Genomic DNA, 55804 nt, shown 5'->3' on the forward strand with positions numbered 1-55804 from the left:
TTGAAAAAAATATTTAAATCTATTCAGTTAAGCAACTTAAACATTAGGGGTAAGTTTAATGTGGCATTATTTTTATCAATTGGAATGTTTATAATAGCAACAGGAATTACAGTAGCTTTACTTTTCACCGTTGTAAACGATATCAATGCCGTAGATAGACGGGGGCATAGGGTTAATGATGTAACAAAGATGGCATCCTTGTTTAGAACAAAGGATATAAGGATTGCCGACTATGTTAGCTTTAAAGATTATAATATAATAGAAGAGTATAATGAAAAGAGGGAAGCCTTTGAGAAGCTACAAAAAGAGATAGAACCCGAAATGGATTCTGAAGAGCTAAAAAAACTATTTAATCAAGTAGAGATTAATGATGAAAATGTGGATAGAATATTTAAGGATAATTTAATTCCAGCAATTCGAACTAATTCACCATCAAAAGTTTCCCAATACAGAAGAGAGATATCCAATCTAAGATCAAATACGATAAATGCATTGGAGAAAATGGCTGATATTGTACAGAAAGATCGGAAATTAGCTATAACAAATGCTAAAAAAAATATATCTAATATACTACTAACCTTAGTAATATCAGTAGCTATATCAGTAATATTAGGAATTATAATAGTCAACATAATAAGCAAAAAACTTTCTGAAAATGTAAATAAAGTTGTTGGCATAACTGAAAGTATAGCAAAGGGGAATCTTTTAGTTGAGAAAATAGATTATAAGGGCAATGATGAAATTGGTAAATTAAGTGACTCTATTAATGTAATGGTACATAACCTTAGGGATTTGATAAAACAAACAAAGGATGTTAGTAATAACGTATCAATAGAAAGTAATAACTTTATTAGAATCTCCCGTGAGGTTAGCCAAGGTAGTGAGCAAATATCAGCCACAATGGAGGAAATGGCAGCCGGTGCCGAGGAACAATCTAGTTCTTCTACGGAGATTGCAAATTCCATAAGAACCCTTAATGAACTAGTCAATGAATCAAATAAAAATGGTAAATCCCTAAGAAGTTCTTCTAATGAGGTATTAAATATAACTAATGAAGGTAACACCCAAATGAAATCATCAATAAATCAAATGGAAACTATAAATCACATAGTAAAAACCTCTGTTGATAAGGTTAAAGGCTTAGAAGATAAAACTAGAAACATTTCAAATTTGGCTAATATGATTGATGATATTTCCGAACAAACAAATTTATTGGCATTAAATGCTGCTATTGAAGCTGCAAGGGCTGGAGAAGCTGGAAGGGGTTTTGCAGTAGTTGCCGATGAAATAAGAAAATTGGCTGAAGATGTGGGAAAATCAACAGATAAGATTAATACTATATTAAAGGATGTAAAGGTAGAAACCGATACAGTTGTAAGCTCATTACAGTCAGGATATGATGAAGTTGAAAAGGGCACTAAACAAATCATAACTTCTGGAGAGTCCTTTGAAAATATATACTCTAAGGTAAGTGATATGGTTAAAAGTATAGAAACTGTATCTAATAACCTAGAAGACATTGCAGAGAATAGTAGTACTATAAACGAAGGTATAGAACAGGTGGCTGCAATATCCCAAGAGAACTCAGCAGGTATAGAAGAAACCGCTGCTTCAGTACAGCAGCAAAGTACTTCTATGCAAACCATATCCCAAAGTGCCAATACCTTATCAAGTTTAGCAAGTGAACTAAATAACATGATAGATAAATTTACCCTGTAGTCTTGATAATAATTGTCGAAATATATATAATTAAGGTGGTCAACTAATTAGTTGACCACCTTAATTATATAACCTAAAAGGAGGATAAAAATGGATACTGATAAAAAAGAAAAGTTTAATATGTTAAATGGCTTTAAGGTGGGAAGGTCTCTTACAGTAAAATTTATATTTTGGGTTATAGCAGTCCAATTTGCTATGATCTTTATATCTAAATTTATACATAATACCCTAAGTAATATAACCTTTTTCCACAATCAAGTTGGAGCATTAATAATACCTGCTATAGATATAGCTTTGATAACCGTTGTTATAACTATTGTGGTGAGAAGATTAATTATTGGTAGAGTAAAGGAAATAATAGATTTTACAAAGGACGTTTCAAATGGAAATCTAAATAGTAGATTAGAAATAAAAAGTAATGACGAGATAACAGTACTTGGAGAAAGTATAAATATTATGGTAGATCATATAAGTGATATGGTTGTGGATACAACTAAATCTTCAGAAAATGTAACTAATATTGCGAAAAAACTTGAATCTAATATGGAATCTATTTCTGAAAGCTTAAGTGAAATATCTAATAAGTCAGAAAATATAAATAATGATATGTTAGATACAACTAATATAGTGAATGAAGTTAATGATTTAATCAGAAATTTAAATGGTTTAAGTCAACAAATCACAGCAGCAACTCAACAAATCACTTCTTATTCTTCCAATGCAAATAATATAACTATGGAGGGAAAAGAATCAACTGATATAGTTGTAGATGAGGTCATGAATATGAAGTCTTCCTTTTCCAAGGTGGAAAACGTATTTAATCAATTAAAACAAAAATCTGAAAAAATTGGAGTTATAGTTGAAACCATCAATAGTATATCAGAACAAACCAGTATTTTGGCTTTAAATGCCATGATTGAGAGTTCAAGGGCTGGGGAACATGGTAAAGGTTTTGCCGTTGTAGCAGAGGAAATTAGAAAGCTTGCAGATGATACAAGTTCATCTATTGGAAAAATTGAAAATATAGTATCATCTATACAATCTGAAGTGGATTTACTTAATATAGAGATAGATGATTCTGATAAGGTATTAAATAATATTGAAACTTCATCTAAGAAGTCTTATAACATTTTAGATAATGTTACAGAACAGGTTAATAATGTCAATGCCATGATTCAAGAAATTTCATCATCTACCGAAGAACAGGCTAACTTGATGATAGAAGCTAATTCTTCCATAGAAAAAATAAATAGAAACTCCCAGCAGGTACAAAGCTCGATAAATAATACCACTAACTTTTTAGAGGAGGTTACTGAATCAGTAAATGATATATCCCAGACGTCCCAGACTTTAACTGACTTAGCCGAAGAAACAAGGGAAAAAATATTTAAATTTAAAGTATAATTATATAAATCACTTATTTTAGGGTATATTATTATAAAACCTAATTAGGTGGTGATGATTATGAAGGAAATTTACTTAGCTGGTGGCTGTTTTTGGGGAGTAGAAGCCTATATGAATACAATAGACGGTGTTGTAGAAACTATGGTTGGCTATGCAAATGGCCATGTGGAAAATCCAACCTATAGACAGGTTACCACATCTGCTACAGGTCATGCTGAAACATGCTATATAAAATATGATGAATCTATTATAAGTTTAGAGGAATTATTAAATAAGTTTTGGAAAGTCATAGACCCAACCGTTAAAGATCGACAGGGTCCCGATTTTGGTTCCCATTATAGAACTGGAATATATTATGTGGATGATGATGACTTAAATACTATACTAAAATCAAAAGAAAAACAACAAACAAACTATAAAGATCCTATAGTAACAGAAATTGAACCATTAAAAAACTTCTACAAAGCAGAAGAATACCACCAAAACTACCTTAGGAAAAACCCCGGTGGATATTGTCATATTAAGTTTTAGTCTAAGTCTCAGTCTAAGTAAAAGAATTTTGCTAAAGGCAAAATTCTTTTTTTCTTTTTCCCAAACTTAAATTAAGACTTAAACTGTTTCTTACACATAAAACTTAAACCTTCCATCTAATTAACAATTAACCATTCACAATTTATAATTATCCCCCCTAGCTTCTTAAATAAAACCTCTCACCCATGCCAAAAACTCTTTCCATATTGATTTTTCTATCAGAGTTTTTTATGTATCCATTAAACCATCCAAAGGGACCATCATATTTACTAGACACTATAAGCATATTTGTTTTAATTTCATTATCCATTTCAACACTAAAGGTTAAATTTACTATACCTTTTGAATCTCTTATATACCATTTATTCTTTTCCCTTAAAAATTTAACCGGTGGCAAAGGATATATTTTTCCATTTATCCAAATACAGTTTTCATTATATTTTTCTTCATCTATGGATTGATTTTTAGTTAAATTAAAACCTATTAGATCTTTATCTTCACTATAGTAGGATGCCGTTACCCAGTCCCACTTCATTATGTATGGATAATAACCTTTTTGATCATCTATTATTAAGAAACTTTTCCCCTTTTTAAAGTTATGTTTCTCCTCTCCTATGGTTAAGTACCCTTCCATAGGGCAATTTGCTTTATGGGAATACATTCCACTATACTTACTAAAGGGAATAGAAGCCACCATAGGTTCAGTATTTTCAGCTAGTCCCTTTAAGAGTCCTTCTATTTTGGGTAACTTCTTATTTTGTCCTATAGTAAACTTTATATCTATATATTTATCCTTTAGTTTGTTATATATATTAATAGTGATATTCTTATTTTTATATGATATTTTTGAATTAAGTAAATTTTTGGGAATATTTATAGCCCATGGCATAACTTTCTTCTCATAATTATACCTTTTTCCCTCTTTCTTATCATATATGTCTATTTTTAATAATATAACTTTTTTTATATCCATTATTGCAATAAATATAAAAAATCTATCATTACCTAATTGAAATGCATTCCACTCTTTTAATCTAATATTTTTTAAAAACCTGGGTATAGGTATCTTTGATACTTTGGCATCCAAGGGATTAATATCAACTAAAGGTTTATTATATGTTCCAAAGTTAAACTTTCCATCTGTAACCAAAGAACTTGAATTTTCTTTAGATTTTGTCATAGTACTCAATACCCCCTTTTATTTTATTATATCATTTTTAGAATATTTAGGTAATTATAATGTAAGATATAGTGGGTGATCTTCTTATTAGTTAGCATAAGATAAAAGGATTCTTTAGTAAGAAAAAAGATCTAAATAAATTAGACCTTTTTTATTATGAAAGCTATAAAGTACATCATGGTACCCAGTAGTATAATAGTAGCTCCCGATGCTATATTAAATTGATAAGAAATAAATAATCCTGATATTGTTATTATCATTCCCAGAATAATAGATGTTACAATTATCTTTTTAAAATCATATGTAAATAATTTAGCTATAGAAGGTGGTATAGTTAAAAGGGCTAAAACTAATATTATTCCAACTACCTTTAATAGTGTTACAATGGTAAGTGCTATTAGTATAAACAGAAAATTTTCCAAAAATCTTGTTGGCATTCCTAAAACTTTTGCAAACTCTTCATCAAATAAATATGCCTTCCAGTAATTGAAAAACATAAATATAGAACCTATTACGATTATATCCACTATTATCATCATATTGATAGAGATATTCGAAACCGTTAATATATCTCCAAATAAATATGAATTCATATCGGGAGGGTATCCTTCAGTAAAGGCTATAAACAGTATCCCTAAGGCCATCCCCGTAGACCAAAACATGCCTATTAATGCATCGGAGTTGGTTTTTGCCCTTCTATTTATATGGGATATGGATAGTGATGATATTATAGAAAATATAAATGCACCTATTATTGGCTCAAACCCCATTAAATACCCTAAACCTATCCCCCCAAATGATGTATGGGCAACCCCTCCACTTAGCATAACTAATTTTTTCTCTATTATTATGGTTCCTATTATTCCACAAGCTACACTGGCTAATATGGCTGCTATAAGAGCATTTTGCATAAAGTTATAGTTAAGTATTGCATCTATCATTATTCTTCCTCCTTGTGGTGCTTTAATACCCTGTGGGGTGTAGCTCCGTGGGCTATTAACTCCACTGGACAGCCATAAACCTTCTCTAATGTATCTCCGGTGACCTTTGTGTCATCTCCATGATAAAATAGGGTCTTATTAAGACATGCTATACTATCTACATATGTAGAAATTACTCCCATATCATGACTAACCATAACAATAGTCTTTTCATGATTTAGTTTTTTTAACAATTCATATATTTCTGTTTTTCCATTGGCATCTAGACTGGCAGTTGGTTCATCTAATAAAAGGACCTTAGGCTTTACCATTAATGCCCTTGCTATAAGTACTTTTTGCATTTGACCTCCTGACAAATTACTAATTTTTCTATCTTTAAGTTTTAATATATCTAGCTTATTCATGGTTTCCTTTGCCAATTTAATATCACTTTTTTTATATTTATGAAATATCTTAGGCCTATCATATAATCTACCCATAAGTACAACATCTAAAACTCTAATGGGAAAGTCCCTATTAAATGTAGTAAATTGAGGAACATAGCCCACTTTAACTCCATTTTTTATTTTTATTTTTCCTTTAGTAGGCTTTATTAACTTCAAGAGAACCTTAAGTAAGGTACTCTTTCCACCACCATTAGGACCTATTATCCCTAGAAACTCCTTATCCTTTATTTTTAGATTTACATCTTTAAGTGCGCAAATATTATCATAGTTTACTGTTAAATTTTCCATCTCTATATCGTACATTTTTTCTCCTCCCGCTCTACATAATCTGTTATAAAATCTAAATTTATTCTAACAAATTATGCTATTAAGTCAAGTTGTAACCGATTATAAATAATATTATAAATAATAACCATATAATTAAGTTCTAAACATTTATTATAAATATAATTTTGGTATAATATATGTATAACTCTCATGCAGAAGGTGAATATAATGACTCTAGATATATTAGCAGGATTAGTCAATAGAATAGGTATAATAATAATTTTATCCTTTGTATCATCTAAGGTAAATCTCCTAAAAAAACTAGCTTTAGAAAAGGAAATCACTTTCAAAGATAAAACCTTAATGGCAGTATTCTTCGGAATAATGGGGATAATTGGTACTTATACAGGTATTCCTGTAAAGAGTGCCTTAGCAAACTCTAGGGTTATAGGTGTCTTTGTAGGAGGACTGCTTGGAGGTCCCTATGTAGGGGTATTATCTGGTGTTATTGCTGGAGGACATAGATTTTTTATTGGAGGCTTTACGGCTTTATCCTGTGCTATATCTACAATTATATCAGGTTTTATGTCTGGATTCCTTAGTAAAAGATTCTATAATAGAGACAATAAATGGACCTACACTTTATTTTTAGGAGCCATTTCAGAAGCTATACAGATGTGTATTATTATAGCATTGGCTAGACCCATAGCTGATTCCATAGAATTGGTTAAATTAATAGCTCTTCCAATGATAATTACAAATTCAATAGGGATATCCATATGTATAGGAATATCAGAAAGTATTTTTAAAGATCAACAAAGGGCTGCATCAATTCAAGCACAAAGAGCTCTTAATATTGCAAATAAAACATTGAAATACTTTAGAAAGGGATTTAATGAAGAAACCTCCTACAAAACAGCTGAAATTATTTATAATATGACAAGTGTTAAAGCAGTATCTATTACCAATACAGAGAAAATATTATCCCATATAGGTATAGGAGAAGATCACCATAAAGTAGGTGACTATATAAAAACTGGACTTACTAAAGAAGTTATTAATCAAGGGGTATATAAGGTTGCCAATTATCACTATGAAATAAATTGTAACCATATGAATTGTAAATTAAAATCAGCGGTTATAGTTCCTCTAAAGGAAAAGAATAAAACAATAGGGTGTTTGAAGTTATACAAAACCACCGAAAATTCCATTACACAGGTGGATTTAGAACTGGCCCTTGGGTTAGCTTCCCTTTTTTCCACTCAAATAGAACTTAGTAAATTAGAATATCAATCAAAATTATTGGCCAAATCAGAACTAAAGGCTTTACAAGCTCAAATTAATCCCCACTTTTTATTTAATGCAATAAATACTATAGTTTCATTAATAAGAACTAAACCTGAAAAAGCAAGAAAACTATTACTTAATCTAGGAGACTATTTTAGAAAGAACTTATATAAAAGCAGTGAAGAAGTGGATTTATTAGAAGAGATTAAACATGTAAAATCATATATTTCTATTGAAAAAGCTAGATTTGGAGATAAGTTAAGTATTAATTTTCATATAGATAAAAATATTAATTGTTCTTTGCCACCTTTAATATTACAACCTATAGTAGAAAATTCAATTAAACATGGAATATTAAAAAAGCTAGACGGTGGTAATGTGGATATATATGTTATAGATAATAAAGATAATGTTAAATTAATAGTTAAGGATAATGGAGTAGGTATGAGTGAAGAAACTATTAATAATATATTGTATAAAGAAAATACTAATGGTTCCATAGGCCTTATAAATGTAAACAATAGACTAAAAACTAAATACGATGATGATTACGGCTTAATTATAGAAAGTACTTTAAATAAGGGAACAACAGTAACCATGAAAATACCTAAAATTTAAAGGGGTTGATATTTTGATAAACTGTATTATATTAGATGATGAAAAACCGGCTAGAGAAGAGCTTTCTTTTTTATTAAAAGGCTATGATGATATAGGTGTTTTAGCGGAAGCTAAACATGGCTTAGAAGCTCTCGACTTAATTTCTGAGTTAGATATTGACTTAATCTTTCTAGATATAGAGATGCCTAAAGTAAACGGTATAGAAGTGGCAGAAAAAATATTAAATAATAATAATCCTCCCTTTATAGTTTTTGTAACAGCTTATAATGAATATGCTATTAAGGCCTTTGAGTTAAATGCTATAGACTATATACTCAAACCTTTTTCTAAGGATAGACTAGATAATACTATAAATAAAGTATTAAAAAGACTAGATTATAACTCAATAAATTATAAGAATAGACTGGAAAACTTACTTTGTGAAATAGAAAATAAATCTAACATAAATAAAGTATGTCTATATAAAAATGGTAGTTATATACCTGTTCTAGTGGAAAGTATAATATATGCCACGGTTGTAGATAAATCTACCCTAATATTTACAGAAAATGAAAGTTATGAATATCAAAATTCTTTAAGCCAGTTGGAAGAGACACTTAATTTAGATAACTTTTTTAGAAGTCATAGAAGTTTTATAATTAATTTAGATTTCATAGAAAAAATTGAACCCTGGTTTAATAGCACATATCAAGTGAAATTAAAATGTATAAAAGAAAAAATTCCTGTAAGTAGAAGTCAAGTGAAAAGTTTTAAAAAAATTATGAAGATAACTTAATACATTTTAAATGTATATATTGTATTTTAGATATAAATATATGCAGTTCGTCTCTAAATCAACCTTTCTTTAAAGAATAGTCTTATAATTTAAGTAAGATTTAAAACTAAAGGGAGGTTTTTTTATGGTATCTTTTTTAATTTCTATAGTCGTACTTATATTAGGTTATTTCACCTATGGTAAATTTGTGGAAAAGGTTTTCGGTGTAGAGGAAAATAGGCCTACTCCTGCCAAAACTATGAATGATGGAGTTGACTTTATCGAGTTAAGTTGGCCTAGAATATTTTTAATTCAATTTCTTAATATAGCAGGTCTAGGTCCTATATTTGGTGCTATAATGGGGGCTTTATTTGGTCCAACTGCTTTTTTATGGATAGTCTTTGGTAGTATATTTGCAGGAGGAGTTCACGATTATTTCTCAGGTATGTTATCAATGAGACATGAAGGTAAGAGTATCTCAGAAATTGTTGGTATTTATTTAGGAGATAATGCTAAAAAAGTTATGAGGATTTTTTCTGTACTTCTATTAATTCTTGTTGGTACAGTATTTATGACTGGGCCAGCTAATCTTTTATCTGACTTAGATCTTGGTGGATTAAATAGTGTAAATATGTGGCTAGGAATTATAATAGTTTATTATTTCTTAGCAACCATATTACCTGTAGATAAAATTATAGGTAAAATCTATCCTCTATTTGGATCAGCTTTACTTATTATGGCTGTAGGAATCGCCAGTATGTTAATTATAAATGGCTATGACATACCAGAAATTACTCTATCTAATATGCATCCTAAAGAATTGCCTATATGGCCTATGTTATTTGTTACAATAGCCTGTGGTGCAATAAGTGGTTTCCATGCAACCCAATCCCCTATGATGGCAAGATGTCTTTCAAATGAAAAATATGGTCGAAAGGTTTTCTATGGCTCCATGATTGCAGAGGGTATTATAGCTCTTATTTGGGCAGCTGCAGCTATGACTTTCTTTGATGGAGGTATATTAGGATTGAGTGAAGCTGTAGATAGCGGTGGTGCAGCTACCGTTGTAAACACAATATCCAGTAGTTTACTTGGTAAAGTTGGTGGTATATTAGCTATGTTTGGAGTTATAGCAGCTCCTATAACTTCAGGAGATACAGCCTTTAGAAGTGCTCGTCTTGCTATTTCAGATGCTGTTGGAGTTAAACAAGCTAAAATAAAAAACAGATTACTTTTAGCTGCTCCTATATTTGCTGTTGGTTTCCTATTAACTAGAATAGACTTTAGTATTATTTGGAGATATTTTGCTTGGTCTAACCAAACCCTTGCAACTATAGTACTTTGGGCAACTGCTGCATATCTTATTAAAAATAAAAAATTACACTGGATTGCTACTATACCGGCTACCTTTATGACCGGGGTTAGTATAACCTATATATTACAATCTCCAGAAGGTTTTAGTTTATCAACAGTTATTTCATACCCGGTGGGTATAATAGCTTCAGTATTAATTTTATTATTATTTTTCAAAAAATTTAATGATAAATCTAATTTAGATAAAATAAAAGTATAAGGAAAGGGCAAAAGCCCTTTCCTTATACTTTTATTTTAGTTCTATTATTTTTTCACAAATTTAGAAAACCAACTTTTCTTTTCTTCCTTTTTTATTTTATATGGCTTATCTATTTCAATATGTTTTTCTTTACATATATTTAGTACTTTGTTCCAATTATTACAATCAAATCTCCCAGCGGTACCACAGCTGGAACTAATCTGCCTAGGTACTGGCATTAATTTCACTTCTATATTTTGTTTTTTTAATTCCTTTTCAAATATTAACCCATGATGGGTGCTATGAAATGTCATAACACAATAGTTTTTATCCAAATATATCACCTATTTCTTAATGGCTAAAGAATAGTCACCTTCTCGTTCTTGTACATCTACCTTAAAGCCCTTATTTTCTACAAACCTTTTTATATTTTCCACTGCTACCATAGTATCAACCATTACTTCTATTGTATCTCCCTTATAATTTTCCACTGCATTTTTTGTCATTATAACCGGCTCTGGACAGGATCTTCCCCTAGCATCTACTAAATTAGGCATTTGACACCCCTCCTTTATTTAGCTTCAATTTCCTTTCTTTATTAACACCATATACAACTGAAGTAGCTATAACTAAAACAACTACTAAACCTATTATAACCGCTATTTTACCGTTATTTGGAACTCCCTTAGGACTTGCCGCTAAACCAAAGTTATGGGCAAAGGCTGCACCTATTATGAAGCCAAATATGGTTATAACTGAATCGGTATTTCCTTCCCCTGCAAGTATTGTCTGTCTTAGGGGACAACCACCTAATAATACCGCTGTAAGTCCAGTTAATGTCATCCCTAAAAAGTTCCAGATGTGATCATTATGGGCAACTGGCTGACCTTCAAAACCAACCTTCATTGCATCAAAATTAAATATAAGATTTCCTATAAGGGCGAAGACAAATATCCCTAAAAGTCCCCACATAAAGTGGAAGTCCTTAATTAAAAATGCATCCCTAAATCCCCCTGCTGTGCAAAGTCTAGTTCTTTGTAATGCTCCCCCTATTACAATACCTGAAATAAGTGATAAAGCTATAGGTGCTGCCATAGCTCCCGGTCCTTTGTCACTAAAGAATATAAAACTTGGTGCAATAACTAAAAATATTAAAAGAACTAATGCTATAGCAGGCATGGTATAACCTGCTACTTCAGGTTGTTTTGTACTTCTTCCCAGTGTAAAACCCTTCTTTAAAAATTGTATACCTACTATCACTCCAACAACATATCCAAAAAGTCCAACTAATGCATTTAGATCTCCCCCTGCTAGTCTTAATATCATCCTTAAAGGACATCCTAAAAATACTAATGCCCCTATTACTAGGAAAATGGCCATAATAAATCTTATTATAGGCGAGGAACCTCCCGTTGGTTTAAACTCTCCCTTAATCTTTGCAATAATAAAGGCTCCAAAAACAAATCCAAGTATCTCTGGCCTTATGTACTGAACAACTGATGCCCTATGAAGTCCCAGTGCTCCTGTTATGTCCCTATAAAAACATACCACACATACTCCCATATTAGCTGGGTTACCTTTAAAAACTAATAATGCTGCTAATAAACCTATAAGTCCTCCCGATGCTATAATTTTAACTTTGGCATTTTTCAATATTATCCCTCCATTCCTTTATTTACTCCATATAAATTATATTAGAAATAATGGGAATATTATAATTGTTTTTTTCTATCATATGCCATAAACCTATAGATTAATTTTATTAATGAGTTGGGGGATTACGAATCTCACAACAACTAACTTGTACTTTTTATTTAAAATAAAGAAATAGAGACCTAGATCTCTAGGTCCCTACTTCTTTATTTTACTCCATCCTATTACTGCCGCTCCCAGTGCTCCTATTATTTGAGTATTTGGGGCAGTATATATCTTTTTATTTATTTTATCTTCTATTAACCTTTTTATCTCTTTACTTTTAGCTACTCCTCCTGTAAAGGCTATCTCATCTATTATTGATACTTTACTTAACATGGTAGTAGCTTTATTTGCAACTGATTCCACAATACCAGCAGCAACCGATTCTTTTTTAGTTCCCTTTGCAAGGGTGCTTACTATTTCTGATTCAGCAAATACTGTACACATACTAGATATGGTTTCAGGCTTTGCACCCTTTGCCATAGTGTCTAGTTCTGTTATATCAGAGCCTAATAAGTTTGACATAACTTGGAGAAACCGACCTGTTCCTGCAGCACATTTATCATTCATAAAAAAGTCACATACATTTCCATCATCATCTAGGCTTATTACCTTACTATCTTGGCCCCCTATATCTATTATAGTTCTAATATCACCATTTAAATAGTGGGCCCCCCTTCCATGACATGTTATTTCTGTAACTGTTTTATCCGCGAAATCCATAGATACCCTTCCATAGCCTGTACCTATTACTTTTTTTACTTCATCTTCTTTTATTTTTGATTCCTCTATTAACCTATTATAAACTTCCTTTGATGCATTTTTAGGACTCCAACCTGTGGGAATAACTATTTCCTTTACTATGTTACCATTAAAAAGTACTCCCTTAGTGGCTACTGAACCAGTATCTATACCTATAGAATACAATTACATTTCCTCCTTAACCGAACCAATTTCTCTTTTTTCTCTTTATAGTGTGTATCCCTTCTGTTTTTATATCGGGATTACTATCTATTAATTTCTCAACATTTACTTTATCATTGGGGTCTATCATTATAGATATCCCACAACATGTACTTAACTGTCTTGGAGTTGGTACTATAGTATACTTTATATTTTCATCCTTTAATACCTTCTCCAGTGCCAACCCATCATTATGGGATGGAAAAAGTACATAGCTATTTAATTTAGTATCCATTTTATCACCTATTTTGTAGTTGCTACTTCTTCTTTGCTTTTATTATTTTCTATCATTTCAAAGAAAGCCTCAAGTCTTGTTGTTATTTGTCCTGCATCCTGAAGACTATAATCACTTTCTATCATCATAACAGGAATACCCTCTTTTTCTAGAGCTTCCTTAACCTTTTTATATTCAACAGCATAGGTATGACAGAAGGATAATGAGTTATATATAACTCCATCGGCATTATATTCTTTATATAGCCTTACTATATCATCTATTCTTCCCTCATTAGGGGTAAAACAGGCACAATTTATTCCTAGATATCTCTCTGATAAAGCTTCCATCTGGCCATCTAATGTTTCCCTATTCTCATCAACTAATCCTTCAAGAACCCTTGAGCCTGTACATGTCTCTTCACATACAACTGCTCCACCGTTTGACTCTATTAAATGATGTATCTTCCAGTTTGGAACTGCCATTGGTGTTCCCGTTATAAGTATTCTTGGTGTATCCTCTTTAAATACATTTACTCCTTCTTCTATTCTACGTTCTAATTCTTCGCAAACTTCTGTTGTTTTTTCAATAAATCTCTCTGTATCATCATAAAAGGATATTTGAGTTATTAATAGTGCATCTTTACCACTTATAGGTAAGTTTAAGCTTTTTCTTGCATTATATAATCTTTGTAGTACTTTTCTTTTTTTATTTACTAATTTAATACTTTCATCTAGTTTTTCCTTTGTAACCTCTTCCCCAGTTAACTTTTCAACTTCATCTTTATATATTTTCATTTCATCGGTCCAAGCATCTTTATCCTTTTTTCTTTTCATTTGAGGTAAATCCATAACATGCATTGGTACGTGTTCTTCTAATATCTCCCATGCTTTCTTCTTACCATCACATGTTGTTTCACCAACTAATAAATCAGCCGATTGGAAGTATGGACAGGTTCCACTGGTTTTAGCCCCTACCGATGCTTTTATTAACGGACACATATTTCTAGGTAAATATTTTTCTCCATCGGGTATCCAGAAATCCGATCCCCCACATAAACCTATTCCCACGGCTCCTGCCGCCATAGTTATTTCATCGGGAACAAATATACAAAAACTTCCCACGACCTTTTTACCATCATCCTTAAGTTCTGCTAACTCTTTTATTCTAAGACCATGTATCTCTGAAACTACAAAGTTAAAATAGTTCATTGACTCTGGTCTATTTTCTTGGGTTAAATAAATATCTCCATAAAATTCCGGTAATACCTCACATAATTTATCATGTTTTTCTAAATCCATATCTAATGATTCCCATAGTTCTCTATAATCTGCCATTTTAAAACCCTCCCATATATTATTTCTCTATTAAATTATAATATATTGAAGGATGGTTTAATATATATATAGATATAATCTATGGATATCGGACTTGATATTCGATATATCTATATTAAGTTAGGGGATTAGGAATCCTCCAACAACTACTTTATCTTCTTCGACCTTTACACCTGCTTTGCACTATCTTCTTTAATATTTATACTATTCCCTTCTGTGCTCTGTAATTTGCACTTTGTCTTTACGTATAACATAAAAGAAGAGATTGGGCATAGCCCAATCTCCACCTTATTTATTCTTTATTCTCTATTATTTATTCTTTAGTGTTGTAAAATGTATGCCCATTTCTTACCACTTGTAACTTGAAGTGGAAGTCTTACTATGTTTTTAACATATGGTCTTTGAAGTAATCTTGATGCTCTGTATTGATATGGTTGTATAGCCATTTCATCAGTAACTAAGATTTTCTCAGCTGCAACCATTGCATCTATACGCTCTTTATCATCTGTTGTATTTTTAGCCTTTTGGATTAATTTATCATACTCGGCACTATTCCAACGGGTATCATTATTATTGTTTCCAGTTTCGAATAAATCCATAAATGTCATAGGATCATTGTAGTCACCAGTCCAGCCTGATGCACTTAATTCAAAGTCACCTTTATTCATTTGGTCTATTCTAACTTTCCAAGTAGCTTGGTCAACCTTGATATCGATTCCTAAGTTTTCTTTCCACATTTGTTGGTAAACTTGGGAATGCTTAACATAATAGTCCCCTTGACCAGTTAAATACTTAAACTTATGGTTTCTAATATCTTCTTTAGATACTCCTAATTCTTCAGCAGCAGCATCCATTAAAGCTTCTATATCTTCTTTTGTAGCACCTGTAGCCACTGTTTTAAATATTTTTTCTCCAGCTATTTCACGGAATGTCTTTCCATCATATCCTGGTATCCCAGGTGGTACCCATGCATATGCAGTAGGTGCTAAACCTTTAGAAAGGGCCTCTGATATTTTTTGATCATTTACACCCATTCTTAAAGCTTTTCTAAAGCTTGGACTTCCACCAAACTTACTATCAACATTTATAAAACGATAGTAACTTGATCCACCTGCTAATATTTGAATTTCATCTCTATACTTATCAATAAATTGTGATGGAACACCTATATAATCAAGTTGTCCAGTTTCATACATACCTACTTGTGTATTAGACTCCTTAACTATTGAAAATTCTACTTTATCTAATAGAACCGATTCTTTATCCCAATAGTTTTCATTTCTAGATAATATTACTTTTGAACCATGTCTCCATTCTGAAATAGTAAATGGTCCATTATAAGCCATATATTCTGGCTCAGAAGCATACTTGTCCCCATGCTTTTCAACTAAATCTTTTCTTGATGGGAAGAAAGTATAGTGTTGTAACTTACTTAAGAATGCTGGATCTGGCTTATCTAATTCAACCTTTAGTGTATGATCATCTACAGCTGTAACTCCTACCTGTGAAAGATCACTTATTTCGCCCTTGAAATATTCTTCAGCATTTTTAATGTTATATAACATAACAGCATAGTCTGAAGCTAATTTAGGATCGATAGCTCTTTTCCACGCATATTCAAAGTCTTTAGCAGTTGCAGGAACTCCATCTGACCATTTAGCTTCTCTTAGCTTAAAAGTATAAGTTTTACCATCTTCACTTATCTCCCAATCTTTAGCCATACCTGAACCTTTTTTAACCACACCAGTATGGTCAAGTCTTATTAAACCTTCTAAAGTATCATTGATTATAGTACCTGAAGTAGAGTCAGTGTTTAATTGTGGATCTAAACAAGGTGGCTCTTCTCCTAAGTTTACCTTAAGTACTTGCTCTTCCGCTAATTTGTCCTCAGATATACTCTGTGTATCTGTAGTATATTCTTCTGTATTTGTATCCTTCTCTACATCGTTTTCTTTCTCATCATTATCACTTGTTTGATCCTTTGTGTCTTCGCTCTTAGCTGGAGTATCTTTTTCAGTAGTCTCCTCATCTGAGCCACAACCAACAAGTGCAAATGATGTAGCCACTACTAGTACTAGTAAAAGCACTAACCATTTGCTGTTTCTCATTTAAACTCCTCCTTTATACCCTATGTATAAGTATTTGTTGTTAGTTTGTTATCTTCAAAGATTCTATAGCCTATTAAATTAATTCAACTTTTATAAAAATTGAAAATATTTTATATATAAGCTAGTTCTAGTCCAGAAGATAACTTCTGAATAGTATTATATCAGTTAAGAAATATTCGGTCAATTTTGTTACTTTTTTGTATACTTTAAGCTATTTTTGTTAATTATCTGTTATATTTCGGTTAATTTCAGCTAAATTTTATTATTTTTCTTTAATATTCTACATATTTTTTAACTTCTATTCATATCTTTATTTATGGTATGTAATATTTATATAATAAATAATGCTATTTTGTTAGTTAGAATTAAATTTTTATTCATATTTTTCTTTTTTATTGCTAATTTAAGTAAAAAAACATGAAAGAGTAAAAATAAGTAAAAAAAATAAAAGGGAAATCCCTTTTATTTTTTATAAATCTATTTTCTTTTCAACTATATAACTAGATGCCACAAACATTCCCACAAAGACTATTAAATTAAATATGGTGGAAGCTATGTTTATCGTTAAATCACCACCAGCTCCAAGTGTTTCAGTCATAAGTGTTTCCTTCAATATATTCATAGTTACTTCAACAGGTATATAGACCTTTATCTTAAATGTTATATATTCTATAACAATACTAAGTAATATAAACACCACAAATCCCATAAACTTACCTATTTTCTTATTCTTTAAAGCCATCTTTGTTGTGGTTATAGAAAAGTATATTAATATTAGTAATACAATAACATCCACTGCCCCCGATACTATTCCCATAGCTACTAATTTAAAGTTGAAAAAATCTATTAATGATTCAAAGGCACCTTTACTTTTGCCATAAAAATCTGCTATATAATATTGAAATCCTCCAGCCACTACAGATAAGATGGAAAAGTGAATTACCGCTAATATCAATTTACTTCCCACTACTTCAGCCCCACTAACTGGTAATGTAAATGTTAGATATCCACGATCTTCATATACTTCTTTACTAAAGTTCCTTACACTAAATATTAATAATACAAAGTATGCTCCCACGTTGGCTAGTGTAATTACCCCTAAAATAGTTTCTAAATACCAATGATCTATTCTAGTTAAAAGGGCTACATTCACCAAAGATAGTGATATAATTATCATTAGAAATACTTTATATGTTCCCCTCAGTTCATATTTAATTAATTTCCCCATTATCTAAACACCTCCCTATATAGTTCATCTATTGACATATTCTTTTCATTTCTAAGCTCCTCTGCATCTCCTGTGAGTATTATTTCTCCCTCTGATAGAAAAGCCACATCATTAAATATCCTTTCTAAATCCTTAACTAGATGGGTTGTTACTATCATTGAGCTATCTTCATTGTAATTATTAATTATAGCATCTAATATTTGTTCCCTAGCTACAGGGTCTACTCCTGCTATTGGTTCATCTAATATATAAAGTTTCGCCTTTCTTGATAATACTAAGGTTAGATTAAGTTTTTCTGTCATTCCTTTAGATAACTCCCCTACTTTAAGGCTATCTTTCAATTTCATAAACTCCAATAGTTCATATGCCTTTTCAAGGTCAAAGTCATCATAAAAATCATCGAAAAACTTTATGGCATCCTTTATTGTCATCCATTTGTATAGGTAGTTTCTATCGGGTAAATAGGATATAAATGCCCTTGTCTTTTTACTAGGCTCTTCCCCATCTATAAACACTTCACCACTAGTTTTTGTTAAAATTCCTAACACTATTTTTATAAAAGTAGTTTTTCCACTACCATTAGGCCCCAATAATCCCACTACTTTTCCCTTTGGTATTGATAAACTAATATTATTTAATGCTTTTTTCCTTACATATCTTTTAGTTAAATCCTTGATTTCTAAAATGTTATCCATTTATTTCCCCTCCTTTTTTATTCTTTCAGACACAATATCTATAATATCATCGGCATCAAATCCCAAATTTTTCATTCCTTTTATAAAGTCTTCCAATACTTTATTGGCTAAATCTTTCTTTAAGTCTGAAACAATATCTTCATCTTCTGTAACAAATGTTCCTTTTCCTCTTTCTGTAAATGTAAAGCCACTTCTTTCAAGTTCTTGATATGTTCTTTGAACTGTGTTTGGATTGACCTTTAATTTTGATGATAACTCCCTTACTGAAGGCAATTTATCCCCTCCTCTTAATTTACCTTTTGCCATATCCCTTTTGATTATATACATAATTTGTATATATATCGGTGTTTTATTATCAAAATTTACGTCCATGTCACACCTCCTTAACTTGAGGTTTGTTGTATAGTATTAGTGTGTTAATTACATAATACACTAGTATTGTAATATAGTCAAGAATATTTTTAAATTACTTTTTAATATTATTCTTCATGTGTTTAAATAAAAGTGTTATAATTAACTTAATATATAAAAGGGAGTGATAATAATAAACAGAAAAAAATATTATTTCAATTTAGTTCCTCTTATAGTAATAGGAATCGTTTTATTCAAGTTTATATACACAGAAAACTCCTTAGGTTCATTTTTTAACTTGATAACACCTTTTATATGGGCTTTCTTTGTTGCCTATTTATTAAATCCCATATTAGTATATTTAGAAGAACACTTTAAAATAAAGAGAATTTGGTCTATACTAATCGTCTATATAATTTTAGTAGGCTTAATAGTCCTTATAATTACTATTTTTACCCCTAAGGTTGTTCAAAGTTTTAAAAATTTAGTTCAGGATATCCCTGATTACTTTGATGCTACGAAAAAATGGTTATCTTCTGAACCAGATAAACTTCAGTTTTTAAATAGATATGGAGTTATTGATTATATAAGGGAAAATATATATGATATATTAGATGATGTTAAAACTAATATAACCACAATGATAAACAGTACCATATCCCAAGTTATTAATTTTACATCGGCACTATTGGACTTTGCCCTAGGTATAATAATCTCCATATATATACTTAAAGATAAGGAATTATTTAAAAAGCAATTTAAAAAGTTAATTTATACCATGATAAATAAAGATAAAGGAACTTATTATATTAATCTGATGAGTGACTTGGATAAGGTTTTTTCTAAATATTTAGTGGGTAAAATAATAGACTCCATTATAATAGGGATATTATGTTTTATAGGTCTACTTATAATAAATGCTCCCTATGCTTTAGTTTTTAGTACTATAGTAGGTATTACTAATATGATTCCATACTTTGGACCGTTCATAGGTATGGTTCCTGCTGTTATTATTACCCTATTTTATAGTCCTATTAAGGCTATCTGGGTGGGATTATTCATATTTGGATTACAACAGTTTGATGGATTATATCTTGGTCCAAAAATCTTAGGAACTCAAGTGGGACTAAAACCTTTTTGGATAATATCTGCCATAATAGTTGGTGGAGGTTTGTTTGGGATTTTAGGAATGCTTTTAGCTGTTCCTGTCGCTGCTATGATTAAAACTATATTAGTAAAATATATAGAAAAAAAAGATAGTATGGTCTAGACCATACTATCTTTTTTTAAGGGTTAATTGTTTATTTGGTATTTTATAGGTTATATAAATAATATAAGCTAATCACTAAATATTAAGGAGAGTGATATTATTAAACCTGTTGACGATAAGGTTAAGTTGGAAAATGATAGTAATAAGTGTTATGCAGGATTGTTTAATTTTGACAGTTTAGAAGGGACTGAAGTGAAAAATAAGAAAAATGAGAAATTAGGTAAAATAGAAGACCTGGTTATCGATTACAAAGAAGGAAAGGTCAGATATGTAATATTATCAGTTGGTGGTTTTCTAGGTATTGGCGATAAATTATATGCTGTTCCATTTGCAGCATTTGAACTAGATGAGGTGGTTGGAGATTGTACCCTTGATATAGAGAGGGCAAAATTGGAAGAAGGTCCTAATTTTGATAGAAATGAATGGCCTAATTTCAGTGACCAAAATTGGGCAAATAATGTTCATAGTTTCTATGGCATGCAAGCACCTATATTTTGGGGTAAAATAGGGATGTAATAATACATCCCTATCTTTTTTATGATAAATTCTATTCTAAGTATTAAAGCTAAGGTCCTTTTACTTATTTAAATTGACAATTATAATTAACTCCAATTTCACCGAGAAATTAACCTTTCACTTGATAAAACTTGTAAATATCAATTTTATATTTCCCTTAACAAATTGGCTGTTTCTATTGCAGAAACACTGGCTTCATACCCCTTATTTCCGGCCTTTGTTCCTGCCCTTTCTATGGCCTGTTCTATTGTATCTGTTGTAAGTACTCCAAATATAATAGGTTTTTCCACCTCTAAAGATACATTTGCTATTCCCTTTGAAACTTCACTTGATACATAGTCAAAATGGGGTGTTGCACCTCTTATCACTGCTCCTAAGCAAATAACTGCATCATATTTATCTTTCTTTGCCATTTTCTTTGCCATAAGGGGTATCTCAAAGGCTCCTGGAGTCCAAAGTATATCTATATCTTCTTCCTCCACTCCATGTCTTTTTAGTCCATCTAGTGCTCCATCTAATAGTTTTGATACTATAAACTCATTAAATCTAGCTGCTACTATTCCAACTTTTAGACCGGTTCCTATTAAATTTCCTTCGTATATATTCATTATTCTACCTCCTTAAAATTAAGCATATGTCCCATTCTTTCTTTTTTAGTTTCTAAATAATATTTATTTCTTTCATTATGGTTCATTTGTATTGGAACCCTTTCTACTATTTCTAGACCATACCCCTTTATTCCCGATATTTTTTTAGGGTTGTTAGTCATAAGCTTTATCTTTTTAGCTCCCAGCTCCGAAAGAATTTGAGCTCCTATTCCATAATCCCTCATATCCTCTGGAAATCCAAGGGCTAAATTTGCATCTACAGTATCCATACCTTTATCTTGAAGGTTATAGGCTTTTATTTTATTTATAAGTCCTATTCCCCTCCCCTCCTGTCTCATATAAAGCAGTATTCCCTTTCCTTCATTTTCTATTTTCTTAAGGGCATTTTGCAGTTGTTCTCCACAGTCACATCTTAAGGACCCTAGAGCATCCCCTGTTAAACATTCTGAATGTACCCTTACCAATACCGGTTCATTTTCATTTATTTCTCCTTTTACTAAAGCCACATGATGTTCTCCATTTAACTTATTTATAAAACCAACCATTTTAAAATTCCCGTGCTTAGTTGGCATATCTGCTTCTGTCTCCCTTTTTACTAATATTTCATTTTTCCTTCTATAGGCTATTAAATCTTCTATGGTTATTATTTTTAAATCATGTTTTTCTACATATTCCATAAGGTCTGGTACCCTAGCCATGGAGCCATCATCATTCATTATTTCACAGATCACCCCAGCCTCATATAATCCCGCCAATCTTGCTAAATCCACAGATGCCTCGGTATGACCTGCCCTTTTTAGTACTCCACCCTTTTTAGCTTTTAAAGGAAATATATGACCTGGCTTTGTAAAGTCACCTCCAGTGGCATCTTTATCTACTAATTTTTTTATGGTTATAGCTCTTTCTCTCGCTGAAATCCCTGTTGTGGTTTCTTTAGCATCAACTGAAACAGTAAATGCTGTTTCTTTAGGATCTGTATTTACTGTAACCATAGGATTTATAGATAAGTCCCTTAATCTGTCTTCTTTCATAGGTACACATATTAAACCTCTACCATATTTAGTCATAAAGTTCACATCAGCTGTTGTGACCTTTTCAGCTGCCATAACTAAATCCCCTTCATTTTCCCTATTTTCATCATCCACAACAACTACCATCTTCCCGGCCTTAATATCTTCTATAGCTTCCTTTATGGTATTAAATTTATACATAAGAACACCCTTTCCTTTCTTTTAGAGAATAGATAATAAAGAATAGATGTGGTTATTTTACTCCCTATGGTCGTAAAATTTCATTGTATAGGTTGTGGGATTATGAATCCCCCAACAACAATAAATCTTTTATGACTGTCCAACCGGACAGGGCATGCCCTGTCCCTACATAATTTAATTTTACGAACGAAGTGAATAAAATCTCCTTATCTATTCTTTATTCTCCATTCTTTATTCTTTATATCTAAATAAACCCTTTACTACTTAAAAACTCCATATCTATATTACTTTTCTTTTTTTCATTATTAAATCCCATTAATTTTTCAATATATTTTCCCACTAAGTCACACTCTATATTTACTTCTTCACCACTTTTTTTACTAAGTAATGTGGTCTCCTCCTTTGTAAGGGGGATTATTGAAACTTTAAACTCCTCGTCATCCACATTTGCCACCGTTAAGCTAGTACCATCTATGGCTACCGATCCCTTTGATACTATATATTTGTTTATATCTTTTTTAACCTTTATTGTAACCCACGTTGCATTATCATCTTCTTTTAAGTCGGTTATAATACCTACACCATCTATATGCCCCGATACAATATGACCTCCAAATCTATCGCCAAGCTTTAATGCCCTTTCAAGATTAACTTTGTCCCTTGTCTTTAGTTTATATAAATTACTTTTATTCATAGTTTCCGGCATTACATCAACGGTAAAGGTATCATCAGTAAAATCTATTACTGTTAAACATACACCATTGGTACTGATACTATCTCCTAATTTAATGTCATCTAAAACCTTAGTTGCCCCTATCTCAATCTGGGCTGACCTTAACCCCTTTTTAATCCCCTTAACTTCACCAATCTCTTCAATTAATCCAGTAAACAACACATCACGCCCTTTATTTATTTAAATTGAGAATTGACAATGGACAATTGATAATTGAAGGTGATTTTATTCACTTCGTTCCTAAAATATTATATTCAAATCGGCTTTAGCCGATTTGTACCTTAACTGTCCAATGTCAACTGTCAATTATCAATTAAATATACCCTTCTATCATAATATCTTCATCAAACCTTGATACACTTATGTCCCTTAATTTAAAACTATCCCTAATATAATCCTTTCCTTCACCTTCAATAGGAGTTTTAGCTTCACTTCCCCCTATAATTTTAGGTGATATAAAGGATATAACTTTATCTACAACTCCTTCATTCAAACAGCTATAATTTAATGTTCCGCCACCTTCTAATAAAATACTATCTATCCCCTGCTGTCCTAATTTTTTTATTAAATACTTAATATCTACTTTATTATCTGTAGCTGGAGTTACTATAACTTCTCCCCCTTTAGCTTCTATTTCTTTTACCTTATTTTTATCCATCTTATCTGTAGTTGCTATTATTGTTTTTGAATTAGACTTAATATTTAAAATATTTGAACTAATTGGAACCCTTCCTTTACTATCTACTATAACTCTTATAGGGTCTTTACCCTCTATTTCATTTAACCTAGTTGTAAGTTTAGGGTTATCTTTTATTATAGTATTTATTCCCACCATTATAACCGATACTTTATGTCTTAATTTATGAACATAGTATCTAGATTTTTCATTACTTATCCATTTTGAATCCCCTATAGTCGTTGCTATCTTACCATCTAATGTCATGGCAGTCTTTAATATAACAAAGGGTTTATTTTTAGTTATATATTTTATAAACACTTCATTTAACCTTCTAGCCTCTTCTTCCAATACTCCAACTATAACTTCAACTCCACTTTCCCTTAATATATTAATTCCTCTACCTGATACCATAGGATTAGGGTCTTTCATGGCCAAAACTACCTTTGATATACCATTTTTAATTATTGTATTTACACAGGGAGGTGTTTTCCCATAATGGCTACAGGGCTCTAGGGTTACATACATAGTTGAATTAGTTATATCTCCATTACTATTTTTTATGGCATCTACTTCGGCATGATCCTCTCCAAAAGCCCTATGATACCCTTGCCCTACTATCTTTCCGTCCTTTACTATTACTGCTCCAACCAACGGATTGGGATTAACGTAACCTACTCCCTTTTTAGCAAGTTCTATTGCAAGTTTCATATATTTCTTATCAATTTTTATCACCCCATTTTTATTAATAATTGACAATTGACAGTTGATAATTAAAGGTATAAATCACTTTTAACTGACAATTGTCATCTGTCAATTATCAATTGAAATAAGTAGCTTCGAATTCATTCGAAGGTTTTCTTTTATTTTAAAAGACACAAATAAAGCCCTGAAGATATTATCTTCAGGGCTTTTAATCCGTTAAAATATAGATGAAATTTTTGACTAATGTCAAAGTTATTTTCACATAATACATCTATAGCTTTTCTTCTCCCATCCAGACTTTACTGTCGGTTTTGGAATTTCACCAAATCAACTGTTTTAAACAGTTCGCGGACTTTAACCGCCGGTCGGGAATTTCACCCTGCCCTGAAGAATATTATTAACTTTTATATTATTTAATATACCACTTAGTTAATTCACTGTCAATAAAATATTTTAAACTTAACTTTATCTTCAGTTATATTAATAACTAGTAGTTTTCTTCAATTTTTGAAGTCACACGATTTATAATTTCTACTATTTTTTCTTCATCTTCTCCTATAATTTCTGAATACCTTTTATGTAGATTATTCCATGCCTTATCTATTTCAACCTGTAGTGACTTCCCTTCATCTGTTAAATATATTAATGAGTTTTTACCTTCTGTTACCCTTTTTATAAATCCTTTATTCTCAAGTTTATCTATAAATCTAGTTATAGTTGAAGGGGTCATATGCAGGGTTTTTCCTATTTCCTTTTGGGTTATCCCCTCTCTTTTATTTACAATACTAATTAAAAATCCATAGGTGGGAGAAAGCCCTGTTATTCTAAACTCTTCATTTGCCATCTTACCTATCAGTCGTGATAGTCTATTAGATGTAAAATATAAACATCCTCTTAATTCTTCATTTATATCTGACACTTTATTTCCATCCTTCATAGTGAACCCTAGATTCATCAAATCTATCTACAAACTTGTTTTCCTGTCCATCAGGATACCCCACTGGAACTACAGCAAAGGATTCTAGGTTATCTGGTATTTCTAATAAACTTCTAATACTATCCATCCTATCTTGTACTGGATATACCCCTAACCAAACAGCTCCTAACCCTAAATGGGTTGCTTCTAAAAGAAGGTTCTGTGTTGCAGCTCCCATATCCTGTTGTATCATACTAGGCACTGGTATTCCTTCTTTCCTAAATAAAATAACAAATGCCACAGGAGCATTTTCTACCATTTTTGAGTAGGGACTTATTTGGGATAACTTTTTAAGTGTTTCTTTATTTTCAACTACAATAAATTCCCACGGTTGTTGATTCACTGCCGATGGAGCCTGCATTGCAGCCCTTAGCATCCTTTCTATCTTTTCTTTTTCAACCTTTTTATCTTTATATTTTCTTATACTTCTTCTATTAAATATTTCTTTCATTTTATAACCTCCATACTAATTTTTATTTAAAAATGAGTTTTTCAATATCTCCTTCTATATCCATAGGGTCAACGGGAGACTCATATCTTTTAATAACATTTCCCTTTTGATCTATTAAGAATTTAGTAAAATTCCATTTTATAGAATTATCAAGAAGCCAATCGGGATGATTTTCTTCTAACATATGATACAATATTTTACCGGAAGGATTTCCTAGGTTAAACCCTTCAAAGGGAGCTTCATTTATTAAAAAACTATATAGAGGATGAATATTCTTTCCCCTTACATCAATTTTAGAGAACAAAGGGAATTTAACCCCATAGTTTAATTTACAAAAGCTTTCAATATCTTCATTATCTCCAGGCTCTTGGTTTTGAAATTGATTACAAGGAAAAGCTAAAATTTCAAATCCATCTTTATTATACCTTTCATATAACCTCTCTAAGTCTTCATATTGGGGAGTAAAACCACATTTACTTGCTGTATTAACTATTAATAAAACCTTTCCTCTATACTCCTCCATAGAAATCTTTTCATTGTCTATTGTTTCTAAAGAAAAATCATATATACCCATAAATATTCCTCCTTCTATTTTATGTTGTTTGTACATACACATGTTAACTTTTAATATTACCTTTGTCAATACAAATTAACAAAGGTAATATTAAACTAAACATATCTTTAAAATTATAAAATTTAAATTCCATAATATTAATAACACATCTGTAAGACTTTATTATAGCCTTTGTAACAATCAATGCAAACCTTTTTTCCATTCTTTACTTTAATCATATTTTCTGAAACACCCTCATTACATTCTTCACAATATACAGTCTCATATATATTTGCTTCACGGGGCAAATAACAATTTGGCTTTTTAAATATGAACAGGTCTTTAACTCTACTATCTAATATATATCCTATTTTTTCTTCTCTACTCATATTTTTTAAAATTGGTTTCAAAACTACCCTTATATTTTCTCCTGTCTTTCTAGAAAAGAAGCTATAGGCCTGTTTTCCTGTGGGTTTATAAATCAAATTACCTTTACCAAAAGTACATCCTGTTAAAAGTTGTATTGCATCAACACCACAGGCATCATTTTCAGTTATACACACTATTTCTTCATCCTTTGAAAATTTCATTTCAAGGCTATCTATAACAGCCATTGCTGCTTTAAAGCCAATTGCAAGTCCTGGACACTCATGACCATGAAAATCTACTACTTTTTCCCATAGCTTTCTATCCATATTAATCACCTTTCTATCTATATTCTATTTTTTAGGTTTTGCCATGTGTATGGCTCTATCTTCTAATCCTAAAACCCCTTCAAAAAAACTTTCCGATAAAGTTGGATGGGCATGGATAGTATGTTCTATATCCTTTACATTTAGTTTATTATATACCGCAAGGGCTCCCTCATGGATTAAACTAGAAGCATGGGGGCCCATTATATGAACACCTATTATGGTATTATCTTCTCCTTTTGATAAAACTTTCACCATCCCTTGAGTTTCACCCATTGCTAAAGCCTTTCCATTGGCACCAATCATAAACTTACTTTTTTTATAATCTATTCCCTTTTCTTTAGCTTTTTCCTCTGTTAATCCAACTTGGGCTATCTCCGGTGAAACAAATATGCATGCTGGAACTATGTCATGATCTATATCCTTTTCTATACCCATTATTTTTTCCACAGCTATGATCCCTTCATGGGATGCAACATGGGCTAACATAACTCCACCGATAACATCCCCTATGGCATAAATATTATCAATATTAGTTCTAAAGTGATCATCAACCTTTATTCCATATTTATCATATTCTACTCCCACATTATCCAGGTTCAATCCTTCAAGAACAGGTTTCCTTCCAACTGCTAATAATACTGAGTCTGCTTTAGTAGTTATCTCTTTACCTTTTTTATCTCCAACAACTATTAGTTCCCCATCTTCTTTTCGTATTTCTTTAGCCCTAGTTTTTAAAGCTAATTTTATTTTATTTCTTTTTAGATAAGAAGCCATCCTTTTAGATATATCCTTATCAACATTTTTTATTATCTCACTTCCTAATATGGTAACTGTAGAGCCTAGTTCATTATATATATTAGCAAATTCAAGACCTATTACTCCTCCACCTACTATTGCCAATCTTTTAGGGATTTCTCTACTGTTTATAAAGTAGTCACTGGTATGAACACCATCTAAATCCACTCCTTTAATAGGAGGTACAGAGGGTTTAGAACCTGTTGCAATAATAATATTTTTAGTTGATATTTCTCTTTCTTCTCCATTATTTAATCTAACTAAAACCCTATTTCTGTCCTTTAGACTTCCAATGCCATCTATTGTTTCAATATCATAGGATGATAGAACTTGTTCTATTCCATTAACAAGTTTACCAACAACATCATCTTTTCTTTTATGAATTTTTTCCATATCTATCTTAAAACCCTCTATGCTTATACCAAATTGGTCTATATTTTTAAGGGTTTTTATTATTTCTGCATTTTTATATAGTGCTTTAGTGGGTATACAACCCCAATTTAAACATGTACCCCCTATTCTATCCGACTCAACTAATGTTACCTTATTCCCCAGTTGAGCTGCTTTTATTGCAGCAACATATCCACCGGGACCTCCGCCGATTATCACTATATCCCTTTCCATTATATCACCTTCCTATTTATTATTAATATATATATAAGTGCTAATTTTAGGGTAATGTTTTAATATATGTTATAGTTGGGGGATTACGAATCCCCCAACAACTAAGCTTAGTTTAATTCCCCAAGAACTAAACTGAATATAACTCTCCAACAATCAGCCTGGGCATGCCAAGTCTCTACATAGTTCATTATCATCCACAGCTAACAATTGTAGTGTAGATTTCATTCCACGGTTTCTTCTATTTGTTCTCCCATTTTAAAACTGGATTTCTAGCAGCTTGAGCTTCATCTACCCGTCTTATTTCTGTAGTTATAGGTGCTTCTTTTAATAAGCTTGGGTTTTCTTTAGCTTCCTTAGCAATTTGTATCATGGTTTCTACAAATCTATCAAGGGTCTCTTTGCTTTCGGTTTCCGTAGGTTCTATCATCATAGCTTCATTTATGATAAGGGGGAAATATATAGTTGGTGGATGATAACCTAGGTCTAATAGTCTTTTAGCTATGTCTAGAGTGGATACTTCTATATTATTTTCTTTTAAACCACCTAATACAAACTCGTGCTTACATATGTCATCTACTGGTAAATGATAGTATTCCTTTAGTTTATTCATTAAATAATTGGCATTTAAAACTGCCGTCTCACTAACTTTTTTAAGGCCTTCTGATCCCATTGTCAATATATATGTCAATGCCCTTACTAAAGTTTGGAAATGTCCGTAAAAGCTCTTTATTTTACCTATTGAACTTGGTTTATCATAATCAAGGGTAAATATATCATTATCTTTCTCTATTATTGGTGTTGGTAAAAATTCTATTAATTCATTTTTAACCCCTATAGGGCCACTTCCTGGACCTCCGCCTCCGTGGGGCGTTGTGAAGGTTTTGTGAAGATTTAGATGAACTATATCAAATCCCATATCTCCCGGTCTTGTTATTCCCATTATGGCATTTGTATTGGCCCCATCATAATAAAGAAGACCTCCTGCTTCATGGACTAATTTTGAAATTTCTATGATATCCTTTTCAAATAACCCTAAAGTATTGGGATTTGTAAGCATAAGCCCTGCCACTTCATCATCTAATACATTCTTTAAACTATCTATATCCACCAGACCCTTAGAATTTGATTTAACTTCTACTACATCAAATCCCACAGCTTTAGCACTGGCTGGATTGGTTCCATGGGCTGAATCCGGTACTATTATCTTTTTCCTTTCACTATTGCCATTTTTATCGTGGTAAGCCTTTATAATCATAAGTCCTGCCAATTCTCCATGGGCACCTGCCGCAGGTTGTAAACTCATTTTATCCATACCTGTTATCTCTGATAGCTTTTCATTTAGGTCATACATAAGCTCTAATGCACCCTGTACCGTCTCTTCCGGTTGATATGGATGTATATCTATAAATCCTTCTAGCCTTGCCATATCTTCATTTATCTTAGGATTATATTTCATTGTACACGAACCAAGGGGATAAAATCCTGTGTCCACACCATAGTTTTTATTTGATAAAAGGGTAAAATGTCTCATTAGCTCTGACTCACTAACCTCTGGTAAGTTTGCTTCTTCTTTTCTTATGTGACTCTTTGGTATTATATCTTCAATATCTAAATCTATTTCATTTTCAGGTAATGAGTATCCCACTCTACCCGGTTTTGATATCTCAAATACTAGCTTATTATACTTTTTCATTTTATCCCCTCCAATACTTCAGATAATTTATCAATTTCTTCTTTAGTCCTCTTTTCTGTAACGCAATATAAAGTGGAATTACTATATTGGGGATAATCTTTACCTAGCTTATATCCTCCTAAAATATTATTCTCTAATAGTTCACTATTTAACTTATCACTTGGTACATCACTTGTTATAGGGAATTCTTTGAAAAAGGGTTTGTTAAATAGTGGTTTATATTTTCCTGATTCAGTTATTTTATCAAAGGCATAATGGGCATTTTTAGCTGAATTTACTGCCACTTCTCTTATTCCCTTTTTCCCTAAAGCAGTTAAATATACCGTAGCTGCTAAGGCATTTAATGCCTGATTAGAGCATATATTAGACGTAGCCTTTTCTCTTCTTATATGTTGTTCCCTTGCCTGTAAAGTAAGAACAAAGGCCCTATTACCGTCTTTATCCTTTGTTTCCCCTACAATCCTGCCTGGAAGCTTTCTCATAAGCTTTTTAGTTGTTGCCATAAAGCCAAGATATGGTCCTCCAAAGTTTAGGTTGTTTCCTAGGGATTGGCCTTCCCCAACAACAATATCTGCTCCGTACTCTCCTGGAGACTTTAATATACCTAATGATATAGGATCAACACTTACCATAAACTTAGCTTTCTTAGCGCTATGGGTTATCTTTTCTATTTCCTCTACATCTTCTAACAACCCAAAAAAGTTTGGATGCTGTACTATTACTGCTGCAGTATTATCACTAACACTTTCTTTTAGTTTATCTATATCCGTGGTTCCATTATCGTCATCAACCTCTATAACATCTAAGTCTTGAGCCTTTGCATATGTCTTTAAAACCTTTCTATATTCTGGGTGAACAGTTTTTGAAATAACTATTTCATTTTTTCTTGTACTTAAAACTGCAGTTATGGCCCCTTCAGCTATGGCAGTTGCTCCATCATAAACTGAAGCATTAGCTACATCCATCCCTGTTAAGTTACATATTAAGCTTTGAAACTCAAATATGGTCTGAAGGGTTCCTTGACTTATTTCAGCTTGATATGGAGTATATGCTGTATAAAATTCAGATCTTGATATAACATGATCTACAACAGAGGGTATATAATGATCATAAGCACCTGCCCCTAAAAAGCACGTCAAGTCATTTATTGTTTTATTCTTGGAACTAAGATTTCCCATATGTTTTCTTATCTCTAATTCAGATAATGAATTTCCTATATTAAGATCTCCTTTAAATTTAACGTCTTCAGGAATATCATCAAATAATCTATCTACACTTTCACATCCAATTTCCTTTAGCATTTCCTCTTTATCTTTTTTAGTTGTAGGTATATATTTATGCATATTTATCTCTCCTTTTCACAGAAATCTTCATATTCCTCTGGGGACATCAAATCATCTAACTGGGATTTATCTGAAATCTTGATTAACATAAACCAGTTTCCATAGGGATCAGCATTTATTGCTTCTGGACTATCTAAAACATCTTGATTTACTTCTAATACAGTCCCTCCTATTGGCATAAAAGAATCCGATGCTGCCTTTACTGATTCAATAACTCCATATTCCTCTTCTCTATCAAACTCATCATCTTCCTCTGGTAAATCTACAAAAACAATATCTCCCAGTGAGTTTTGGGCAAAATCTGTTATTCCTATATATGCATTGTCTCCTTCTACTTTTATCCATTCATGATCCTTTGTATATAATAATCCCTTTAAAATTTTCATTTTTTAATTCCTCCTATTTTTTATAATTTTTACTTAAGAACCTTTTACTTATAATTTCAGCTTTAACAGCCTTTTTTCTTATTTTTATATCTATATCTGTTCCTATTTTTGAATAATTACTATCTACCATAGCTAACCCTATATTTTTCTTTAATGTAGGTGAGAAATATCCTGTTGTAACAAAACCTATCTTTTTATCATCATATAAAACATCATATTGTTCCCTAGGTATTCCCCTTCCCTTCATTTCAAAACCTACAAGTTTCCTTTTAAGTCCTTCTTGTTTCTCTTTAACTAAAGCTTCTTTTCCAATAAAGTCATCTTTATCTAACTTAACAAAAAATCCTAACCCTGCTTCTAATGGTGTTATATTCTTTGATATCTCATGACCATATAAGGGTAATGTAGCTTCAAATCTAAGGGTATCTCTAGCTCCAAGGCCTATAGGTTTTATACTATATTCCTCTCCTGCCTTTAATATTTCATTCCATATACCCACTAGATTATCTGGGTCTGTATATATTTCAAATCCATCTTCTCCTGTATATCCTGTTCTTGATACTAAACATTTTTTATTATTTATTAGTACTTCCCTATTAAAACGGAAAAACTTTATTGTTGATAAGTCTGTATCACTTATTTTTTCAAGTATCTCTTCTGCTTTAGGTCCCTGTAGTGCCAATTGCCCCATGCTATCAGAAATATTTGATATCTCTATATCATAATCTTTTTTATTTTCTAGAATCCATTTAAAATCTTTATCTATATTTGCTGCATTTACAACCAATAGAAAGTGTTTCTGTGATATCTTATAGGCTAATAAATCGTCTACTATTCCCCCATCTTCATAACACATAAGACTGTATGCTACCTGATTATCATCTAAATCCTTAACATTATTAGTTATAATACGGTTCACAAACTCCAATGCATCATTGCCCTTTATCTCTATTTCTCCCATATGGGAAACATCAAAGAGCCCCGCACTATCCCTAACTGTATTATGTTCTACAACAAGTCCCTCATACTGGATAGGTAACTCCCATCCAGCAAAGTCTATAATTTTACCCTTTAAGTTTACATGTTCATTATATAAAGACGTTCTCATAATATCACTCCTTCAAGCATAATATTGGTTTTTTACGTATAAAAAAGAGGAATAAGACAATATACCCCAATTAGAGTATACTGTCCTATTCCTCTGTAATTTACCTGAGAGATTCTAAACACTTTAATAAAGTGTATTGCTCCTACGGTGTTCTCTAGAACTTTCCAGAGGGCCATCAAATAACGATTCTTTTGCCTGAAAGTTTCTATATGCTATACATATATTGCTCCTTCGGCTCCCTGTTGGGCATCTCTCGTTATTATCATCTGGTTATTATTAATTTATAACTATATTATATTAAAATTTTCAAAAAATTCAATACATTATAAGTAACTGTTATATATATCATTATTTATTATTATAGATTTATAACAAAGGTTATATGAAATAATCATGTTAACCTTTTCCTTTAGTTATCCACGTTATCCACATAATCCACAATCTACAGTGGATAACTTTATGTAAACTCAACACCACTGTTATCAACTGTATTGTAGCAATTTCAAATTTACATAATATTAGTTTTCCACATTTTTAAAACTTATCCACAATAAATTATTAACAACTATCCCTTCAATCTCTAGTTATAATATCTTACTATAGCTATATATATTCCCCTTGCTATTTTTTGCTGATACTCATCACTTTTTAGTAGTCTAAGCTCATCGGGATTAGATAAAAATCCACATTCTACTAATATAGCCGTAGCTTTTACTTCCCGTAGTAAATATACACTATTTGTAGATTGGCACATTCTTTTATTATTATTATCTAATATTTTTTTTAATTCTTCTTGTATTATTTTAGCAAGTGCTTTTCCCTCTTCACTCCCCTTCTGATAAAAGGTTTGGGCTCCATAGTATTTACTCTGACCAAAACTATTTAAGTGTATAGTTATAAACAAGTCGGGGTTTATATCGTTTGTCATTATCCTCCTATTTCTCAAATCTTCATTCTTCTTTTGATTATAACTCTTTGATTTTTCTGTATATAACCCTTCATCCTTATCTCTAGTCATGATTACTTTACATCCTGCCTGTTCTAATAGTTTTTTTAACCTTAATGAAATACTAAGATTAATATCTTCCTCTTCCGTTCCATCCTTAGCTAAAGCCCCTGGATCCACACCTCCATGTCCTGGGTCTATTACTATCACTTTATCAGTTATTGATAAATTAAAAGTAGGTTGGACCTTATTATATCCTAAAAAGAATATTATCAATCCTATTATTACTAATAGGAAAATTAAAACATGAGCCTTTTTTATGAATATTACCCTCATAACACTCCCCCTATGTTTATTCATATATTAATACTATTAGTTGGAATGTTGTCCATATTACAAAAAAAGAACAAAGTCACCTTTAGTGCTTCTTTATTCTGTACAGAGTACAGAGGACAAAGTGCAGGGAATTGGTGAAAACATAAACATATATAGGGCTTCTTCTAGAAGAACTATTATACCAAAGACTGTATTTTCAATGAGCTGTGGGATTACGAATCCCCCAGCAACTAAAAAATTCCGTTGGTGCTTCTTTATTCCGTACAGAATGTAAGGTGCAGGGAGTTGGTGAGACCATAACAAAAAAAACGCCGGTATATACCGGCGTTTTTGATAAAATATAACTATCTTTTTGAGAATTGTGGAGCACGTCTTGCTTTCTTTAGACCATACTTCTTTCTTTCCTTCATTCTTGGGTCTCTAGTTAAGAAACCAGCTTTTTTAAGTACAGGTCTTAACTCACCGTCAGCTTTTAATAATGCTCTTGATATTCCATGTCTTATAGCTCCTGCTTGACCTGTAAATCCACCACCATTAACATTTACTATTACATCATATTTGTCTAATGTATCAGTAATATTTAGCGGTTCCTTTACAGTTGCCTTTAACGTATCAAAGTTAAAGTAAACATCTAAATCTCTTTTATTTACAGTGATGTTTCCGTTACCTGGAACTAGTCTTACCCTAGCTACAGATTTCTTTCTTCTTCCTGTTCCATAATATTGTATCTTAGCCACTTCCAGTCCTCCCTTCCTGAACTATTATATTTCGTAAACTTCAGGCTTTTGAGCTTCATGATTATGCTCAGATCCTCTGTATACTTTTAATTTTTTAATCATTTTTCTTCCTAAACTATTCTTAGGAAGCATTCCCTTAACTGCTAATTCAAATACCTTTTCAGGTTTTTCAGCTAGCATTCTCTTGTAAGGTATTTCTCTTAAACCACCTGCATATCCAGTATGATATTTATAAGTTTTTTGATTTGCTTTCTTACCTGATACAACAACTTTTTCAGCATTTAAAATTATTACAAAGTCTCCTGTATCAACATGAGGAGTATAAGTTGGCTTATGCTTCCCTCTTAATATCTTGGCAACTTCACTTGCAAGTCTACCTAATGTCTTTCCTTCTGCGTCTATTACATACCATTTTCTTTCAATTTCTCTTGGTTTGGCTATAAAGCTTTTCAATCCATTTCCCTCCTTATTCCAATTGGAAAAATTTATCTATATGTTAAAAACCCGGGGCTAGTGGATTTTTAATAGCATAACACATGTTTCTATTTTAATACAATGTGCCAAGTGTGTCAAGGAATTAATTATTAATTTAATATAATACCTTTTTAAGATACAGACCTTGGGGTTTTGCAGTGGGTCCAGCATTATTTCGGTTCTTAGATTTTATAATGTGGAGGATTTCTTTACCTTCTATTTTACCCTTTCCCACGTCCAATAATGTTCCAACTATTATTCTTACCATATTATATAAAAATCCATTTCCTTTAAAGGTTATATCTATAATATTGTCCCTTTTTTCAAAATTTATATCATATATTTCCCTAAATGTATCCTTCACTTTACTTCCAGAGGCCATAAAAGCTATAAAGTCATGTTCTCCTAAAAAGTACTCAGATGCCTTCTTCATTTTATCATAATTAATATCATATGGCACATGATAAGAATAATTTCTAAATATTGGACTTCTTATTTTATTATTATATATCCTATATTTATATATCTTACCCTTTGCACTATATCTAGCATGGAAATTTTTGTCCATATCCTGTGAATCTATAATAGCTATATCATCGGGTAACATACTGTTTAATGCAAACTTTATTTTATCCGCTGGTATATTGGAGTTAGTATAAAAGCTTGCCGTCTGCCCTAAGCCATGGACTCCCCTATCTGTTCTACCAGCACCATGTATTTTAATTTTTTCCTTAGTAATCTTTATGATAGCATCTTGAACCTTCTGTTGCACCGTTACAACATTAGGTTGTATTTGCCAACCATAATAGTTTGTACCATCATATTGTATTGTAAGTTTTATATTTCTCATAACATTACACCCTATATATTATTATTCCAATTAGCAAGATTAAAGCTACCCCTAGGGAAATATAATCCCTTTTCTCTAGCTTCAATTGCTTCATTCTAGTTCTATTTTCTCCTCCCCTATAGCATCTTGCCTCCATAGCCATGGCAAGTTCGTCAGCCCGTCTAAAGGCACTTACAAATAGGGGTACTAAAAGGGGTACTAAACTCTTAGCTCTATTTAAAATATTACCACTTTCAAAATCAGCTCCCCTTGCCATTTGAGCCTTCATTATTTTATCTGTTTCTTCTAATAGTGTAGGTATAAACCTTAAAGCTATTGTCATCATCATTGCCAATTCATGAGCCGGTACTCCTATCCGCTTAAATGGATTTAATAAGTGTTCTATGCCATCAGTTAATGAAATAGGGGATGTAGTAAGGGTCAATAATGAAGTGCCTGTTATTAGAAATACCAGTCTTAATGCCATAAAAACTGCTTTATATAATCCTTCTTCTGTAATATCCACTGGACCTATTTCTAATAATGTTTTTCCATCTGTAACAAACAGGTTTATAACAAAGGTTATAAGTATAATAATCATTATTGGTTTTAGACCTTTAAAAATATATTTTATAGGTATCTTTGATAACAAAATAGTGGTAACCATAAAGGTAACTATAAAAAGATATGGTAGAAAATCATTTATAAAAAATAGTGATATTATAAATATAAAAGTTACTATTATTTTCATCCTAGGATCTAATTTATGAACCACTGTGTCTCCTGGAAAATATTGTCCTATGGTTATATCTTTAATCATGTCTATTTCCCCTTAAATATTTTAGTATTTCTTCCTTAGCCTCATCCACAGTTATTATATCATCTTTTATATCACTAAACTTATTTTTCAAAGCCCTCATAAAATAAGTAATCTGGGGAACTGCTAAACCCACTTCTTCAAGTTTATATATTCTTTTAAATATTTCCCTTGGGCTACCATCCATTTTAATCTTACCATTATGCATAACTATCAATCTATTAACTAATTTAGCAACATCCTCCATGCTATGGGAAACTAATATTATAGTAATATCATTATTTTTATATAAACTTTCAATCTGACCAAGTATCTCATCTCTACCTTTGGGATCTAACCCTGCTGCAGGTTCATCTAATATTAGTATATCTGGCTTCATGGCTAAAACACCTGCAATGGCAACCCTTCTTCTTTGACCTCCGCTTAATTCAAATGGGGATCGATCCTTTAGGTTATAATCAAGTCCCACCAGTTCCATAGATTCCTTTATTCTCTTTTCTATGTCATTCTTATTAAGACCTAAATTCTTAGGTCCAAATCCAATGTCTTTATAGACCGTTTCTTCAAATAACTGATGCTCTGGATATTGAAATACTAACCCTACTTTTTCTCTTATCTTCTTTAATTTTACCTTTTTTTCTGTTATATCAAAATCATTTATAATTATACTTCCTGATGTAGGTTTTAATAAACCATTTAAATGTTGTATCAATGTTGATTTTCCTGATCCTGTATGGCCTATAAGCCCTATAAATTCGCCATTATCTATATTTAAATTTATATCATCTAATGCCTTCACTTCAAAGGGATTACCAGGATTATATATATAGGTTAAATTATTAATTTTAATGGTCATAATTTCATCACCAATTCCTCCACCGTTAAAACATCTACAGGAACATCTATACCTTCTTTCCTTAATTTATAAGCCAGTTCTGTCACTTGGGGTACATCAAGACCTAGTTTTTTTACTTCATCCACATGACTAAACACCTCTTTAGGAGTTCCCTGTAAAATTATTTTTCCCTGTGACATTACAACTATCCTATCGGCATTAACTGCTTCGTCCATATAATGGGTTATATGAACAATGGTCTTATTTTCTTCTCTATTTAACTTACTTATAGTATTCATTACTTCCTTTCTTCCCGATGGATCTAACATAGCTGTAGGTTCATCTAGTATAATACACTGTGGATTCATAGCCAATACCCCGGCTATGGCAATTCGCTGCTTTTGTCCCCCAGACAATAAATGGGGTGCATGGGTTCTATATTTATACATGCCTACAATTTTTAATGCCTCATCTACCCTTCTTCTGATTTCTTTAGACTCTATTCCTTGATTTTCTGGGCCAAATGCAACATCTTCTTCAACTATCGTTGCAACTATTTGATTATCTGGATTTTGAAATACCATACCTGCAGTTTGTCTTATGTTCCATATAAGTTCTTCTTCCCTCGTATTCATACCATTTACAAAAACATTCCCATCACTGGGTACTAACAAGCCATTTATTAATTTTGCCAACGTAGATTTTCCTGATCCATTGTGCCCAAGTATTACAACAAATTCTCCTTTTTGAATTTGTAAATTAACATCGTTTACCGCTAAAACATCTTTATCCTCGTTACCTACATATTTATAGCTTAAATTATCTATATTTATCATAGTATCCATTTATACCCCTCATTCTCGTTATTAGATATAATCTTTGTAACTCCTGCTTTATTTTAGCATATAAACATACTTAAATCAAAACATTTTAAAGATAATTGGTTAGGGGATTACGAATCCCCCAACAACTACAATAAAAAATAATAAAAAACTAGGGATTAAATTGCAAGCGCAATCTAATCCCTAACTTTTTATACTAATTCTAGTATAGCCATTTCTGAACCATCGCCTCTGCGAGGTCCAAGTTTTAATATCCTTGTATAGCCACCATTTCTCTCTTCATACTTTGGTGCTATTTCATCAAATAAATTCTTTACAACAGTTTCATCATATACATATGATAACACCTGACGTCTTGCATGTAAGTCGCCTCTTTTAGCTAATGTAATCATCTTTTCAGCGATTCTTCTTGTCTCTTTAGCTCTAGTGACTGTAGTTTCTATCTTACCATTCTTTAAAAAACTAGTTACTAAGTTTCTTAACATAGCCTTTCTTTGGTCAGTAGGGCGTCCAAGTTTTCTACGCTTAGCCATCTTTATCCCTCCTTTTTATACAGGGTTAATCATCTATTTTAGTGTTACTCTTCACTTTTTCTTAGTCCTAACCCTAATTCAGCAAGCTTTTTCTCTACCTCTTGAAGAGATTTCTTTCCTAGATTTCTTACCTTCATCATATCTTCTTCAGATTTTTGAGCTAACTCATCTACTGTGTTAATACCTGCTCTTTTTAGACAGTTGTATGATCTTACAGATAAGTCTAGTTCCTCTATAGTCATCTCTAATACTTTTTCTTTCTGATCTTCTTCTTTTTCTACCATGATTTCAACATCACTTACATGATTAGTCAAATCAATAAATAACTCTAAGTGATCATTTAATATTTTTGCACCTAATGATACTGCCTCTTCTGGGGTTATAGTACCATCTGTCCATAATTCTATGGTAAGCTTATCATAATCACTCCTCTGTCCAACCCTTGTGTTTTCAACCTTAAAGTTAACTTTTTTTACTGGAGTAAATATGGAGTCAACTGGTATAGTTCCAATAGGTTGAGACTCATCTTTATTGTTTTCAGCACCTACATACCCTCTACCTTTTTTCATTTCAAGTTCCATATATAACTTACCATCATCTTCTAATGTTGCTATGTGTAAATCCTCATTAATAATTTCCACATCTGCACCTGTTATAATGTCACCTGCTGTTACTTTTCCTTGACCCTCTGCTTCTATCCTAAGGGTCACCGGTTCCTCAGTATGCATAATGGCAGCTATCTCTTTTATATTCAGAATAATTTCTGAAACATCTTCTAAAACTCCAGGAACAGTAGAAAATTCATGTAGTACCCCTTGAATTTTTATTGATGAAACTGCTGCACCTGGAAGTGAAGAAAGTAATATCCTTCTTAAAGAATTACCTAAAGTTGTAGCATAACCTCTCTCTAAAGGTTGCAAAACAATTTTACCATAGGTATTGTCATCATTGGTCTCAATCATTTCTATACTTGGTTTTTCAAATTCAATCATTTAACATAAACCCTCCTCATAAACTTTATTATTATATCTTGAGGGTACTGATTCTAATCTATATTACTACTTAGAATATCTCTCAACGATTAAGTGTTCTTCGATTGGTAACTCTATATCTTCTCTAGATGGTTCACTCACAACTTTACCTTGTAAGTTCTCAACATCCACTTGTAACCATGGCTTTACATTACCTTGATGGTTCTCAACAAGCTCTTTGAATTTTTCTGAAGACTTGCTCTTTTGCTTAACCTCGATTACATCTCCTACTGACATTAAGTGTGAAGCTACATCTGATTTTCTACCATTAACAGTGAAATGTCCGTGATTTACTAATTGTCTTGCTTCTGCTCTTGATGAAGCAAATCCTAATCTATAAGCAACATTATCAAGTCTTAACTCTAACGTTTTTAATAGATTCTCACCAGTAATTCCTTCCATTTTATCTGCCATGTGATAATATTTAAGCATTTGCTTTTCAGAAACACCATAATATCTACGTACCTTTTGTTTCTCCCTTAATTGTACTCCGTAGTTTGATAATTTTACTCTTCTACCTTTTCCATGTTGCCCTGGGGCATAATTTCTTTTTGAAACTGGACATTTATCTGTATAACATTTATCGCCCTTTAAGTATAACTTTTGACCCTCTCTACGACAAAGTCTACAAACTGGTCCTGTATATCTAGCCATCCTGTGCACCTCCTATATCTATATTTACTATACTCTTCTACGTTTTGGTGGTCTACATCCATTATGTGGAATTGGTGTAACATCTTTTATTAAACTTACTTCTAATCCCGCTGCTTGTAATGATCTAATAGCGGCTTCTCTTCCTGAACCTGGACCCTTTACATAAACTTCAACAGTTTTTAGACCGTGTTCCATAGCTTTATTTGCAGCTTCCTCTGCAGCCGTTTGAGCAGCAAATGGAGTAGATTTCTTTGAACCTCTAAATCCAAGCTGTCCTGCACTTGCCCATGATATTACATTTCCCTGTGTGTCAGTTAATGTAATTATGGTATTATTGAAAGTAGATCTTATATGAGCTTGACCTCTTTCAATATTCTTACGCTCTTTTCTTCTAACACGAGTTTTTCTTCCTTTTTTAGCCACTTATAGTCCCTCCTTTACTATTTCTTTCTCTTCTTACTTGCTAACTTCTTAGGACCTTTTCTAGTTCTTGCATTGTTCTTAGTTGACTGTCCCCTTACTGGAAGTCCTCTTCTATGTCTTAATCCTCTATAAGAACCTATCTCTCTTAATCTCTTAATATTTAAAGCAACTTCTCTTCTTAAGTCACCCTCTACCACATATCCATCTATTAATTTTCTTAGTTCACTTATTTCTGATTCTGTTAAGTCTTTTACTCTTGTATCAGGATTAATACCTGCTTCAGTTAGTATTTCATTTGACCTTGATCTACCAACACCAAATATATAAGTTAAACCAATCTCAACTCTTTTATCTCTTGGTAAGTCAATACCTGCGATTCTGGCCATTTGGATTTACACCTCCTAATTCTAAATGCTTCTAACTTAATAATTTCATCTAACATTTTTACTAGTCATAATCTATTTAAAGCAGCCGCGATTTTTCTAGTACCAACATTATAATATTATACTAAAAAACATGGGAAAAAACTAGAGCAACTTAGTTTCTCTAGTTAGCCTTGCTTTTGTTTATGTTTAGGGTTTTCACAGATAACCATTACTTTCCCTTTTCTTCTTATTATTTTACATTTTTCACATATCTTTTTCACTGATGGTCTTACTTTCATTGTAATCCCTCCTTGCTACTTATTACGCCATGTTATTCTACCACGACTTAAATCATAAGGAGATAGTTCAATAGTTACTTTATCTCCAGGTAATATTCTAATAAAGTTCATCCTCAACTTACCTGATATATGTGCCAAAACTTCATGGCCATTTTCTAGTTCAACCTTGAACATGGCATTAGGTAGAGCTTCTAATACGGTACCTTCTACCTCAATAACATCTTTTTTTGACATTAGGCAATCAAACCTCCTGTACAATACAAATTATATCTCCTCGTTAAAAGGAAGTAACAACTTTCTTACATAAGCATTGTTTATCTTTTCGTTACTTAAAATTTTATTTCTAAATTCTTCAATAACGGTTTTATATATCATAAGGTGCTTAGCCTTCTTCTTTTTAGGTTTATCTAGTCTTCTTAAATCACCATCTACTATTGTAACATACTTTTCATCGATTATAGCATTCACTAAGAAAACTTTTCCCTTATCTCTACCAGACTTAGATTTAACCACCTGGCCTATCCGTATATCGGATGTGGTTTCCATTTACTTCACCTCTTTAATTAGGTTATAGGACAGTTAAAAGTTCCGGCTCATCTTTAGTTATTACTATGGTATTCTCATAGTGAGATGATAATTTACTATCATAGGTTACCACGGTCCAATTATCACTTAAAGTTTTAACATGATAAGTTCCTTCATTTACCATAGGCTCAATGGCCAATACCATTCCTGCTTTAAGCCTAGGACCTTTCCCCGATGGACCAAAGTTAGGTATCTGTGGATCTTCGTGCATCTTTTGGCCAATACCATGGCCAACATAGTCCCTAACCACTGAAAATCCATTGCTTTCAACATGCTTTTGTATAGCATGGGATATATCTGTAAGTCTATAACCCTCTTTAGCAAACTTTAACCCTTCAAAAAAGGATTCTTCTGTTATCTTTATAAGTTTCTTAGCACTATCAGATATATTACCCACAGAATAGGTTCTGGCACCATCACCATAGTATCCATCTATAATGGTTCCTATATCTATACTTATAATATCGCCATCTTTTAATTTTTTTAACCCTGGAATTCCATGAACTACTTCTTCATTTATTGAAGCACAAATGCTTCCTGGAAAACCACCATATCCTTTAAAGGCTGGTATAGAATTATTTTCTCTTATAAACTCTTCTGCAGCTTCATCAAGTTCTTTAGTTGTAATTCCTGGCTTAATTAACTTCTCAAGAAAGGCATGGGTCTCGGCCACAAGCCTACCAGCCTTTCTCATTTTTTCAACTTCTCTTTTAGTCTTGAATATAATCATTAACTATCGCTCCCTAATATATTCACTATATCTTCAAACACTTTGTCAATATCCTGCTCTCCATTAATATCAACAAGTAAATTTTTATCATTATAGTATTCTATAAGGGGCTTCGTTTGTTTTAGATATACTTCTATTCTTTTTGAAACAGTTTCCTCTGTATCATCATCTCTTTGGTAAAGCTCTCCTCCACATTCATCGCAAACATTTTCAGTTTTAGGAGGATTGTATTTTATGTGATATGTTGCACCACAATTTTTACAGATTCTTCTTCCCACTGCTCTTTCAATAAGAATATCTTTATCCACTTCTATATTTAGTACATAATCTAGGCTATAGTCCAGAGCCTTAAGTTCACCATCTAAAGCATCTGCCTGGGCTACAGTTCTAGGAAATCCATCTAGTAAAAATCCCTTTTTACAGTCATCTTCAGTTAGTCTATCCTTTACTATAGCAACCACAACTTCATCCGGTACAAGTAATCCCTTATCCATGTATTCTTTAGCTTTCTTCCCTAAGTCTGTTCCCTCTTTTATGTTTTTTCTAAATATATCCCCTGTGGATATATGGGGTACATTATATTTTTCTATTATTCCTGAAGCCTGTGTACCTTTACCTGCCCCAGGAGGTCCTAATAAGATCAATCTCAAACTAATCATCTCCTTATGGAGTTTAAACTAATTTATTTTAAGAAACCTTTATAGTGTCTCATAAGCATCTGTGATTCTATTTGTTTTACAGTTTCAAGAGCAACACCTACAACGATTAGTAAAGCAGTTCCACCAAATCTAATATTTAGATCAGTTAAAGATCCTACAAGTACTGGTAGTGTAGCAATTATAGCTAGCGCTAATGCACCAACAATGGTTAATCTTGAAACAATTCTGCTTAAAAACTCAGATGTTGGCTTTCCTGGTCTTATTCCAGGAATGAATCCACCATGTTGTTTTAAATTTTTAGCATATTCCACTGGATTAAACTGAACTGCAGTATAGAAATAAGTGAACAGAATAATTAAAATAACATTTAATATTGAATATATCCATATTCCTACTTTTCCGTTTACAGTTAAATATTCTCTTACGAAATTTGCAAATCCACCTTCAAAGAATAGTGATAATGTTTGTGGGAATGCCAGTATTGATGTTGAGAAAATTACTGGTATAACTCCAGCCATTAGCACTTTCAATGGAATATGTGTACTTTGTCCCCCGTACATCTTTCTCCCTACAACTCTCTTTGCATACTGAACTGGTATTCTTCTCTGACCCTGTTGTATTGCTACTACACCAGCTATTATTAATATCGCTACTATACCGAAAAGTAATACTTCTATTATATTCACTTGCCCAGCAGTTAATAGCTGATAAATTTCATATAGTGCACCAGGTAATCTAGATATTATACCTATAAAGATAATAAGGGAGATACCATTACCTATTCCCTTTTCGGTAATCTGTTCACCTAGCCACATCAAGAATGCAGTTCCCGCTGTTAGTGTTAATACAACAACAGCTGCTGTTCCAAAACTCTTATCTATTAAAGCTCTGTTAAAGAATCCTATACTGAATCCAATCGCTTGAACCAAAGCTAAAACAACAGTACCATATCTAGTATATTGAGCTATTTTTTTTCTTCCTTCTTCCCCTTCCTTAGATAATGCTTCTAATGAAGGAATAGCTATAGTTAATAATTGAATAATGATGGATGCTGTAATATATGGATAAATGTTAAGAGCAAATATTGAAAATTGTCTCATAGATCCACCAGACATTAAATCAAGAAATCCTAACACTCCACCTTCTCCACCAGAGAATATCTGTTCAATTACTTCCCTATCCATACCTGGTACTGGGACATGAGAACCCAGTCTATAAATTAATAACATTAATAATGTAAAAAACATTTTTTTCCTTAAGTCAGGAATTTTCCAAGCATCTCTTAGAGTTGATAACAATTTAAATCACCTCTACCTTTCCCCCTACGGCTTCAATCTTTTCAGCAGCAGATTTGCTGAATTTATTAGCCTTTACAATAAGTTTTTTATTTAGTTCCCCTTTTGCTAACACCTTAACACCGTCTTTAGTGTTTTTAATTACACCGCTCTCTATTAAAAGTTCTGGTGTAACTTCTGTGTTTTCATCAAATTTATTTAACTGCTCTAAGTTCACTATTACGAATTCCTTAGCGAACCTTTTATTATTAAATCCTCTTTTAGGTAATCTTCTATATAGAGGCATTTGACCACCTTCAAATCCTGGTCTTACTCCACCGCCTGAACGAGAGTTTTGACCATTTTCTCCTCTACCTGAAGTTTTACCTTGTCCTGTTGCAGTACCTCTACCAAGTCTTTTACGTTTTTGGTTTCTACTTTCTCCACCTTTATTTGGTCCTAATTCATGAAGTTTCATAATTGCACCTCCTCTTCACTGTGATAAGATCTATTTTACTATTTCAACCATATGACTTACTTTTTCTATCATACCTCTAATTTGAGGAGTATCTTCTTTCTCAACTATTTGGCCTATTTTTCTAAGTCCTAGCGCCTCTATAGTTCTTATTTGCTTTTCCTTTTTTCCTATCTTGCTTCTTTTTAATTGTATTTTAATTTTAGCCAAGGTAATTCCCCCCTAACCTAGTAACTCTTCTACAGATTTTCCTCTTAACTTCGCTACCTTCTCCGCTCTTTTTAACTGATTTAATGCTTGTATTGTAGCATTAACCATATTTCTAGGGTTATTTGAACCTAATGATTTACCCCTTAGGTCTCTAATACCAGCTAATTCGATTACGGCACGTACAGGACCTCCTGCGATAACCCCTGTACCTTCAGAAGCAGGCTTTAACATAACTCTACCTGCACCAAATTCTCCAATAGTTTCGTGAGGAATTGTTGTTCCAACCATTGGAACTTCAATAAGATGTTTTTTAGCATCTTCTATAGCTTTTCTAATAGCTTCAGGAACCTCTTGAGCTTTGGCCATACCTATTCCTACGTGACCATTTTCATCACCTACAACTACTAAAGCACTAAATCTAAAGTTTCTACCACCTTTAACAACCTTAGTAATACGGTTTATGTTAACTACTCTTTCTTTGATATCTAGTTCACTAGCATCTATATGTGTACGTTCCATTAATTCCCCTCCTTCATTAAAATTTAAGTCCAGCCTCTCTAGCGGCTTCAGCTAACTCTTTTATTCTTCCGTGATATACATATCCGCCTCTATCAAAAATTACTTTTTCAACACCCTTTTCCACTGCTCTTTTAGCTATTAGTTCTCCAACCATTTTAGCAGCTTCCTTGTTTCCTGTTGTTTCAACTTTACCATCTAGTTCCTTATCAAGTGTTGAAGCAGAAGCGATTGTGTGACCTTTAAGATCGTCAATTACTTGAGCATATATATGTTTTGAACTTCTATATACGTTTAATCTTGGTCTATCAGGAGTTCCTTGTATTTTATTTCTTAATCTTAAATGTCTTTTCTTTCTTTTTACATTTTTACTTACCTTTTTTAACACCCGTAATCACTCCTTTCTACTTACCTGTCTTACCTTCCTTACGTCTTACGTATTCGCCTTCATATCTTATACCTTTTCCTTTGTAAGGCTCAGGCTTTCTTAATTCTCTTATAACAGCTGCATAGTTTCCAACCTTCTGTTTATCGATACCTTTTACAACTATTTGCGTATTTGATGGAACATCAACCTCTAATCCTTCTGGATCTTCCATCTCTACCGGGTGTGAAAAACCTAAGTTAAGAACTAATTTCTTACCTTGTTTTTGTGCACGATAACCTACACCAACTATTTCTAATTTCTTTTCATATCCTTTAGATACACCCTCTATCATATTAGCTATAAGGGTACGTGTTAGTCCGTGTAATGATTTATGCTTTTTGTTCTCTGTTGGACGCTCTACTGTTATTTCATTATCTTCCATTTTTATTATCATATCTCTGTGAAGTTGTTGTTCTAACTGTCCCTTTGACCCCTTCACAGTGATGTAATTATTGTCATCTATATTAATTTCTACACCATCTGGTATAGATATTGGTAAAAGACCTATCCTTGACATAGTCGCACCTCCTATTCCCTATCAAGTTTAAAAATTACCATACATAGCAGATTACTTCTCCACCTACTCCTTCTTTTCTAGCTACCTTATCAGTAACTATACCCTTTGAAGTTGATAGTACAGCAATTCCTAAACCTCCAAGTACTCTTGGTATTTCATCTTTTTTAGCATAAACTCTTAGTCCTGGCTTAGATATCTTCTTAAGACCAGTTATTACTCTCTCGTTATCTCTTCCATATTTAACCTGTATTCTTATTATACCTTGTTTTTCATCATCTATAACATCAAATCCCTTAATAAAACCTTCGTCTAATAATATTTGAGCTATCGCCTTTTTCATATTAGAAGCTGGGATATCAACAGTTTCATGTCTAGCATTGTTACTATTTCTAATTCTTGTTAGCATATCTGCAATTGGATCAGTCATAACCATTAGAGTTAGCCTCCTTTCATTTTTACCTAATTCTTACCAACTTGCCTTTTTAACTCCAGGAATTTCTCCTTTGTAAGCAAGCTCTCTAAAACATATACGGCAAACGCCAAATTTCCTTAGGTAACCATGTGGTCTACCGCATATTCTACATCTATTGTACGCTCTTGTACTATACTTTGGCTTTCTTTGTTGCTTTATTTTCATTGATTTTTTAGCCACTATTCTTTCCCTCCTTATCTACTTTTTAAAGGGCATACCTAACTGTCCTAATAATTCTTTAGCCTCTTCATCACTTTCAGCTGTAGTAACAACTATGATATCAAATCCTCTTATTTTATCGATCTTATCATATTCTATTTCAGGGAAAATAAGTTGTTCTTTAATACCTAAAGCATAGTTCCCTCTACCATCAAATGATTTAGGAGAAACCCCTCTAAAGTCTCTAACTCTTGGTAATGCTATGTTCATTAACTTATCAAGGAAATAATACATCTTTTCTCCTCTTAAAGTTACCTTACAACCAACAGGCATTCCTTCACGGATTTTGAAGTTAGAAACAGACTTTTTAGCCTTTGTTATAACTGGCTTTTGTCCTGTTATTTCTTTTAATTCTTCAACAGCCGTTTCTAAAGATTTAGGATTGTCTTTTGCCTCTCCTACTCCCATATTTACAATAACCTTTTCAAGTTTTGGAACTTGCATTATATTATCATAATTGAATTTTTCCATTAAAGCTGAAATAACTTCTTCTTTATACTTTGTTTGTAGTCGTGTACTCATTGTTCGTACCTCCTTTCAGTGAAAACTACTAATCTATAACCTCACCGCATTTTTTACATACTCTTACTTTATCTCCGCTGTCTAATACTTTATATCCAACTCTTACGCCCTGTTTATCCTTACCGCAGAATAACATAACGTTTGAGGCATTAATCGGTCCTTCTTGGTGAATTATTCCACCCTGTTGCATCTGTTGAGTAGGTTTCTTATGTTTTGTTAACATATTTACTCCCTCAACTATTACTCTATTTTGTTTAGGATAAGCAGTTAATACTTTTCCTTTTTTACCTTTATCTTTTCCTGTTATAACAACTACTGTGTCACCTTTTTTCACGTGCATAACTACACCTCCTCCTATAGTACTTCAGGTGCTAATGATACTATTTTCATAAACTTACCCGCTCTTAACTCTCTAGTTACAGGTCCAAAGATACGTGTACCAACAGGTTGTTTATCATCTTTTATAACAACAGCCGCGTTTTGATCAAAATTTATATAACTTCCATCTTCTCTTCTAATTTCTTTGCTAGTTCTAACAACCACCGCTTTAACAACCTCACCTTTTTTGACAACACCACCAGGTGTTGCACTTTTGACAGCAGCAACCACTACGTCTCCAACACTAGCGTACCTTCTATTTGTACCTCCAAGAACTCTAATAACTAATAATTCCTTAGCACCAGAGTTATCAGCCACTTTTAGTCTTGATTCTACTTGAACCATGTCTTTACCTCCCTTCGACAATGTAAAGATTATTTAGCTTTTTCTGTTATTTCAACTAATCTCCATCTTTTGTCCTTGCTTAATGGTCTTGTTTCCATAATTTTTACCTTGTCACCTATACGACATTCATTATTTTCATCATGGGCTTTAAACTTAGTTGTTCTTTTAACTGACTTTTTGTATAACGGGTGTGAAACAAAAGTTTCAACCGCAACAACCACAGTTTTATCCATTTTATCACTTACAACTTTTCCTAATCTTACCTTTCTGTTGCCTCTCTCCACGTCTAGTCCTCCTTTCTGGAACTATTATGCATTCATCTTATTTAATTCTCTCTCTCTCAATATAGTCTTAACCCTAGCTATGTCCTTTCGAACAGACTTAATTCTCATAGGATTATCAAGTTGACCGGTAGCTAATTGAAATCTTAAATTAAATAATTCAGATTTTAAATCTCCTAATTTATCATTTAATTCTTGAACAGTTAAATCTCTTAATTCATTAGCTTTCATTGCTTTCACCACCCTCTTCAACTCCATCTTCACGAGTGACAAACTTACATTTGATTGGTAACTTATGAGCCGCTAATCTCATAGCTTCTCTAGCTATCTCTTCAGGTACTCCAGCCATTTCAAATAAAATTCTACCTGGTTTAACAACAGCTACCCAATACTCTGGTGAACCTTTCCCTTTACCCATACGAGTTTCTGCCGGTTGACGAGTTACTGGCTTATCAGGGAAAACTTTAATCCAAATCTTTCCACCTCTTTTAACATATCTTGTCATTGCTCTTCTGGCTGCCTCTATTTGATTTGAAGTTATCCAAGTCGCTTCTAAAGCTTGTAAAGCATATTCACCATAGGCTATTTTATTCCCACGAGTAGCTTTACCTCTCATTCTACCTCTATGAACCTTACGACGTTTAACTCTTTTTGGCATTAACATAATTATTTCCTCCTTCCTGCGAGACTTTATTATTTACCGCTTTTTTTATCCTGTTCATCCTTAACAGTAGGAAGAACTTCTCCTTTACAGATCCAAACCTTCACTCCTATTTTACCGTAAGTAGTGTCAGCCTCCCAGAATCCATAATCGATATCCGCTCTTAATGTATGAAGTGGTATATTACCTTCACTATATCCTTCTGTTCTTGCCATGTCTGCTCCACCAAGTCTTCCAGATACAGCTGTCTTAATACCCTTAGCTCCAGATCTCATAGTTCTTTGGATTGATTGCTTCATAGCTCTTCTGAAAGAAATTCTTCTCTCTAGTTGATTAGCTATATTCTCAGCAACTAATTGAGCACTTAATTCAGGAACTTTAACTTCCTCAACATTTACTATAACCTTCTTACCAGTCATCTTTTCAAGGCCTAGTCTTAATTTTTCAACACCTGAACCGCCTTTACCTATTACCATACCTGGCTTAGCTGTATAAACATTTAGTTTAATTCTATTAGCCGCTCTTTCGATTTCAGTTTTAGAAATCCCAGCTATAAACATTTTCTCTTTTATATATTTACGAATCTTATTATCTTCTATTAGATAGTCTGCAAAGTCTTTCTTATCTGCATACCATTTTGAATCCCAATCTTTAATTACACCAACTCTTAGACCATGTGGGTTAACTTTTTGACCCATTCATATCCCTCCTTTTCTATTCTCTTTCTTTTACTACTACACCTATATGACTATTTCTTTTTCTTATTACATACCCTCTACCTTGGGCTCTTGGTCTCATTCTTTTCATAGTCGGACCTTCATTTGCATATATTTCTGATATATATAAATTTTCTCTATCTAAGTCAAAATTATTCTCCGCATTTGCAACAGCTGATTTAACAACCTTTTCTATTATCTTAGCTCCTTTTTTCGGAGTGTACTTTAAGATTGCAATAGCCTCATCTACATCTTTGCCTCTTACTAAGTCGGCAACTATTTGAGCTTTTCTTGGTGCAATACGAACATATTTAGCTATAGCTTTAGCTTCCACTGGAAGTTCCCTCCTTTACTACTATTTTAGTGTAGTTGATCTTTCCGTATGGTCTCCGTGTCCTCTGAACGTTCTTGTTGGAGCGAATTCTCCTAACTTATGACCAACCATATCTTCAGTAATATAAACTGGCACATGCTTTCTACCATCATAAACCGCTATAGTGTGTCCTATCATTTGTGGAAATATTGTGGAACGACGTGACCACGTCTTTATAACTTTCTTTTCATTTTTTTCATTTAATGTTTCTACCTTTTTAAATAAGTGCTCATCACAAAATGGCCCTTTTTTAACTGATCTACCCATTAAATTGCCTCCTCTCAGTAGAATTTCAAACGACCTTATATATATTTAAACTACTTTCTTTTCTTTCTTCTTCTTACAATCATCTTATCTGATTTTTTATTTTTCTTACGAGTCTTATATCCCATAGTTGGTTTACCCCATGGTGTAACCGGACTTGGCATTCCTATTGGAGTTCTACCTTCACCACCACCGTGTGGATGGTCATTAGGATTCATAACACTACCTCTTACTGTAGGTTTAACACCCATATGTCTCTTTCTTCCAGCCTTACCTATTGTTAAGTTTTCATGGTCTAGGTTTCCAACTTGACCTATTGTAGCTCTACAGTTTATACTCACAAGTCTTGATTCACCAGATGGTAGATTAATTTGTGCATATTTACCTTCTCTAGCCGCAAGTTTAGCTGAGTTTCCTGCAGATCTAACTAATTGACCACCTTTGCCAGGCTTAAGTTCAATATTATGAATAGTTGTACCTACTGGTATATTAGCAAGGGGTAAAGCATTACCAATCTTTATATCCGCCTCTGGACCTGACATTATCATGGCTCCAACTTTTAAGTTTCTAGGAGCTATAATATATCTTTTTTCACCGTCCGCATAATGTATTAATGCTATGTTAGCTGATCTATTTGGATCATACTCTATAGCAGCAACTTTTCCTGGTACTCCATCTTTATTTCTTTTAAAATCTATTATTCTGTATTTTCTTTTAGCTCCACCACCTTTGTGGCGTACAGTTATTTTACCGTGAGCATTTCTTCCACCTTTTCTAGTTAGGCTTACTAATAATGACTTTTCAGGTTCTTTTTTAGTTATTTCTTCAAAAGTTGAAACAGTCATAGTACGTAAACCAGGTGAAGTGGGTTTAAACTTTTTGATTCCCATTCTAAGTTCCCTCCTTTTAGCTTATATTTTATTACATTCCTTCAAAGAACTCTATTTGTTTACTATCCTCAGATAGTTTAACGATTGCCTTTTTCCAATTAGCTCTTCTTCCTTGATGAACTCCCATTCTCTTAAGTTTACCTTTCATGTTCATCGTATTAACCTTAGTTACTGATACATCAAATATTGTTTCTATAGCCTTTTTTATTTCAGTTTTATTCGCTCTTTTATCTACAACAAAAGTGTATTTGCCTTCTGCCATATCATTCATACTTTGCTCAGTTATAACAGGCTTTCTTATTATATCGTGTGGATTACGCATTATGCATACACCTCCTCCACTTTTTTAACCGCATCTTTAGTTATAATCAAAGAATCATAGTTTAGTAAATCATAAACATTTAGTGTATTCACTAATGCTGTTTTCACTTTTCCTAAGTTTCTTGCTGATAATATAAGATTTTCATCTTTTTCACTCATAACTATAAGTGCTTTCTTCTCTGCGTTAATATTTTTCAATATATTTACTACATCTTTAGTTTTAGGTTGATTAAGCTTTAATTCATCTAGAACTATTATATTCTTATCTTCAACCTTAGAACTTAATGCTGACTTCATACCTAATCTTCTTACCTTTTTAGGCAATCTATAACTATAGTCTCTTGGCTTTGGTGCAAATACAACTCCACCACCTGCCCATTGAGGTGCTCTTATACTTCCTTGACGAGCATTACCTGTACCTTTTTGTCTCCAAGGTTTTCTTCCTCCACCTCTTACTTCTGTTCTCGTTTTAGCTGATTGAGTTCCCTGTCTCTTGTTAGCAAGTTGGTTCTTTACAACTTCATATAAAACGTGTTTATTCACTTCTACTCCAAACACACTTTCATTTAACTCCACATCTCCAATTTGCTGTCCAGATACATTATATAAAGCTACCTTTGGCATATCATATCCTCCTTTCTAAAAAAGCTTACTTGGCGCTCTTTATGCTTTCTTTTATTGTTACAACTCCACCTTTAGGTCCTGGAATAGCACCTTTTATTAAAAGTATATTCTTTTCAGTATCTACTTTAGCAACTTCTAGGTTTTGAACCGTAACTTTTTCATGTCCCATATGTCCTGGTAATTTCTTGTTTTTAAATACCTTAGCTGGGTCTGATGCTGCTCCCATTGAACCTGATGATCTGTGGTATTTAGAACCATGACCCATAGGTCCTCTACTAAAGTTATGTCTCTTAATTGAACCCTGGAATCCCTTACCTTTTGATATTCCAGTCACATCAATTTTACTTCCTGCTTCAAAGGTGTCAACCTTTATTTCCTGTCCTACCTCGTAATCATCTATGTTTTCCACTCTAAATTCAACTAAGTGTCTTTTATAATCAACGCCAGCCTTGTCAAAATGACCTTTCATAGGCTTATTGGCTTTCTTCTCTTTCATATTCTTATATCCTACTTGGATCGCATTGTATCCATCTTTATCTTCAGTTTTCTTTTGTATAACTTGAACTGAATCTGCCTCTACCACAGTTACTGGTATAACAGCACCATCTTCTGTGAATATTTGAGTCATACCTACTTTTTTTCCTAAAATTCCTTTCATTTTTACACCTCCTGATATCTTACAGCGGATTATACCTTTGTACAATCATACTAAGCAGAGTGTAAAATCCTATATCTATATGAATCTTCCACTCATTTAACTTACGCCTTTATTTCAATACTTACTCCAGCTGGTAAGTTAAGCTTTGTTAAAGCCTCTACTGTTTTGTTTGTTGGCTTTAAAATGTCGATTAATCTCTTATGAGTTCTTTGCTCAAATTGTTCTCTAGAGTCTTTGTACTTATGAACAGCTCTCAAAATTGTAACAACTTGTTTTTCAGTTGGAAGTGGTATAGGTCCTGAAACCTCTGCTCCTGTTCTTTTAGCTGTTTCTACAATCTTTTGTGCTGATACATCAAGAACCTCATGATCGTAAGCTTTTAATCTTATTCTAATCTTATTGCTAGCCTTTGCCATTTACATTTCCCTCCTTTTATCGCATGCTTTTTGGTACATACGACATGGAATCGCCCATACACTTAACCGGGTGTGTTGTTTTCAACCAATTAAAATAGGACAATACCAGCCGCCCGATCTCCGGACATTCTCCGCAAAAATTCCCTTAGATTTAAGCAACCTTTTGCTTCATCACATGCAAATCACATACCACTATATTCTATATTAAATCTACTTAAAATTCAAGGGGTTAAAGCAATTTTTTTTATATTTTTCTTTAATATTTTGTCATATTTAAAACACATAACTAAATAGCTTTACATTTTAAATGCTAAAAGAAGGGCTATCCCCTTCTTTTAGCATTTTATTTAGTTGAGTTTTAATTACTCTATTATTTCAGTAACAACTCCAGCTCCTACTGTTCTACCACCTTCACGAATAGCAAATCTTAATCCATCTTCCATTGCTATTTGTGTGATTAATTCAACATTAAATGTTGCATTGTCTCCAGGCATTATCATTTCTGTTCCTTCTTCTA

At 32.4% G+C, this 55804-nt stretch carries 74 protein-coding genes and 3 riboswitches; of the genes, 8 read left to right on the forward strand and 66 right to left on the reverse strand.

What is annotated here, in order from left to right:
- The 3 genes from V6137_RS00545 to msrA all read left to right on the forward strand — a co-directional run bounded on the left by V6137_RS00545 (position 1) and on the right by msrA (position 3654).
- A complete protein-coding gene (locus V6137_RS00545; protein WP_425445917.1) occupies positions 1-1719 on the forward strand; it encodes a methyl-accepting chemotaxis protein in 1719 nt (572 codons plus the stop codon).
- A 90-nt stretch (positions 1720-1809) separates the two neighbouring features.
- Positions 1810-3123 carry a methyl-accepting chemotaxis protein gene (locus tag V6137_RS00550; protein ID WP_425445918.1) on the forward strand — a complete coding sequence of 438 codons (1314 nt, stop codon included), beginning with the start codon at positions 1810-1812 and terminating at the stop codon, positions 3121-3123.
- 60 nt (positions 3124-3183) lie between these two features.
- On the forward strand, positions 3184-3654 hold the full coding sequence (gene msrA / locus V6137_RS00555; protein ID WP_425445919.1) for a peptide-methionine (S)-S-oxide reductase MsrA: 471 nt from the start codon (positions 3184-3186) through the stop codon (positions 3652-3654).
- A gap of 157 nt (positions 3655-3811) precedes the next feature.
- Here msrA and V6137_RS00560 read toward each other — a convergent pair whose 3' ends face one another.
- The 3 genes from V6137_RS00560 to V6137_RS00570 all read right to left on the reverse strand — a co-directional run bounded on the left by V6137_RS00560 (position 3812) and on the right by V6137_RS00570 (position 6524).
- Positions 3812-4834, reverse strand: coding sequence for a DUF2804 domain-containing protein (locus V6137_RS00560; protein WP_425445920.1), 1023 nt, complete (start codon positions 4832-4834; stop codon positions 3812-3814).
- 140 nt (positions 4835-4974) lie between these two features.
- A complete protein-coding gene (locus tag V6137_RS00565) occupies positions 4975-5775 on the reverse strand; it encodes a metal ABC transporter permease (RefSeq protein WP_425445921.1) in 801 nt (266 codons plus the stop codon).
- The gene (locus V6137_RS00570) at positions 5775-6524 is read right to left on the reverse strand and encodes a metal ABC transporter ATP-binding protein (RefSeq protein WP_425445922.1); all 750 of its coding nucleotides are present in this window, start codon (positions 6522-6524) and stop codon (positions 5775-5777) included. Before V6137_RS00570 ends, V6137_RS00565 begins: the two co-directional genes overlap by 1 nt.
- A 192-nt stretch (positions 6525-6716) precedes the next feature.
- Between V6137_RS00570 and V6137_RS00575 the strand changes: the two genes are divergently transcribed.
- The 3 genes from V6137_RS00575 to V6137_RS00585 all read left to right on the forward strand — a co-directional run bounded on the left by V6137_RS00575 (position 6717) and on the right by V6137_RS00585 (position 10720).
- Positions 6717-8393, forward strand: a complete 1677-nt coding sequence (locus V6137_RS00575) for a LytS/YhcK type 5TM receptor domain-containing protein (RefSeq protein WP_425445923.1) — start codon at positions 6717-6719, stop codon at positions 8391-8393.
- Positions 8394-8406: 13 nt separating this feature from the next.
- Positions 8407-9168: a LytR/AlgR family response regulator transcription factor gene (locus V6137_RS00580; RefSeq protein WP_425445924.1), complete on the forward strand. Its 762-nt coding sequence runs from the start codon at positions 8407-8409 to the stop codon at positions 9166-9168.
- A gap of 124 nt (positions 9169-9292) precedes the next feature.
- Positions 9293-10720 (forward strand): carbon starvation CstA family protein, encoded by a 1428-nt coding sequence (locus V6137_RS00585; RefSeq protein ID WP_425445925.1) that lies wholly within the window; start codon positions 9293-9295, stop codon positions 10718-10720.
- Positions 10721-10764: 44 nt separating this feature from the next.
- On the opposite strand, the gene V6137_RS00590 is transcribed toward V6137_RS00585, so the two are convergent.
- The 10 genes from V6137_RS00590 to V6137_RS00635 all read right to left on the reverse strand — a co-directional run bounded on the left by V6137_RS00590 (position 10765) and on the right by V6137_RS00635 (position 19311).
- The gene (locus V6137_RS00590; RefSeq protein ID WP_425445926.1) at positions 10765-11034 is read right to left on the reverse strand and encodes a putative Se/S carrier protein; all 270 of its coding nucleotides are present in this window, start codon (positions 11032-11034) and stop codon (positions 10765-10767) included.
- A gap of 9 nt (positions 11035-11043) precedes the next feature.
- Complete coding sequence (locus V6137_RS00595) at positions 11044-11256, reverse strand: sulfurtransferase TusA family protein (RefSeq protein ID WP_425445927.1); 213 nt, start codon at positions 11254-11256, stop codon at positions 11044-11046.
- Positions 11249-12352, reverse strand: a complete 1104-nt coding sequence (yedE, locus tag V6137_RS00600) for a YedE family putative selenium transporter (protein WP_425445928.1) — start codon at positions 12350-12352, stop codon at positions 11249-11251. Before yedE ends, V6137_RS00595 begins: the two co-directional genes overlap by 8 nt.
- A 198-nt stretch (positions 12353-12550) precedes the next feature.
- Entirely contained in the window at positions 12551-13321 is a 771-nt protein-coding gene (locus tag V6137_RS00605) for an acyl-CoA dehydratase activase (RefSeq protein ID WP_425445929.1), read from the reverse strand.
- Positions 13322-13334: 13 nt separating this feature from the next.
- Complete coding sequence (locus V6137_RS00610) at positions 13335-13592, reverse strand: putative Se/S carrier protein (RefSeq protein ID WP_425445930.1); 258 nt, start codon at positions 13590-13592, stop codon at positions 13335-13337.
- A gap of 8 nt (positions 13593-13600) precedes the next feature.
- On the reverse strand, positions 13601-14908 hold the full coding sequence (locus V6137_RS00615; protein WP_425445931.1) for a double-cubane-cluster-containing anaerobic reductase: 1308 nt from the start codon (positions 14906-14908) through the stop codon (positions 13601-13603).
- A 320-nt stretch (positions 14909-15228) separates the two neighbouring features.
- Complete coding sequence (locus V6137_RS00620) at positions 15229-17016, reverse strand: peptide ABC transporter substrate-binding protein (protein WP_425445932.1); 1788 nt, start codon at positions 17014-17016, stop codon at positions 15229-15231.
- Positions 17017-17485: 469 nt separating this feature from the next.
- Complete coding sequence (locus V6137_RS00625; protein WP_425445933.1) at positions 17486-18244, reverse strand: hypothetical protein; 759 nt, start codon at positions 18242-18244, stop codon at positions 17486-17488.
- On the reverse strand, positions 18244-18939 hold the full coding sequence (locus tag V6137_RS00630; RefSeq protein ID WP_425445934.1) for an ABC transporter ATP-binding protein: 696 nt from the start codon (positions 18937-18939) through the stop codon (positions 18244-18246). Before V6137_RS00630 ends, V6137_RS00625 begins: the two co-directional genes overlap by 1 nt.
- Positions 18940-19311 (reverse strand): GntR family transcriptional regulator, encoded by a 372-nt coding sequence (locus tag V6137_RS00635; protein WP_425445935.1) that lies wholly within the window; start codon positions 19309-19311, stop codon positions 18940-18942.
- Between the two features lie 163 nt (positions 19312-19474).
- Here V6137_RS00635 and V6137_RS00640 point away from each other — a divergent pair, with 163 nt between their 5' ends.
- Positions 19475-20560 (forward strand): AI-2E family transporter, encoded by a 1086-nt coding sequence (locus V6137_RS00640; RefSeq protein ID WP_425445936.1) that lies wholly within the window; start codon positions 19475-19477, stop codon positions 20558-20560.
- 126 nt (positions 20561-20686) lie between these two features.
- A complete protein-coding gene (locus V6137_RS00645; protein WP_425445937.1) occupies positions 20687-21076 on the forward strand; it encodes a PRC-barrel domain-containing protein in 390 nt (129 codons plus the stop codon).
- A gap of 146 nt (positions 21077-21222) precedes the next feature.
- Here the strand turns inward: V6137_RS00645 and ribH are convergent, their stop codons facing one another.
- From ribH to V6137_RS00910, 53 genes are all read right to left on the reverse strand, one after another.
- Positions 21223-21684 (reverse strand): 6,7-dimethyl-8-ribityllumazine synthase, encoded by a 462-nt coding sequence (gene ribH / locus V6137_RS00650; protein WP_425445938.1) that lies wholly within the window; start codon positions 21682-21684, stop codon positions 21223-21225.
- A complete protein-coding gene (locus V6137_RS00655) occupies positions 21684-22895 on the reverse strand; it encodes a bifunctional 3,4-dihydroxy-2-butanone-4-phosphate synthase/GTP cyclohydrolase II (RefSeq protein ID WP_425445939.1) in 1212 nt (403 codons plus the stop codon). The genes ribH and V6137_RS00655 overlap by 1 nt, the downstream gene beginning before the upstream one ends.
- Positions 22896-23139: 244 nt before the next feature.
- Positions 23140-23787, reverse strand: coding sequence for a riboflavin synthase (locus tag V6137_RS00660; RefSeq protein WP_425445940.1), 648 nt, complete (start codon positions 23785-23787; stop codon positions 23140-23142).
- Positions 23788-23941: 154 nt separating this feature from the next.
- Positions 23942-25039: a bifunctional diaminohydroxyphosphoribosylaminopyrimidine deaminase/5-amino-6-(5-phosphoribosylamino)uracil reductase RibD gene (ribD, locus tag V6137_RS00665; RefSeq protein WP_425445987.1), complete on the reverse strand. Its 1098-nt coding sequence runs from the start codon at positions 25037-25039 to the stop codon at positions 23942-23944.
- A gap of 246 nt (positions 25040-25285) precedes the next feature.
- Positions 25286-25405: riboswitch (FMN riboswitch) on the reverse strand.
- A gap of 91 nt (positions 25406-25496) precedes the next feature.
- Positions 25497-25946 carry a MarR family winged helix-turn-helix transcriptional regulator gene (locus V6137_RS00670; protein WP_425445941.1) on the reverse strand — a complete coding sequence of 150 codons (450 nt, stop codon included), beginning with the start codon at positions 25944-25946 and terminating at the stop codon, positions 25497-25499.
- Complete coding sequence (locus V6137_RS00675; protein WP_425445942.1) at positions 25930-26436, reverse strand: nitroreductase family protein; 507 nt, start codon at positions 26434-26436, stop codon at positions 25930-25932. Before V6137_RS00675 ends, V6137_RS00670 begins: the two co-directional genes overlap by 17 nt.
- 22 nt (positions 26437-26458) lie before the next feature.
- Positions 26459-27010, reverse strand: coding sequence for a glutathione peroxidase (locus V6137_RS00680; protein ID WP_425445943.1), 552 nt, complete (start codon positions 27008-27010; stop codon positions 26459-26461).
- A gap of 137 nt (positions 27011-27147) precedes the next feature.
- Positions 27148-27684, reverse strand: coding sequence for an FmdE family protein (locus tag V6137_RS00685; protein WP_425445944.1), 537 nt, complete (start codon positions 27682-27684; stop codon positions 27148-27150).
- A 24-nt stretch (positions 27685-27708) separates the two neighbouring features.
- Positions 27709-29103: a dihydrolipoyl dehydrogenase gene (gene lpdA / locus V6137_RS00690; protein WP_425445945.1), complete on the reverse strand. Its 1395-nt coding sequence runs from the start codon at positions 29101-29103 to the stop codon at positions 27709-27711.
- Positions 29104-29341: 238 nt separating this feature from the next.
- A complete protein-coding gene (gene gcvPB / locus V6137_RS00695) occupies positions 29342-30796 on the reverse strand; it encodes an aminomethyl-transferring glycine dehydrogenase subunit GcvPB (protein ID WP_425445946.1) in 1455 nt (484 codons plus the stop codon).
- Positions 30793-32139, reverse strand: a complete 1347-nt coding sequence (gene gcvPA, locus V6137_RS00700) for an aminomethyl-transferring glycine dehydrogenase subunit GcvPA (RefSeq protein WP_425445947.1) — start codon at positions 32137-32139, stop codon at positions 30793-30795. The genes gcvPB and gcvPA overlap by 4 nt, the downstream gene beginning before the upstream one ends.
- Positions 32140-32141: 2 nt before the next feature.
- Complete coding sequence (gene gcvH, locus V6137_RS00705; protein WP_425445948.1) at positions 32142-32525, reverse strand: glycine cleavage system protein GcvH; 384 nt, start codon at positions 32523-32525, stop codon at positions 32142-32144.
- Positions 32526-32538: 13 nt separating this feature from the next.
- Positions 32539-33633: a glycine cleavage system aminomethyltransferase GcvT gene (gene gcvT / locus V6137_RS00710; RefSeq protein ID WP_425445949.1), complete on the reverse strand. Its 1095-nt coding sequence runs from the start codon at positions 33631-33633 to the stop codon at positions 32539-32541.
- A gap of 90 nt (positions 33634-33723) precedes the next feature.
- A riboswitch (glycine riboswitch) is annotated at positions 33724-33804 on the reverse strand.
- Positions 33805-33806: 2 nt separating this feature from the next.
- Positions 33807-33899: riboswitch (glycine riboswitch) on the reverse strand.
- A 314-nt stretch (positions 33900-34213) separates the two neighbouring features.
- A complete protein-coding gene (gene cwlD / locus V6137_RS00715) occupies positions 34214-34915 on the reverse strand; it encodes an N-acetylmuramoyl-L-alanine amidase CwlD (RefSeq protein ID WP_425445950.1) in 702 nt (233 codons plus the stop codon).
- A 344-nt stretch (positions 34916-35259) separates the two neighbouring features.
- A complete protein-coding gene (gene rpsI, locus V6137_RS00720) occupies positions 35260-35652 on the reverse strand; it encodes a 30S ribosomal protein S9 (RefSeq protein ID WP_425445951.1) in 393 nt (130 codons plus the stop codon).
- A gap of 24 nt (positions 35653-35676) precedes the next feature.
- Positions 35677-36105, reverse strand: a complete 429-nt coding sequence (gene rplM / locus V6137_RS00725) for a 50S ribosomal protein L13 (protein ID WP_425445952.1) — start codon at positions 36103-36105, stop codon at positions 35677-35679.
- A 136-nt stretch (positions 36106-36241) separates the two neighbouring features.
- On the reverse strand, positions 36242-36976 hold the full coding sequence (truA, locus tag V6137_RS00730; protein ID WP_425445953.1) for a tRNA pseudouridine(38-40) synthase TruA: 735 nt from the start codon (positions 36974-36976) through the stop codon (positions 36242-36244).
- Between the two features lie 4 nt (positions 36977-36980).
- The gene (locus V6137_RS00735; protein ID WP_425445954.1) at positions 36981-37775 is read right to left on the reverse strand and encodes an energy-coupling factor transporter transmembrane component T family protein; all 795 of its coding nucleotides are present in this window, start codon (positions 37773-37775) and stop codon (positions 36981-36983) included.
- Positions 37768-38628: an energy-coupling factor transporter ATPase gene (locus tag V6137_RS00740; RefSeq protein WP_425445955.1), complete on the reverse strand. Its 861-nt coding sequence runs from the start codon at positions 38626-38628 to the stop codon at positions 37768-37770. The genes V6137_RS00735 and V6137_RS00740 overlap by 8 nt, the downstream gene beginning before the upstream one ends.
- Positions 38625-39443 carry an energy-coupling factor transporter ATPase gene (locus V6137_RS00745; RefSeq protein ID WP_425445988.1) on the reverse strand — a complete coding sequence of 273 codons (819 nt, stop codon included), beginning with the start codon at positions 39441-39443 and terminating at the stop codon, positions 38625-38627. Before V6137_RS00745 ends, V6137_RS00740 begins: the two co-directional genes overlap by 4 nt.
- A 197-nt stretch (positions 39444-39640) precedes the next feature.
- A complete protein-coding gene (gene rplQ, locus V6137_RS00750; RefSeq protein ID WP_425445956.1) occupies positions 39641-39982 on the reverse strand; it encodes a 50S ribosomal protein L17 in 342 nt (113 codons plus the stop codon).
- Positions 39983-40026: 44 nt separating this feature from the next.
- Positions 40027-40974, reverse strand: a complete 948-nt coding sequence (locus tag V6137_RS00755) for a DNA-directed RNA polymerase subunit alpha (RefSeq protein WP_425445957.1) — start codon at positions 40972-40974, stop codon at positions 40027-40029.
- A 66-nt stretch (positions 40975-41040) separates the two neighbouring features.
- A complete protein-coding gene (gene rpsD / locus V6137_RS00760; RefSeq protein ID WP_425445958.1) occupies positions 41041-41667 on the reverse strand; it encodes a 30S ribosomal protein S4 in 627 nt (208 codons plus the stop codon).
- Positions 41668-41694: 27 nt separating this feature from the next.
- Positions 41695-42090, reverse strand: a complete 396-nt coding sequence (gene rpsK / locus V6137_RS00765; protein ID WP_425445959.1) for a 30S ribosomal protein S11 — start codon at positions 42088-42090, stop codon at positions 41695-41697.
- A gap of 17 nt (positions 42091-42107) precedes the next feature.
- Positions 42108-42476: a 30S ribosomal protein S13 gene (gene rpsM / locus V6137_RS00770; RefSeq protein WP_425445960.1), complete on the reverse strand. Its 369-nt coding sequence runs from the start codon at positions 42474-42476 to the stop codon at positions 42108-42110.
- Positions 42477-42640: 164 nt separating this feature from the next.
- Positions 42641-42754 carry a 50S ribosomal protein L36 gene (gene rpmJ, locus V6137_RS00775; protein WP_202710060.1) on the reverse strand — a complete coding sequence of 38 codons (114 nt, stop codon included), beginning with the start codon at positions 42752-42754 and terminating at the stop codon, positions 42641-42643.
- Positions 42755-42769: 15 nt separating this feature from the next.
- On the reverse strand, positions 42770-42988 hold the full coding sequence (gene infA, locus V6137_RS00780; protein ID WP_425445961.1) for a translation initiation factor IF-1: 219 nt from the start codon (positions 42986-42988) through the stop codon (positions 42770-42772).
- 30 nt (positions 42989-43018) lie between these two features.
- The gene (locus V6137_RS00785) at positions 43019-43300 is read right to left on the reverse strand and encodes a KOW domain-containing RNA-binding protein (protein WP_425445962.1); all 282 of its coding nucleotides are present in this window, start codon (positions 43298-43300) and stop codon (positions 43019-43021) included.
- A 22-nt stretch (positions 43301-43322) separates the two neighbouring features.
- Positions 43323-44069, reverse strand: coding sequence for a type I methionyl aminopeptidase (gene map / locus V6137_RS00790; protein WP_425445963.1), 747 nt, complete (start codon positions 44067-44069; stop codon positions 43323-43325).
- Entirely contained in the window at positions 44069-44719 is a 651-nt protein-coding gene (locus tag V6137_RS00795; protein WP_425445964.1) for an adenylate kinase, read from the reverse strand. The genes map and V6137_RS00795 overlap by 1 nt, the downstream gene beginning before the upstream one ends.
- A gap of 32 nt (positions 44720-44751) precedes the next feature.
- Entirely contained in the window at positions 44752-46026 is a 1275-nt protein-coding gene (gene secY, locus V6137_RS00800; protein WP_425445965.1) for a preprotein translocase subunit SecY, read from the reverse strand.
- Between the two features lies 1 nt (position 46027).
- The gene (rplO, locus tag V6137_RS00805; protein WP_425445966.1) at positions 46028-46480 is read right to left on the reverse strand and encodes a 50S ribosomal protein L15; all 453 of its coding nucleotides are present in this window, start codon (positions 46478-46480) and stop codon (positions 46028-46030) included.
- Between the two features lie 30 nt (positions 46481-46510).
- Positions 46511-46687 carry a 50S ribosomal protein L30 gene (gene rpmD / locus V6137_RS00810; protein ID WP_425445967.1) on the reverse strand — a complete coding sequence of 59 codons (177 nt, stop codon included), beginning with the start codon at positions 46685-46687 and terminating at the stop codon, positions 46511-46513.
- 12 nt (positions 46688-46699) lie between these two features.
- Positions 46700-47206 (reverse strand): 30S ribosomal protein S5, encoded by a 507-nt coding sequence (rpsE, locus tag V6137_RS00815; protein ID WP_425445968.1) that lies wholly within the window; start codon positions 47204-47206, stop codon positions 46700-46702.
- A 16-nt stretch (positions 47207-47222) separates the two neighbouring features.
- Positions 47223-47591, reverse strand: coding sequence for a 50S ribosomal protein L18 (gene rplR, locus V6137_RS00820; RefSeq protein WP_425445969.1), 369 nt, complete (start codon positions 47589-47591; stop codon positions 47223-47225).
- Between the two features lie 16 nt (positions 47592-47607).
- Complete coding sequence (gene rplF / locus V6137_RS00825; RefSeq protein ID WP_425445970.1) at positions 47608-48147, reverse strand: 50S ribosomal protein L6; 540 nt, start codon at positions 48145-48147, stop codon at positions 47608-47610.
- 34 nt (positions 48148-48181) lie between these two features.
- A complete protein-coding gene (gene rpsH, locus V6137_RS00830) occupies positions 48182-48580 on the reverse strand; it encodes a 30S ribosomal protein S8 (RefSeq protein WP_425445971.1) in 399 nt (132 codons plus the stop codon).
- 33 nt (positions 48581-48613) lie between these two features.
- Positions 48614-48799 carry a type Z 30S ribosomal protein S14 gene (locus V6137_RS00835; RefSeq protein ID WP_425445972.1) on the reverse strand — a complete coding sequence of 62 codons (186 nt, stop codon included), beginning with the start codon at positions 48797-48799 and terminating at the stop codon, positions 48614-48616.
- Positions 48800-48817: 18 nt separating this feature from the next.
- Positions 48818-49360, reverse strand: a complete 543-nt coding sequence (rplE, locus tag V6137_RS00840) for a 50S ribosomal protein L5 (protein ID WP_425445973.1) — start codon at positions 49358-49360, stop codon at positions 48818-48820.
- Positions 49361-49388: 28 nt separating this feature from the next.
- Complete coding sequence (gene rplX, locus V6137_RS00845; RefSeq protein WP_425445974.1) at positions 49389-49700, reverse strand: 50S ribosomal protein L24; 312 nt, start codon at positions 49698-49700, stop codon at positions 49389-49391.
- Between the two features lie 14 nt (positions 49701-49714).
- Entirely contained in the window at positions 49715-50083 is a 369-nt protein-coding gene (gene rplN, locus V6137_RS00850) for a 50S ribosomal protein L14 (RefSeq protein ID WP_425445989.1), read from the reverse strand.
- A 29-nt stretch (positions 50084-50112) separates the two neighbouring features.
- Positions 50113-50367, reverse strand: coding sequence for a 30S ribosomal protein S17 (gene rpsQ, locus V6137_RS00855; protein WP_425445975.1), 255 nt, complete (start codon positions 50365-50367; stop codon positions 50113-50115).
- A gap of 24 nt (positions 50368-50391) precedes the next feature.
- Positions 50392-50595: a 50S ribosomal protein L29 gene (gene rpmC, locus V6137_RS00860; RefSeq protein ID WP_425445976.1), complete on the reverse strand. Its 204-nt coding sequence runs from the start codon at positions 50593-50595 to the stop codon at positions 50392-50394.
- A complete protein-coding gene (rplP, locus tag V6137_RS00865) occupies positions 50585-51028 on the reverse strand; it encodes a 50S ribosomal protein L16 (RefSeq protein ID WP_425445977.1) in 444 nt (147 codons plus the stop codon). Before rplP ends, rpmC begins: the two co-directional genes overlap by 11 nt.
- Before the next feature lie 29 nt (positions 51029-51057).
- Complete coding sequence (rpsC, locus tag V6137_RS00870) at positions 51058-51723, reverse strand: 30S ribosomal protein S3 (protein ID WP_425445978.1); 666 nt, start codon at positions 51721-51723, stop codon at positions 51058-51060.
- Positions 51724-51739: 16 nt separating this feature from the next.
- On the reverse strand, positions 51740-52075 hold the full coding sequence (rplV, locus tag V6137_RS00875; RefSeq protein ID WP_425445979.1) for a 50S ribosomal protein L22: 336 nt from the start codon (positions 52073-52075) through the stop codon (positions 51740-51742).
- Positions 52076-52096: 21 nt separating this feature from the next.
- The gene (rpsS, locus tag V6137_RS00880) at positions 52097-52381 is read right to left on the reverse strand and encodes a 30S ribosomal protein S19 (protein WP_425445980.1); all 285 of its coding nucleotides are present in this window, start codon (positions 52379-52381) and stop codon (positions 52097-52099) included.
- Between the two features lie 50 nt (positions 52382-52431).
- Positions 52432-53268 (reverse strand): 50S ribosomal protein L2, encoded by an 837-nt coding sequence (gene rplB, locus V6137_RS00885; RefSeq protein ID WP_425445981.1) that lies wholly within the window; start codon positions 53266-53268, stop codon positions 52432-52434.
- A 31-nt stretch (positions 53269-53299) separates the two neighbouring features.
- Positions 53300-53590: a 50S ribosomal protein L23 gene (gene rplW / locus V6137_RS00890; RefSeq protein WP_425445982.1), complete on the reverse strand. Its 291-nt coding sequence runs from the start codon at positions 53588-53590 to the stop codon at positions 53300-53302.
- Positions 53590-54213 (reverse strand): 50S ribosomal protein L4, encoded by a 624-nt coding sequence (gene rplD, locus V6137_RS00895; RefSeq protein ID WP_425445983.1) that lies wholly within the window; start codon positions 54211-54213, stop codon positions 53590-53592. Before rplD ends, rplW begins: the two co-directional genes overlap by 1 nt.
- Before the next feature lie 25 nt (positions 54214-54238).
- On the reverse strand, positions 54239-54871 hold the full coding sequence (gene rplC / locus V6137_RS00900; protein ID WP_425445984.1) for a 50S ribosomal protein L3: 633 nt from the start codon (positions 54869-54871) through the stop codon (positions 54239-54241).
- Between the two features lie 101 nt (positions 54872-54972).
- Positions 54973-55287: a 30S ribosomal protein S10 gene (gene rpsJ / locus V6137_RS00905; RefSeq protein ID WP_425445985.1), complete on the reverse strand. Its 315-nt coding sequence runs from the start codon at positions 55285-55287 to the stop codon at positions 54973-54975.
- 362 nt (positions 55288-55649) lie between these two features.
- The coding region (locus V6137_RS00910) for an EF-Tu C-terminal domain-related protein (protein ID WP_483863906.1) at positions 55650-55804 on the reverse strand (155 nt) is incomplete at its 5' end.

Source organism: Dethiothermospora halolimnae (assembly GCF_037577855.1).
GTDB lineage: Bacteria > Bacillota > Clostridia > Tissierellales > VENL01 > Dethiothermospora > Dethiothermospora halolimnae.

Bases quoted from the DNA above. Each gene is read 5' to 3' on its own strand.
- V6137_RS00735 (WP_425445954.1), bottom strand. From the start codon at position 37,775: ATGATTAAAGATATAACCATAGGACAATATTTTCCAGGAGACACAGTG.
- rpsJ (WP_425445985.1), bottom strand. From the start codon at position 55,287: ATGGCAAAGGCTAGCAATAAGATTAGAATAAGATTAAAAGCTTACGAT.
- V6137_RS00670 (WP_425445941.1), bottom strand. From the start codon at position 25,946: ATGAAGGATGGAAATAAAGTGTCAGATATAAATGAAGAATTAAGAGGA.
- gcvT (WP_425445949.1), bottom strand. From the start codon at position 33,633: ATGAGAACGTCTTTATATAATGAACATGTAAACTTAAAGGGTAAAATT.
- ribH (WP_425445938.1), bottom strand. From the start codon at position 21,684: ATGAATATATACGAAGGAAATTTAATAGGAACCGGTCTAAAAGTTGGA.
- rplE (WP_425445973.1), bottom strand. From the start codon at position 49,360: ATGAGTACACGACTACAAACAAAGTATAAAGAAGAAGTTATTTCAGCT.
- rplF (WP_425445970.1), bottom strand. From the start codon at position 48,147: ATGTCAAGGATAGGTCTTTTACCAATATCTATACCAGATGGTGTAGAA.
- V6137_RS00685 (WP_425445944.1), bottom strand. From the start codon at position 27,684: ATGGATAGAAAGCTATGGGAAAAAGTAGTAGATTTTCATGGTCATGAG.
- rplW (WP_425445982.1), bottom strand. From the start codon at position 53,590: ATGCGTAATCCACACGATATAATAAGAAAGCCTGTTATAACTGAGCAA.
- lpdA (WP_425445945.1), bottom strand. From the start codon at position 29,103: ATGGAAAGGGATATAGTGATAATCGGCGGAGGTCCCGGTGGATATGTT.
- rpsM (WP_425445960.1), bottom strand. From the start codon at position 42,476: ATGGCCAGAATCGCAGGTATTGACTTACCAAGAGATAAAAGAGTTGAG.
- rplX (WP_425445974.1), bottom strand. From the start codon at position 49,700: ATGCACGTGAAAAAAGGTGACACAGTAGTTGTTATAACAGGAAAAGAT.
- rpmJ (WP_202710060.1), bottom strand. From the start codon at position 42,754: ATGAAAGTAAGACCATCAGTGAAAAAGATATGTGAAAAATGTAAAATA.
- V6137_RS00560 (WP_425445920.1), bottom strand. From the start codon at position 4,834: ATGACAAAATCTAAAGAAAATTCAAGTTCTTTGGTTACAGATGGAAAG.
- V6137_RS00745 (WP_425445988.1), bottom strand. From the start codon at position 39,443: ATGATAAATATAGATAATTTAAGCTATAAATATGTAGGTAACGAGGAT.
- V6137_RS00620 (WP_425445932.1), bottom strand. From the start codon at position 17,016: ATGAGAAACAGCAAATGGTTAGTGCTTTTACTAGTACTAGTAGTGGCT.
- rpsC (WP_425445978.1), bottom strand. From the start codon at position 51,723: ATGGGTCAAAAAGTTAACCCACATGGTCTAAGAGTTGGTGTAATTAAA.
- msrA (WP_425445919.1), top strand. From the start codon at position 3,184: ATGAAGGAAATTTACTTAGCTGGTGGCTGTTTTTGGGGAGTAGAAGCC.
- truA (WP_425445953.1), bottom strand. From the start codon at position 36,976: ATGAGAAATATAAAACTTACAATACAATATGATGGTACAAACTATTAT.
- gcvH (WP_425445948.1), bottom strand. From the start codon at position 32,525: ATGAAAATTTTAAAGGGATTATTATATACAAAGGATCATGAATGGATA.
- V6137_RS00680 (WP_425445943.1), bottom strand. From the start codon at position 27,010: ATGGGTATATATGATTTTTCTTTAGAAACAATAGACAATGAAAAGATT.
- rpsE (WP_425445968.1), bottom strand. From the start codon at position 47,206: ATGGAACGTACACATATAGATGCTAGTGAACTAGATATCAAAGAAAGA.
- V6137_RS00675 (WP_425445942.1), bottom strand. From the start codon at position 26,436: ATGAAAGAAATATTTAATAGAAGAAGTATAAGAAAATATAAAGATAAA.
- rplD (WP_425445983.1), bottom strand. From the start codon at position 54,213: ATGCCAAAGGTAGCTTTATATAATGTATCTGGACAGCAAATTGGAGAT.
- rpsS (WP_425445980.1), bottom strand. From the start codon at position 52,381: ATGGGTAGATCAGTTAAAAAAGGGCCATTTTGTGATGAGCACTTATTT.
- rplN (WP_425445989.1), bottom strand. From the start codon at position 50,083: ATGGTTCAAGTAGAATCAAGACTAAAAGTGGCTGATAACTCTGGTGCT.
- V6137_RS00785 (WP_425445962.1), bottom strand. From the start codon at position 43,300: ATGGAAACCACATCCGATATACGGATAGGCCAGGTGGTTAAATCTAAG.
- map (WP_425445963.1), bottom strand. From the start codon at position 44,069: ATGATTATATTCAAGACTAAAAGAGAAGTTGAAAAAATGAGAAAGGCT.
- V6137_RS00740 (WP_425445955.1), bottom strand. From the start codon at position 38,628: ATGACCATTAAAATTAATAATTTAACCTATATATATAATCCTGGTAAT.
- rplC (WP_425445984.1), bottom strand. From the start codon at position 54,871: ATGAAAGGAATTTTAGGAAAAAAAGTAGGTATGACTCAAATATTCACA.
- V6137_RS00615 (WP_425445931.1), bottom strand. From the start codon at position 14,908: ATGGCAGATTATAGAGAACTATGGGAATCATTAGATATGGATTTAGAA.
- V6137_RS00570 (WP_425445922.1), bottom strand. From the start codon at position 6,524: ATGTACGATATAGAGATGGAAAATTTAACAGTAAACTATGATAATATT.
- V6137_RS00565 (WP_425445921.1), bottom strand. From the start codon at position 5,775: ATGATAGATGCAATACTTAACTATAACTTTATGCAAAATGCTCTTATA.
- V6137_RS00635 (WP_425445935.1), bottom strand. From the start codon at position 19,311: ATGGACGTAAATTTTGATAATAAAACACCGATATATATACAAATTATG.
- V6137_RS00655 (WP_425445939.1), bottom strand. From the start codon at position 22,895: ATGTATAAATTTAATACCATAAAGGAAGCTATAGAAGATATTAAGGCC.
- rplB (WP_425445981.1), bottom strand. From the start codon at position 53,268: ATGGGAATCAAAAAGTTTAAACCCACTTCACCTGGTTTACGTACTATG.
- rpmC (WP_425445976.1), bottom strand. From the start codon at position 50,595: ATGAAAGCTAATGAATTAAGAGATTTAACTGTTCAAGAATTAAATGAT.
- V6137_RS00595 (WP_425445927.1), bottom strand. From the start codon at position 11,256: ATGCCTAATTTAGTAGATGCTAGGGGAAGATCCTGTCCAGAGCCGGTT.
- V6137_RS00575 (WP_425445923.1), top strand. From the start codon at position 6,717: ATGACTCTAGATATATTAGCAGGATTAGTCAATAGAATAGGTATAATA.
- rpsD (WP_425445958.1), bottom strand. From the start codon at position 41,667: ATGGCTAGATATACAGGACCAGTTTGTAGACTTTGTCGTAGAGAGGGT.
- V6137_RS00630 (WP_425445934.1), bottom strand. From the start codon at position 18,939: ATGGATAACATTTTAGAAATCAAGGATTTAACTAAAAGATATGTAAGG.
- infA (WP_425445961.1), bottom strand. From the start codon at position 42,988: ATGTCAAAAAAAGATGTTATTGAGGTAGAAGGTACCGTATTAGAAGCT.
- rpsH (WP_425445971.1), bottom strand. From the start codon at position 48,580: ATGGTTATGACTGATCCAATTGCAGATATGCTAACAAGAATTAGAAAT.
- rplQ (WP_425445956.1), bottom strand. From the start codon at position 39,982: ATGGCTAAGCGTAGAAAACTTGGACGCCCTACTGACCAAAGAAAGGCT.
- V6137_RS00610 (WP_425445930.1), bottom strand. From the start codon at position 13,592: ATGGATACTAAATTAAATAGCTATGTACTTTTTCCATCCCATAATGAT.
- rplO (WP_425445966.1), bottom strand. From the start codon at position 46,480: ATGAAACTTCATGAATTAGGACCAAATAAAGGTGGAGAAAGTAGAAAC.
- cwlD (WP_425445950.1), bottom strand. From the start codon at position 34,915: ATGAGGGTAATATTCATAAAAAAGGCTCATGTTTTAATTTTCCTATTA.
- rplP (WP_425445977.1), bottom strand. From the start codon at position 51,028: ATGTTAATGCCAAAAAGAGTTAAACGTCGTAAGGTTCATAGAGGTAGA.
- V6137_RS00755 (WP_425445957.1), bottom strand. From the start codon at position 40,974: ATGATTGAATTTGAAAAACCAAGTATAGAAATGATTGAGACCAATGAT.
- gcvPB (WP_425445946.1), bottom strand. From the start codon at position 30,796: ATGAAAAAGTATAATAAGCTAGTATTTGAGATATCAAAACCGGGTAGA.
- V6137_RS00585 (WP_425445925.1), top strand. From the start codon at position 9,293: ATGGTATCTTTTTTAATTTCTATAGTCGTACTTATATTAGGTTATTTC.
- V6137_RS00550 (WP_425445918.1), top strand. From the start codon at position 1,810: ATGGATACTGATAAAAAAGAAAAGTTTAATATGTTAAATGGCTTTAAG.
- V6137_RS00625 (WP_425445933.1), bottom strand. From the start codon at position 18,244: ATGGGGAAATTAATTAAATATGAACTGAGGGGAACATATAAAGTATTT.
- gcvPA (WP_425445947.1), bottom strand. From the start codon at position 32,139: ATGCATAAATATATACCTACAACTAAAAAAGATAAAGAGGAAATGCTA.